This window comes from Lactobacillus sp. RTP31084st1_F9_RTP31084_210423, from assembly GCF_040919545.1.
Lineage (GTDB): Bacteria > Bacillota > Bacilli > Lactobacillales > Lactobacillaceae > Lactobacillus > Lactobacillus paragasseri.
Window position 1 is genome coordinate 115,343 of the sequence record NZ_JBCOVH010000002.1, and the last position, 57,671, is coordinate 173,013.

Genomic DNA, 57,671 nt, shown 5'->3' on the forward strand with positions numbered 1-57,671 from the left:
TACATATTGTGAAAGAAGAGAATGACCATGTTACAACAAGATGCTCAAATTAAATCAATTACTCAAATGACCCTTCCAGAAACAGCCATTAAAAGAGATGGTAGCATCTATCCTTTTGCTCTTTACAAAATTGAAATGGTCTTAGACAACTTGCATCTTACAGAACATGAAGCAGATATTTTACCTTCTATTTTGAAAAAATTAAATGGTGTAAAACAAACTTCTACGAAAGATATTGCAGATGCCTTTGTCCAAACTTTAACAGAACTAGGATTTGATGATGAAGCCAATGCTTACGTAGATTATCGCAGGGAAGACGAAGCTAATTTTGAAAAGCAAACGGAAACTACCAACCGTCTGGATCGTTTAGTCCACCATGATCCAACGATTGTTAATGAAAACGCCAATAAAGACTCACGTGTTTTTTCAACTCAGCGTGATTTAACTGCTGGTGTTGTTGGTAAGACGATTGGATTGACAATGATGCCTGAACATATTGCTAAGGCGCATCTACGCGGCGATATTCACTGGCATGATTTAGACTATACTCCACTTAGCCCGTTAACTAATTGCTGTTTGATTGATTTTAAAGAAATGCTTAGTCATGGCTTTACGATTGGAAATGCCAATATTGAGTCTCCTCATTCAATTGAAACTGCTACGGCGCAAATGTCGCAAATTATTGCTAATGTAGCTTCCAGTCAATATGGTGGCTGCTCAGCTGATAGAGTTGATGAAGTTTTAGCTCCTTATGCTGAAAAGAATTACCATAAGAATATTAATGAAGCGCGCGAATTTTTTGATGATGAAGAAAAAATCAAGGCTTTTGCAATCAAGAGAACTAAGAAAGACATCTACGATGCTATGCAAGCTCTTGAATACGAAATTAATACCTTATTTTCAAGTCAGGGACAAACTCCATTTACTACTTTAGGATTTGGGTTAGGAACTTCATGGATTGAGCGCGAAATTCAAAAGGCTATCTTGAAGATTAGAATTGAAGGTTTAGGTAAAGATAAAAGAACTGCTATCTTTCCTAAATTAGTTTTCACCTTAAAGAAGGGGCTTAACTTACATCCTGGCGATCCAAACTACGATATTAAGGAATTAGCCTTAGAATGTTCAACTAAGCGGATGTACCCAGATATTGTTAGCTATGACATGATTAAGAAAATCACAGGTTCATTTAAGGCTCCAATGGGTTGTCGTTCATTTTTACAGGGCTGGAAAGATCCAGAAACTGGTAAGGAAGTAAATTCTGGTCGAATGAACTTAGGTGTTGTTACTTTGAATTTACCTAGAATTGCAATGGAATCAAAGGGTGACAAAGATTTATTCTGGCAAATCTTTAGAGAAAAAGTTCAAACAGCGCATGAAGCTTTACAAATTAAGGCTAAGCGTTGTACTGAAGCCGGTCCTGATAATGCCCCAATTCTTTACGAATATGGTGCTTTTGGAAAGCGTCTGAATGCAGAAGATAATGTAAATGACTTATTTAAAAATGGTCGTTGTACTGTTTCTTTAGGTTATATCGGCTTATATGAAGTCGGTACCGTTTTTTACGGGCCAAACTGGGAACACAATGAAGAAGCTCATCAATTTACAATTAATATTGTTAAAGAGCTTCATGACTACTGCGCTAAGTGGGAAAAAGAAGATCCAAATCACTACCATTACAGTGTTTACTCAACTCCAAGTGAAAGTTTAACTGATAGATTTTGCCGTTTAGATACTAAGAAATTCGGTAAAGTGAAAGATATTACTGACAAGGAGTACTACACTAATTCTTTCCACTATGATGTTAGAAAACACCCAACTCCATTTGAAAAATTAGCCTTTGAAGCACCATATCCATTTTATGCGGCTGGTGGCTTTATTCACTATTGTGAGTACCCAAACCTTAAACAAAATCCTAAGGCTTTAGAAGCTGTTTGGGATTGGGCTTATGACAAGGTAGGATACTTAGGAACTAACACTCCAATTGATCAATGCTATAAGTGTGGTTTTAAGGGTGAATTTAAGGCAACTGCTAAAGGATTTGAATGTCCTCAATGCGGCAACCACGACCCAGAAACTTGTGATTGTGTAAAACGTACTTGTGGCTATCTTGGTAATCCTTTGAAGCGTCCGATGGTTCATGGTCGTCACGAAGAAATTGTTCACCGTGTAAAGCACTTGAACTTAGGAATGGAAGAAAAAATGGCTAAGGATGAAGTTAGAAAGAATGACGAATATTAATGCCAGAAAAAGATAAAAACAGTCAAGAAGGTCCTGATGTTCGAGGTAACTTAATTAAAGTTAATGTTGGCGGCGATACAATTTTTGTTGATTCTAACCAATATAAGCCGCAAGTTGAACATGCTAAAAAATTAAAGCAGCAACATAGGAAACCTAAAAATCCTAAACCACAAGAATGGATATCGGAAGAATATTCTAAGCATAAAATTGCGGACTATAAACCATTTAACTTTGTTGATGGGGAAGGCGTTAGATGCAGTTTATATGTAAGCGGATGTTTATTTGATTGCCCTGGCTGCTATAATTTGGCAGCGCAGAACTTTAATTATGGACGTCCTTATACCCAAGAGTTAGAAGATAAAATTATTGAAGATATGTCTCAATCTTATGTGCAAGGATTGACTTTATTAGGCGGAGAACCATTTTTGAATACTTGGGTTTGTTTAAAATTGATAAACCGGGTGCGCAAAGAATTCGGACATACTAAAGATATTTGGTCTTGGTCAGGTTATACTTGGGATGAACTCCAAAAAGAAACGCCAGATAAGAAAGAAATGCTTTCAAAAATTGATATTCTGGTTGATGGCCGCTTTATGGATGACTTAAAGGATCTTACTTTACAGTTTCGTGGTTCAAGTAACCAAAGAATTATCGATGTTCAAAAGTCTCTTAAAGCTAAGAAAGTCATTATTTGGGACAAGCTAGTTAGATAAGTTTGATAGAATAAGGGAAACGATAAAGTTTCTCTTATTTTTTTAGGTGAAAAAGATGCAAGAAAAGAATTTGAAATTAGTCGATAAAATTATGACAGCTCTTCAAAAAGTAGAAGATCCTGAACTACTAGTTGATGTGGTTAATCTAGGCTTGATTTATGGAATTGATATTGAAGGAGATCATGCCACGATTAAGATGACTTTAACTATTGTTGGCTGTCCCTTGTCGACATATTTACAAAATGCAATTGAAAAGGCAGTTTTGACGGTTCCTGAGATTAAGACTTGTGATGTGAAATTAGTTTGGTACCCGGTTTGGAGTCCAGAAAGAATGACGACAGCTGCTAAGCAGCAATTAGGGATGCTTGATAATGAACAAGCTCTTGATCAAGAAGAAGAAATTGAAGACACCGAAGAAAAGCAAAAAATCGTTGACTTTTCAGTGCCGATTAAGAAACTAGCTGAAGAATATCCGGATTTCGTTCAAATTATGTATGATTGTGGTTTTACTAGAATTAAAATTCCGGGCTTATTATCAACAGTCGGACGTGTGATGACCATTCCGCTTGGAGCACAGGCAATGAAAATTGATCTGAATAAGATAAAGCAGGCTTTTGAAAATAAAGGCTACAAGGTGATTGATAAATGAAAGAATTAGATAAACAACGCCAAGAGGCAATTTTGAAAATTTTAAATTTTATTCAAAATGGTGGAGAATTAGAAGAAGCAAAAAAAATGTTTCAAGCTGCTTTTGATCAGGTTGATGTGGCTGAGATTACAGCAGCTGAAAGAGAATTAATTGCGCAAGGACTTGATCCAAGAAAGATTCAATACCTGTGTAATGTTCATGCGGATGTTTTTAAAGGCAATATTAAAGAAAATAAAGAAAGTCCAGAATTCGAAACGCCTGGCCATCCTGTTCATACTTTTAAACTAGAAAATATTGTAATTAAATCTTTAATTAATGATGCCTTGCTTCCTGATTTGGCTAAGTGGGAAGCTGGATCTTCTGATGCTCTACCTAAGTTGAAGCAAGAGTTAAAAGATCTGGCAAAAATTCACTATCACTATGCCCGTAAAGAAACTTCTATGTTTCCACTTATGACTAAGTATGGTATTACTGCTCCACCTAAAGTTATGTGGGGTGTTGACGATAAAATTAGAAAATTAATTGGTCAAGCTAATATGCTTGTTAATCAAAAAAATGTGGATCCAAGTGAAGTTGCTAGTGTAATAAAAAGTGCTGCTCATGAAGTTCTTGAGATGATTTTCAAAGAAGAAAAAATTATGCTTCCAATGCTTGATGAAGTTGCTAGTGAAGAAGACTGGGGCAATGTTAAGAATGAAGAAGAGCAGATTGGCTATACTTTAATTCAAAAGCCGATGAACTGGAAGCCAAAGATAAAGCCAAAAGCTGCAGGGCCGATCTCTTTAGATAAGTTAAGCAGTTTAGCCTTGAACTTTGCAGAAGGTAGCTTAAATTTAGAACAGCTGTCAGCAATCTTAGACTTATTGCCATTTGCGATAACGTTTGTCGATGAACATGACAAGGTTGCATATTTTGGTGGGGGAGTAAGTATTTTTCCGCATTCTAAAAATGCGATTGGCAATAGTGTATATTCTTGTCATCTTCCTGAGAGTGTGCCACGAGTTAAGAAAATTTTTGATGATTTCCATCAAGGAAAGAAAGATAAGTATGAATTTTGGTTTGAGCCGCGGCATATGGGGCGATATTTATATTTGCAATATTTAGCCGTTCGAAAAGATGGAAAGTATTTGGGATGCTTAGAGGTTGCACAGGATGTAACAGAAATTAGAAGCTGGACAGAAGAAAAAAGATAAAAAATAGCTCGTATTTTGCGAGCTATTTTTGTTTGGAATCTATTGTGTGTTATGTTAAAAATGTAATCTATAAAACTTAATTTTGTTTTCCATTAATTTACGCGAATGTCAATCATAACTTTTATTTAACCTGTAAAGTATATGTATTGGAAATTCGTAATAATGTAATAATTGATAAAATTCTAGTATAATAAGAATAGCAATCTCTAGAGTTAATACTGATAAAGTAGTAAATTGAGTTGTTATAATAAATTAATCAAAAATCCTATAAGAATTATTTTTAACGCGTTAAAATAACTATAGAAATCTTATAACTATTACCAATTTAAAATTGAAGGGACAGGCTAAAATGTTATTCAATAAAAAAGACTTTGATTCTAAACAACGTTTTAGTATTAGAAAATTGAGCGTTGGTGTTTGTTCTGTTTTACTTTCAACTTTATTTCTAACTTTTAATGAAGGTCAGACAGTTCACGCAAGTACGAATGTTAATGCGGCGGACACTACAACGACTAGTGTATCATCTAATACTACTAATAATAGTTCTGATAATAATACTGATAAAAAAGATGACTCAAAAGTAGAGGCATCTTTTTTGGCAACCGCTGAAAAGCATGCCCCAATTCCAATTGCTGCTGAAATTAAGAGTAACAAGTCAGAAGATCAGACAAATAGTGCATCTGCTGAAACTGCTACTCAAGTAAGTAAATCTAAGCAAGCGCAAAGTCAAACAACTACTAATATTGTTAAAGCTACTGATACTCAAGCGGCAACTTCTTCAAAAGATAGCTCTGACACAGCAAGTTCTAAGGATAATTCTGCTCAAAATACTGTTGAAAAAAATAGATCAACCTCAACTTCAAAATATACACCTGTCTTAACTAGCGAAACTTCCGTTTCTACTAAAGCTAATCAAAGTAATAGTAATTCTGCTACTCAAGAAAAATCGAATATTAAACCTGTTATCCCACACGCTGATTCAACTGAACATATTGCACCAGAGCCTTACAGGATGGATAGCGACTCACCTGCTTATGTAGTTGCTGGAAGTGATTTAACGAATTTAGCTTCAAAATTTATTTCCAATGCGGATGCTTTAACTCAAAGCGGGGCTACTTTTTCTTGGGATGGCAATGTTCCAACTGCAACGCAACAAGATGCCATTGATGGTAATACGATATCTGGAACTATCAGAGTAACGTATAAAGATGGTACAAGCACAACTATTGATATTGAATCTTACGTTGAAGCACGATCACAGCTTCAACCAAGTACCTTCTACTATGTGAATAGGGTAAACGATACCCCAGACTTTAATACCGCCGATGCTAATGGCAATGATTTTTCTACAATTCTTAACAATACATACGTATATGATCCGACTGCCTTTTCTTACAAGATATTAGGGACACTGGATACAAGTAGTTTAGGTATCCACTGGGCCAATGTTCAAGTTACGGATAACAATACTTTTGCTGGTGATCCCGATGCTCCTAAAGTTATCGGTGGTCTTTATGTTGTTAAGGTTCCTTACGTAGTTCAAGGGCTTAAATTACGGGATGATATTCCAACTGATGATAATGGTAATCCTGTAATTAATGCTCAGCTAGCAACAATGCCGAGGTCAACATCTGCAACACCGACAACACCAGAAGTTGCTTTTGATCCTGTCCGAGGTGGTGTGAATGGCTTATGGGGACAATATTTCTACCAAGATTATGCTTTGGCTTATGCATTAGGTATCAAAGTCTCGGCAAGCAATTGGACCGCTCCAACGGATTTAGTCAATACTAAGACCAACCACTTCGCAATAACTTTTAACAAGTTGTCTAATGCTACCCAGCAGGAAGTAGACGTAAATTATGTATCTGCTCCACATGCTGAGGATATGTATATCTATAATGCCACAAACAAAACTTATATGACTGGTCGACCAGAAAATGCGCAAGCAATTAAGGATTTGCTTGCTGCCGGCTACATGAATGATAAAGTTGGGGTAACGTTAGCTGATGGCACTAAGGTTTATGCTTCTAAGCTTGAGTATATTGAAAATCGTAATAACTTTGTTGTTGGTGGTGCAAGAAGCGGCAAATACAACATTAACTTCAATGCTAGTTTTGACCAGAAAAATAGCGCTGGTCAACCGTTGATTTTTTCAAATAACATTTTTAATACAGCAAGTGCTGACTTTAATGATGAGCTAAATAAGTGGTATCAAAAGACTAACAATATGACAGTTGCTAATTATGCTGCACCTACTGCTACAACATGGGATAAGGTTTCAACTAATGGGATTTCTTTAGCACCAACGCTCAAAGCTAGAGATGATCCCTACGTTCAAAACTTAACCGACGGCCCAGTTACTTTTGATAGTGAGGCACTCGAAAAATTGGTAAAAAACCCAAGTACGGGTGCAGAGGTAAAGAAAGTCCAGGGGACTTGGATAGTCAATATGACGCCTAACTCAATTCTGGAAAATAACACGAAATGGCCAGAAGGTACTAACCTCACTTGGGCCGGTAATGACGGCAGTACCAAATTAACCTTCGATAAAGCCGGTGAAAGCAAGACCGGGGATGTAACAATTACTCTTCCAAGTGGTTCGTCGTACACGGTTAAAGACATTACAGTTATCTCTAAAGCTAATGTGATCGCAAAGAGTGAAACTGTCGACTACGGAACTACTCTAACAGCCGCCGACTTAGTAACTAATAAAAATGTTTTCCCAGATGGTACGACTTATCAATTCGTCGATAATTCGGAACCAACTTGGGGTAAATCGGGTTCATATAATAATGTTAAAATTACAGCTACTTATCCTGGACCGGATGGTAAGCCAGTCACTACTGACGTTGCAAACTGTGCGGTTGCTATTAACGATAGCCGCAGCATCAAGGTATTAGTTGGCAGTGATGTTCCTTCAGTTGATAGTGTCTTGAACTTGCCAAGCACTTGGGAAGAACATACTGCATCTTGGACTACTTCACCTAACACCAACTCGACTAATGAGGGTGTAATTACGATCCATTATCCAGCTAGCAATTTGGATCAACAAATTAAGGTTTATGTAACGGTTATTCCGAAGACCACCGCAGTTGATGGACAAAACTTCTTCACCAATGGCGAGAAGTATGATGGAACTACTGGCAGCATTGCTAACGGCAATAACCAGGGAGCAATTTTAACCCAAGCTAATGGTCAAGCAATTGACTATACCACTTATAGTGGTCAAAAGACGCCGGGTGAGCAAACAGTTTATGATACGAAGACGACCAGTTACACACCAACTTACAGTTTGTCTGGTCTTGAAACCAATAGTGATGGTAGTTTAGTTAGTGGCGTTCAAACCGCAACAGTTCGCGTATCTGTACCTGAAGGCACGATTGGTGCCAAAGTAGACGCTGATGGCATTTACTACTATGAAGTAAATGCGAAGGTAAATATTGCTCAAAAAGTTAATTTTGAGTTTGTGGATGAATATAATGATAACAATGTTGTTGGTGAAACTTACTCACAAGAATTTGTTCCTGGAGTTGAAACAAATCTTAAATTCCATATGGCAATGCCAGACGGCTATGAACTAGGAAACGGTGCGTCAATTCCAAGTCAGTATACTTTGGCTGCTTTTAGTCAAACTACACCTGTTGTTCAAGTGCCAATTCACCAAAAGATGCACTTCTACATTACTTTCCATGATGAAGATTCAAATACTAATCTTGGGACGGTAGAAGTGTCAGGCAGTGCTGCAGCAGGAACTGGTGGCTATTATCCAAGCATTAACACGAAATTGACATTCCCAGCAGGTGCTAATGCAGGAGACTACTATTCTGTCTCAACTTCTGGAGTGCCAGATGGGGTACAGCTACTTGGAAGTTATGGAGTACCACTTACTGATCCAAAAGCTGATTGGACTACTCCAAACTATCAGTGGGAGAATACTTTCTCCGTTCTTAAGGCTTTAACCGGTGCAACGATGACCATTAATCTTAAGCACAAGATCCAGGAAACACAAGAACAACAAACTCGTAAGCCGACTGTGAACTATATTAAGGCTAAAGTTAATGCCGATGGTACTTATACGCCAGACGGGTCTGCATTTACTTCTGCTGTCCTTGATGTGTACTACTCAAGAACTAAGTCAAAGGATCTGGTTACTAAGAAAGTTACCTACACTCCATGGCTTTGGGATACCAAGCAAGGGCAGAATGGTTACCATGTTGAATCAGGTACTTGGACTAGCCTTCCACAAAGCTGGGGGAGCAGTTGTAGCTGATGTGCCGACATTGGATGGTTACACCGCTGCAACGGTTACTGATCAATCGGGTCAACCAGCAAATCAATTTGTTTACCCAACTTGGAATAAGGCAGGGACATCCGACGAAGGTAAGGAATCCTTAGCATATACTGAGAACGCTCCAATTTATGAAGCACGTCCAGTTCATACTGTTTTGTATATTCCAGTTGAACAACAAAAGAGAACGGTAACTGCTCATATGAAGTATGCTGATGCTGGTAGTTTAACTGGTCAGGATGTATTTCCAGATGAACAAATTAACCTTATTTATCAAAGAACTGGCAGTTTAGATCCTCAAACTAATAAGATTTCTTATGGTAATTGGACTTGGGCTACTAATGCTGGAAATAAGAATACTCCAGGATTTGAAGTGGTTTCAGGGAACGATTGGGCTAACTTAGGTAGTGAAGGTCATCCGCAAACTGGTTCTTGGAGGTTTAATGCGCCTAATAAACAAGGCTATACTACAGTTACTCATGCTCAAGATGGTAATTACAATACTGAGTGGAAAAGACAACCGACTTCTACCAGCTTTACTAACGGCACTAACACTGATTATTACTGGGCATATCGCAATGATTTTACAGTGTACTATGTGCCAAATTCGGAACTTAGCAAGACTGTAACTAGAACGATCAATATAACTGAACCTGAAAAAGCTACGCAAACTGTAACGCAAACTGCAACTATTAGTAGAAATTCGTATTTAAATAATAACGATAATGGCGTTGTTTATAGTGATTGGTCAACTGGCAACTGGTCTGCACAAAATGTTCCAACTCATGAAGGCTACACTATGTCAGCTACTCAAACAGTAAATGGTGTTACGACTCCACTTACATTGGTAAATGGTCAAATTCGAGCTGAAACAGTAACTGGTACTACACAAAATACGACTATTAACATCACTTGGGGTGCTGTAGCTACGGCAACCTTAACCGGTAATGGCGAAAGCACTTATAATGGTCAAGCAATTACTAATAGTGAACTTAATGATGGCTTGAAAGTAACCATTACCGGACCAACTGCAAGTTCAGGTACTTATACTTTGCAAAATGGGGACGTTGAATTTTCAACTGACGGTACAACTTGGTCAACTAACATGCCAATTAATGCTGGCAAGTATCAAGTTCGTTTAACCACACAAGGTGAAACTGGCATTAAGAACCAGTTCGGCAATAACAGTATTGTTTGGACTAGTGATGGGAAATCAACAATTACCAGCAATGCAACTTATACGATCAATAAGCTTGATAGTGCGGCCACAATGGCTAATGCCCAAACTGGCAATTATGATATGACCTACAATGGTGCAGCTCCAAACGCAATTGATCCTGCGAAGTTCCAATTTACAGCTATTGTGAATGGTCAAAGCGTTGTCTTAGATGCAACTGGGTTAACAAGTAATGACTTTGATTGGGTTGAAGGCGCTGCTCCAGTAAACGTTGGTATTTACCAAGTTATATTGAATAATGCTGGTTTAGCAAAACTGCAAAAAAACAATTCAAACTTTACTTTAACTAATGCTGGCAACGGAACATTCACTATTAATCAAGCTAATGCGTCAGCTACTTTGTCTGGCAGTGGAACTCGTCCATACAACGGCAATGCTGTTAGCGTTGATGATTTAAACGTAAGTAATGATAATAACCACATTACTTTGACCTTGCATTATCCAAAAGATGGCAACGCAGATTACTCAACTACGGTTAAGTTAAACGCGGGCGACTTTACTTGGAATACACCAAATGGTCAAGCTCCAGTTAATGCAGATAGTCAACCTTATACAATTGTTCTGAATTCAGATGCAATTGAAGGAATAATCAAGCAAGCTGTTGGCAGCGGTCAAAATGATGTAAGTAACGTTAAATTTGCTAGTGATTCAATCAGTGGTAGTGCAAATTACACAATCACACCATTAGAAAGTTCAGCAGAACTTTCTAATATTACTGATGGTAATTACACGAAAGTTTATAACGCTAAAACTACTAACCAGATTGATGCTTCGAAGTTGCACATTACTGCAAATCTTGGCGGTCAAAATGTGGACTTAGATACTACAGGAATCACTGGTAGCGACTATCAATGGGTTGATGCAAGTGGTACAGCGTTAACTTCTAATCCAAAGAACGTTGGTACTTACTACATCAAGTTAAGCGATACTGCTTTTGCTAAGTTGCAAGCACAGAACCCTAACTTTAAGTTAACTAACACTGGTTTGGGTGTTTACACAATTACACAAGCTAATGCAAGTGGTGAATTGACTGGTTCAAATAGCAAGGTATACAACGGCAGTGCAATTAGCCTTAACGAGCTTAACAGTAATGGTTCCATTAAGGTGACGCTTAACTTCCCAGGAGTAAACGGTCAAACTTACACTTTAAAGTCAGGCGACTACACGATTTCTGGTAATGCTACCGATGCTGGTGAGTATACGGTTACTCTGACAGATGCTGGTAAGACTAATGTTGAAAACTACATCAAGTCCTTAGCTGGCACTGGGCAAGGTGATGAAAGTAACGTTAAGTTCGCAGATAATGCAATTAGCGGTAGCGCAAGCTTTGAAATTACACCATCTGCTAATACGGTTAGCGTTTCTGGTACCCAAACCGAAACCTACAATGGTTCACCGATTAATGTGGTCTACGATGCTGACGACACTAACAGTGTGAAGGTTTCAATCACTCAAACTAGCGGTAATACTACCGGCGCTGTTGCAAGCTTAGCCGATGTAACTCTTGATTCAGGTGACTTTGCGATCGTTAACGGTCCAGCCGAAAATGTCGGTAGCTACCAAGTGAAGTTGACTGCTGCTGGATTAGCTAAGATTCAGAATGCTGTTGGTGATAACTATAGCCTGAGTCTTGCCGACACAACCGGTACGCTAGTTATTAATAAGGCAAAGGCCAGTGCAGTCTTTAGTGGTGATCCTTCATACACTTACACTGGTACTCCAGTAAGTACTGATGATTACCTAGGCCAATACTCAATTAAATTGAATGAACCAAATAATCCAACTTACAAGCTGGTTGCTGGCGATATTGAATTTAATGTTGACGGCAATTGGACAAGCCAAGCCCCTGTTAAAGTCGGAACGTATCAAGTTCGCTTATCACAGTCAGGCTGGAACCACATTAAGGCAATTAATAGCGATAATGTTGAGTGGGCTGCTACTGCTTCTGCAGGTAAAGGATCTTACACGATTGACCAGGCTAAAGTTACCGCTGATCTTAGTGGTAATAACTCAATGATTTACAATGGCTCACATGTAACTACTGCTGACTTGTATACTGAGGGTTCAACAATTAAGGTAGCTATTAACGGTACTGGAATTGCCAACTTGCCAAAGAGCTTCACTTTAGAAGATGGTGACTATACTTGGTCAACGAGTGATAACCAATCGCCAGTAAACGTTGGTAATTACACGATTAAGTTGACACAGGCTGGTATCAATAAGATCCAAAGTCAGATTGATCAGGTTGTGGGTGCTGGTAACGTGGTCCTTACGACAACAGCTGACGACGGAGGTTCTGCAAGCTTTGAGATTAAGCAGGCAGTTGCCGCTAATGTTCAGCTATATGGTAGAGAAAATACTATCTATAATGGCAATCCAGTCAGCTTTGATCCAACTAAGACTGAAACAGCTAACAACTTTGGCTTCCATAACGTTGAAAACTTAACAGTTCCTACTTTCACAGCTAGTGACTTTACTTGGTATGATGGTCAAGGCAATAAACTTTCATCTGCACCAACTAATGCTGGTACTTATTACTTGAAGCTGAATACTCAAGGTGAAAAGGCCTTTGCGGATGCTAACCCTAATTACACTTTTGAAGAAAATGGTAAGAGCACAATTTCTGGGGAAATCCCATATGTAGTAACTCCAGCTGAATTAACAATTGGTGTTTCAGGTAGTGCTTCTAAAGTCTTTAATGACAAGAATGCTGAAATTACGCAAGAGCAAATCAACAATGGCGATATTAAATTAGTTTGGGGCAATTCAACTACTGAGCCAACTGATTTAGGTAAATTTACTTTAACTCCATCTGATCTTGAAGTAGTTGATGCCAACGGCAAACATGCTATCCATGCTAATGCCGGGATTGGTGCCGATGGTCAACCTGTAAAAGGTAATCCTTACAAGGTTCAATTGACTGCTGACGCTATTAAAAGAATTAAGCAATTATCAGGTGCTGCTAATTATAAGATTAGTCAGTCAGCTAAGAGCGGTGAGTACTTCATTTATGAACATAAAGCTGAATTAACCTTAACTGGTAATCAAACGACTGTTTATGGAACAGCAATGCCATTTAGTCCAAGTAAGTATCAATTAGCCTTTACTAATTGGCTTTCTACTGATTTACCAGTTCCAAACTTAACTTGGAAAGACAATAAGCTTTTAAATAATGATAATGATACTGGACTTACCTGGACAGTTGGTGACTTATATGTTGAAGGCTATCCGGATGGTGGTGTTCCAACTAATGTCGGCACTTACCGCGTAAAAATTTCTAAGCAGCTAACTGATAAGTTACGCCAATTATTCCCAGACTATGACTTCTCGGGTAACATTGGGGAAAACGGTGTTGATGAACAGGATAATGAAGAGTTTGTTGAACCAAGTCATACACCAGCTTCATATGTTATTACGCCAGCTAATACAACGGTAAAAATTACTGGGGCTCAACATGTGAAATATGGTGAATCGACTAACATTAATGTTGGTGATTACAGTATTTCTATCACCGCACCTGTTCACAATGAAACTGTTGATAATAATGCAGAACGAATTTATACAAACGTAACTTTAGCTGCTGGTGATCTTGAGTTTGTTACTGTACCTACTAATGTGGGTACTTATCAAGTTAAGTTATCAGCACAAGGTTTGCAAAAGCTTAAAGATTTAACGGGTTCAAGCAACTATGATTGGACGCAAGCTGCGGATGCTAAGGCTAACTTCTTTGTTGAACAAATGCCAGTAACTATTGCTGTTTCAGGTCAATCAAGTGTAACTTATGGTACGCAAGATTGGCTCAATGCAATTAAAGTAAACCCATCTGGCTATGTATTAACAATTACCACTGAAAATGGGGCTGCTCTAAGTTATCACACAGTTGATGGTGATCTAGTATTTAACCAAACCCCAGGTAATGTTGGTGAATACCAAGTAGAATTGTCTGCACAAGGTTTGGCTAACATTGAAGAAAAGCTCGGCACTAATTACTCATACCCACAAACCGCTGCTGATGTAACTGCGAAGGGAACATTCACGGTTAAACAAGGTGAAGTTACTGTTACTCTTAATGGTAGTGACGGCAAAACTTATAATGCCGTACCAACCTTATCAAGTGGTCTTAACTTAGATAAGTACAACGTAACTTACTCTGCTACGGTTTACTCCGCTGATGGTAAAGCACAGACTCTAACTTTGACAGCTAATGATTTACAAATTATTGGTGATGCAACTAATGTCGGTACTTATCAAGTAAAACTATCAGAAATTGGCCAAGAAAAGCTAAAAGCATTAACTGGTAATCAGGGTGCTAACTACAAGTGGGCATTTAATACTAATGCTGATTATGTAGTAAAAGCAGCCACAGCTAGTGCAGAACTTAGTGGCTCTAACCAAAAGACTTTTGATGGAACTGCTGTAACAACTGCTGAAGTTAATAGCAATGGGCAGATTTTAGTTCACCTTACTTACCCAGGCTCTAATGTTCAAAGTACTTACACTTTGCAAGACGGTGACTACATTTGGGAGACTGAGGATGGTCAAATAATTTCTGCACCGACAAATACTGGTACTTACACTATTAAGTTGAACAAGCAGGCTATCTTAGTTCACTTACAAGCTGCTCTGAACCAGCAAGCTGGTTTAGGTGACAATGATCAGTCTAATGTGACTGTTTCAGCAGATAAACTAAGTGGTCAAGCAAGCTTTAAAATTAATCCACAAACACTCACTGACGTAACAATTTCTGCACCTGATCAAAGTAAGACTTATGATGCTCAAGCAGCGGATCTTGATGTTAATGGAATAACTATTACTGCAAATGGAATCGTTGCTAATAATCCATTAGTAAATCCGGGTATTAGCGCTAGCGACTTCACTTGGTATGATGAAACTGGTAATAAGCTTGAAAGTGCACCGGTTGATGTTGGAACTTACCAGGCACGCTTAAATGCAAGTACGCTTGCTGAATTGCAAAATGCAAATTCAAACTATCAATTTAGCTCTGTAGCTGGTTTGATTAACTACACAATTAATCCAGCTCCTGCCACTGCAAAAATTAGTGGTTCAGCTGATCGTGACTACAATGCTCAAACTACTTCTGTTTCGGATGTAATGAACAATATCAAGTGGAAGGCAACAGGTTTAGTTACTGACCAAGAGCTTAATCTTAATGGTTTAACTGCTAATAGTTATGCTTGGTACAGTAAAGATGCTGACGGTAACTACGTTGCAATGACTGGTAATCCAGTAAACGCTGGCACTTACTACTTACGCTTGACTAAGGATGCAATTGCACAAGTAAAAGTTGATAATTCAAATTACAACTTTACTTCAGTTGATGGCGAATTTACTTACACGATCAACGTTGTAAACGGTACTGCAACTCTTAGTGGCTCATCTTCTAAGACTTATGATGGTCAAGCTGCAACTACTGCTGAAGTGAATAGTACAAACGGTGATATTATTGTTAACTTTGCTTTCCCAGGATCAAGTGCTCAAAGTACTTATGCTTTGCAAGCTGGAGATTACATTTGGGAGAACAAGGATGGTCAAGAAATATCAGCACCAACTAATGCTGGTACTTACACTATTAAGTTAAGTGCAGATGGTATTACAAACTTGCAAAACGCAATCAACCAATATGCTGGCCAAGGAAATGTAACTTTAGACGCACAAGATCTTTTAGGTGCTGCTGTTTACACAATTAAGCAAAAAGCTCTTAATGTAATCCTTGGTAATAATGGTACTGGTACAGATGGCAAGACTTACGATGGTCAGCCAGCAGTAATCAATACTCAAGCTGAAAACTTTGGCGTGTTCACCACTAGTGGCCTAGTAAATGGTGAGAACTTGAATGCCGCTAACTTGACTAATGACGACTACGAATGGGTAGACGCAAATGGTAAGGCAATATCAGCACCAACTAATGCTGGTACTTACTACATTTCTTTGACCGCAAATGGATTGAAGAAATTACAAGCTGACAATCCTAACTACGCAATTTCTGAAAGTGGACAATTTACTTACGTAATTAGTCCAGCTGAAGAAAATGTAACAATTTCTGGTAGTCAGGAAAGCACATCAACCTCAATTGATAATGCAAACTTCACGGTTCACGCTCCAGCAGGTATTACAGTTCCAACAGGGATGACTTATGAGTTTGCAACTGGAGTTCCATCTGAATCTGGCGTTTATGTAATTAAATTAACTCCAGAAAGTATCGCTGCTCTTGAAAAAACAAATCCAAACTACAAGCTGAATATTTCTTCAGACGCTAGATTTACCTTGGATGCAACTTTAAGTATTGAGTTTGAAGATACACAAGATGGTAATAAGCAAGTCGGTAAGACAATTACTAAGACAGGTGTTGCTAATTCAACTATCAATGATCTTAAATTAGTTGTTCCTGACAATTACGAATTAGCTCCAGATCAAGAATTACCAACTAGTTATACTTTTGGTAAGACATTGAATCAAAACTTGTATATCAAGTTAGTTCATAAGTTGAATGAGCTTAATCCAACTGATCCAAGTACTAATCCACATCCAACTAATAAGAATTGGTTAAGAGAAAATGGCTTAGTTAAGGACGTTACTCGGACAATCAACTACGAAGGATTAAGTACAGCCCAATTAGCTCAAATTCCAGAAACTCAAAAAGCTCAAACTGTTGAGTTTACTAGAACTGCTAAGTATGACTTAGTTACTGGTAAGATTGTTGTAAATAGTGAAGGTTCATGGACTGCAGTAGATGGTAAAGATATCTTCGCTGGCTTTACTCCATTTGCCTTTGCTGGATACACAGCAGCTCCTGCTAAGGTTGAGCAAGTGAAAGTAACTGGTAATGATAAGAATAGTCAAATTACTGTTACTTACACTGCAAATAATCAAACAGGTAAGATTTCTTACGTTGATAGTGATGGTAAAGAAGTTGGTCAAACCACAATTAGTGGTAAGACTGGCGAAACTGTCAAGATAACACCAGAAGCTCCAACAGGCTGGCAAATTGTTTCAGGTCAAGATATTCCTGAAACAGTAGTCGCTACTCCAACTGGAGTGCCAACAGTAGTTGTGAAAGTAACGCATAGCACAATTACTGTTACTCCAGAAACACCAGAAAAAGATACTCCAACAGGTCCAGTACCGGGCGATCCAAGCAAGAACTACGAGAAGATGGAAAGTTTAACTGCTTCACCAACTCGTACGATTGTTGTAACTGATCCAAGCGGTAGGACTACTAAAGTCACTCAAACTGTAAACTTTACTAGAACGGCAACGTTTGATGAAGTAACAGGCGAGATAACTTACAGTGACTGGACAAGTTCTGAACCAGCAGAATGGTCAGAATACACAGCACCAGAAGTGGCAGGCTACACCGCAACTCAAATGGTAAAATCACAAGCTGTTAGCGCTGAAACTAAGAATGAAACAGTAAGCATTTCTTACACTGCAAATAACCAAACGGGTAAGATTTCTTACGTTGATAGTCAAGGCAATGAAGTTGGTCAAACTGCATTAACAGGCAAGACTGATCAAAGCGTTGCAGTAACTCCAGAAGCACCAACAGGCTGGATAATTGTAGCAGGCCAAGATATTCCTAAGAGTGTTACAGCAACAGCTACTGGTATTCCAACAGTAACTGTTAGAGTAGAGCACAGTACAACGATCGTTACTCCGAAAACCCCTGAAAAGGATATTCCAACAGGTCCAGTACCTGGTGATCCAAGCAAGAATTACGAGAAGATGGAAAGCTTAACAGCTTCACCAACTCGAACAATTGTTGTAACTGACCCAAGCGGTAAGACTACTAAGGTCACTCAAACTGTAAACTTCACTAGAACAGCAACGTTTGATGAAGTAACAGGCGAGATAACTTACAGTAACTGGGCAAGTTCTGAACCAACAGAATGGTCAGAATACACAGCACCAGAAGTGGCAGGTTACACTGCAACTTCAAGTGTTAGTGCAAAACCAGTGACTGCCAAAACTGCAGATGAAACAGTAAGCATTTCTTACACTGCAAACAACCAAACAGGTAAGATCTCTTATGTTGATGGCGATGGTAAGGAAGTCGGTCAAACCACAATATCTGGCAAGGCTGGCGAAACAGTCAACGTAACTCCACAAGTTCCATCGGGTTGGAAGATTGTACCAGGTCAAGATATTCCTAAGACAATAACAATTAGCGAAAATGGTATTCCAACAGTAACTGTAAAAGTAGAGCATGGAACAGTTATCGTAACTCCAGACACACCAGAAAAGGATATCCCAACAGGTCCAGTACCTGGTGATCCAAGCAAGAATTACGAGAAGATGGAAAGTTTAACAGCTACACCAACTCGTACGATTGTTGTAACTGACCCAAGCGGTAAGACTACTAAGGTCACTCAAACTGTAAACTTCACTAGAACGGCAACGTTTGATGAAGTAACAGGTAGAGTTACTTACAGCGATTGGAAACTTCAAAATTCAAATGCTTCTAATCATGCAGCCCAATGGGATAGTTACACTCCTCATGTCATTACTCACTATGTTCCAAGCGTAGCTGAAGTACCTGCTAAAGTAGTTAATTCACATACTGCTAATAGCCAAGTTGAAATTACTTACGCTCCTGCTTCAGAAAGCCAAGTAATTCGCTATGTTGATCAGAATGGTAAAGAAATTAGTACCCAAATTGTTTCAGGTAAGTACGGCTTAGATACAACATTTACACCAAAATTACCTAACAACTGGCAAGCTGCTAATACTATTCCAACTTCAATCAAGATTGGTGAAAATGGTGGTTTAACTACAATTGTCGTTGAAGCTAAGACTGAAAAAGTACAACAATCTAAGACTGTTACTGAAACTATCCATTATCACACTGCTAATGGCAAACAAATCGTTGCCGATAAGGAAATGAAAGTTAACTTCACTAGAACTGGTGTAAAGAATCTTGTAACTGGTGAGATTACTTGGAATAACTGGAATAAAGATAAAGAAAGCTTTAATGAAGTTCCTTCTCCAAAAGTTTCTGGATACACGGCTTCTCCAGCTAAAGTTGCAGCTCAAACTGTAACTCCTAACTCAGAAGACTTAGTCTTCACAGTAACGTACACTAAAGATCAACAAACTCATCCAACAATTCCAGATAACAAACCAAATAAACCGCAAAAAGAAACTGTTCCTAAGCATGAACAAAAGACTCAAGATAAACTCATTCACGAATATGGATATAAGAAACGTGCAGATGGTCGTTTAGTAGACCATACTGGTCATGTATATCCAGCAAGTAGCAAAGTTAAAGAAAATGGAGCTATCTACAGTGAAAAGGGTGAACTATTATCAGTTGGTTCAAGAAGAAAACATGAATTGCCGCAAACTGGTCTTCATGACAATAGTTTAATTGCTGCAATTGGATCACTTCTTGCTGGTATTAGTATCTTTGGTTTACTTGGTGGACGGAAGAAAAAGGATGATGATAAATAAAACTGAATAGGTTTTGAAAGAGGCAATTTGCCTCTTTTTTTTAACTCTCGTGCAAAATAGCTCATTAATTGCTAGACTGAATGTAAGAGTTTTAGAGAAAAGGGTGAAAAAATGCACGGCAAACAGAATATTCAACCAGATGATGAGATTAAGCTTCATTGGCTTCTATTAGGTGAGTTATTTACCTGGATTGGAGCTAGTTTTATCTGGCCATTGACTTCGGTTTATTTAAATAAGAGATTACACGTATCTTTGGCGATGATTGGAATTGTACTGCTCTTTAACTGTTTAGCTAATATGCTTGGCTCCTTTGTTGCAGGTTGGGCGTATGATCATTTCAATCCCTATTATTTAATTATTGCAGGAGCAGGTTTAGATGCCTTAGTTTTGTTTGGAATGGCTGCTAATCACACTTGGCCGATTTATTGGGTTTGGATGACTTTGACTGGGCTACTTGGTGGCTGGAATGGGGCTTTAATTAATTCAATTGCAACTAGCATTAAGTCTAAGCCTGGCAGGTATGTTTTCAATACGATCTATTTTGCACAAAATCTAGGTGTGGTACTTGGTACTTTAATCGTAGGTTATATTTATGATTACTCTGTTACGATTTTATTCATTATTGCGGCTAGTCTTTTCGTAATTGTATGTATAAACTCAATTATTAATTATCGTCCAATTATTAAGTTCCATTTGGAAAGAAAAGCTCAGCAAAATACTAATAGTAAAAATAAGATAACCCCAATGCCTAGTGCTAATCTAAAATTAACTATTGGCTTTTTTACTACTTTGGCTGTGATCTGGCTAATGTACATGAACTGGGAGTCTAATCTTTCAGTTTATATGGTTTCTTTGGGCATTCCATTTCACTTATATAGTTTACTTTGGACAATTAATGCCAGCATTATTGTGATTGTACAGGCTTTTTTAAGTCGTTTTCCTAATACTTTTAAGAATTTATTCCATCAAGTTGTGTTCGGAGTTACAATGTTTGCTATCTCTTTTGTAACTTTAATTTTCGCAAAAGATTATGCACATTTTGTATTCTCAATGGTTACTTTGACTTTAGGTGAATCCACTGCGATGCCCGCAATGCCAGCCTATGTAAATGATTTATCTCCAGTTGAAAGTAAAGGAAAATACCAAGGATTAACAATTTCAACGTCTGCGATTGGTAGAGCCTTTGGTCCTTTATTTGGAGGACTAGTGATTGATAAGTTCGGCTATATCAATTTCTTTATTGTAGCTGCAGCTGGAATCTTTATGATGTTGGCAATTATTGTGCCGCTCCACGCACAATTGAAAGATAAGTTGAAAATATTTAGGTAAACTTTTACATGATTTTTCTCTTTAGATGAAAACCTTTACAGAATGTAAGCGATCTCTTCTATTTGTGAAAGCGCCATCTTATAATATAGATGTGCGGTTAAGTAAAAGGAGATACACAATGAGAAAAATTTCACCTGAAGTTGCAAAACATATGGACAATTTATCTAATGAAACTGGAGTAATCAGCGCATTAGCAATTGACCAAAGAGGATCATTAAAGAGAATGTTAGCTGAAGCAGCAAATAAACCTGCCGATGAAACAACAATCGTAGATTTTAAAGAAGCTGTTTCTAAAGAATTAACACCATATGCTTCCGCAATTTTAACGGATCCAGAATATGGTCTTCCTGCAACTAAGGTAAGGGATAAGAATTGTGGTTTATTACTATCTTATGAAAAGACAGGTTATGACACCACTGAACCAGGTAGAATGTGTGATTTAATTGCCGACCAATCAGCTTTAAGAATTAAAAATGATGGTGCCGATGCAGTTAAATTCTTGCTTTACTACGATCCAGACGAAAGTGATGAAATTAATGATAAGAAGAAGGCTTTCGTTGAAAGAGTAGGAGCTGAAACTAAAGCAAACGGTCTTCCATTTTTCCTTGAATTATTAACTTATGATGGCAAGATGGATGACGTTAAGAGCGAGGAATATGCTAAAGTAAAGCCTGAAAAAGTATTTAAGACAATTGAAGAATTTTCAAAACCTCAATATGACGTTACTGTTCTTAAGGTTGAAATTCCATTCAATGTTAAGTATGTAGAAGGTTTCAATGGCGACAACAATGTTGTTTATACTCAAGAAGAAGCAAAGAAGATGTTGAAGAAACAATCAGACTTAACTGATTTACCATACATCTTCTTATCAGCTGGTGTAACAAGTGAAGAATTTATCGCTGAAATTAAGATGGCTGAAGAAGCTGATGCAGACTTCAACGGTGTTCTTTGTGGACGTGCAACTTGGAAGCCAGCAATTAAGCCATTTGCTGCCGAAGGTGAAAAGCAAGGTAGAGAATGGTTATCAACTGAAGGTAAGAAGAATATCGAGAACTTGAACGATGCACTTAAGGGTGCTAAGTCATGGAAAGATAAGCTCGAAGTTGAAGATTAATAGATTAGTTTAGTAACTAATGAAAAACAAGGCTAGAAATTTAGCCTTGTTTTTTTGTGGAAAATTTAGCTTGATTTTTATATGTAAAATGCCAATGTTTATGCACTTGAAAAGCCATTTATAAGTTATTAGAATAAAAGAGTAATGTTAATTGGAGGAGAAAAAATGAAAGGATTAAAATACACAAGTTTAGCTGTGGCAGCATTAACTGCTACTATTTTGGCAAGCACCAATAATGGTAAAGTTCAAGCTGCATCAACTAATGAAAACGATACTGTTACTGTAGCAAAATCAGATCAAGAAAATGCTCAAGCAGCTGTTAATGAAGCACAGAATTCAGTTAATAATGCTCAAGCAGCTGTTGATAGCAAGAAGAGTGCATTAACTGATGCTCAAGCAAAAGCTAAAGCACCGGATAATGCTTACTCTGCTCAACAAGCTAAAGTAAATGACAGTCAAAAGAATCTTTCTGCTAAGCAAGCTATCGCAAAACAAGCACAAGATAAATTAAATAGTGTCACTGAAATTTCAAAGAAAGCTACTCCAGAAAATATTCAAAAAGCACAAAAGAGTATTGCCGCTCAACAAGATGCAATTAAAAATGCTAAGCAAAATGTTAGTGATGCAAATGTAGATTTGAATAAAGCACAAGCTCAATTAGCAACTGCTAAGCAAAAACAAGCTGATGCACAAAATGTAGTTAATGCTGAGCAATCAGCTAAACAAGTAGCTGATAATAATGTTGCTAAGGCAGAAAATGATGTTAAGAACAGCGGTTTAGATGAAGCTAAACAAAACGTTGAAAAAGTTCAAAACGCTTTAAATAATATTAAAAAGACGAATGCTAACAATGAATCTATTTTAACTACAAATAAATCTGCTTTAGCTGAAAACAATCAAAAGATTGCAGCTGTTAATAATAATATTGTGGCTGCAAATAAATCTGTAACAGATGCACAAAATAATGTTAATGCTAAGCAACAAGCATTGGCTGATGCTAAAAAGGCTTTAAAAGATTTACAAGATCAAGTTGCTAAAGATCAAGCAAGTGGTGCAGCTGGCTTCTTTAAGTCAATTGCAGATAATAAAGATAATTCTGATAGCTTAAGAGAAGATGCACGTACTGCATATAACATTATTACTGGCCAACCAAATGCTTACCAAGATATTACTGTAAAATGGGTTAAACAAGCTGTTGAATTGGGTCAAGAACAAGATTCTACTTCATTAAGTAATATAGAAAAAGCTCTAGGTTATTATGAGCACTGGATGACATACCGTGATAAGTATGGTTTGAGTCATCCATCAATTTCATTGACTGCTGTTGCAATTGCAATGCTTAGTTCTGATTTTCAACATTACTCTGATGAATTTAATCACCCTATTTTATTAACTGCTAAGTATGGTCCATTTTATGAAGATGAAGAAGATATATCAGCTGGGGATGTTAATCCAATTGATAACTGGATGAGTGAAAAAGAAGATATCGATAACTATATTAAAGATCATCCAGATGCAGCTGCTTATAGTTTTGAAAGCAGTCATCCTTTAACTGAAGATGATTGGGTAAGAAACGTTGATTTCTGGAGTAACAAGCCAGTAAATATTGGTCACTATACTTCTATGATTAAGCCGGATGCCAACTATGTTGGATTAGCTGGAAATGAATATGAGATTGAACCATTCATGGATAATGCAGATAGCATGGATGAAATTGAATTTGACCCAATTAACGGTATGGACTTCAATAGTTACAAAAATTTAGTTCATTCATACTTGCAAAACGTTAAACAAGAAGATCAAATCAACACTCTCAAAGCCAATGTAGAAACCGCAAGCCAAAACTTAACTGCTGCACAAAATGCCGTTCAAGCAGCACAAAACAACGTTAAGAGCTTACAAGCTAACTTAGCAGACTTAAACAATGGCTCTACTAAAATCAACAAGGCAATTGCTGATACTGAAGCTGCTCTTAAAAAGGGCAAAGAAAACCTTGAATTTGAACAACAGCAACTAGATCAAGCAAACAAGAATTTAGCAGCTGTACAAGCTAAAGTTGGCGCAAAGGCAAAAGCATTAGATGATGCAAAAGCTGCTCAAGCCAAGGCTTCTGATGCTTTAACTCAAGCACAAAATGTTTTAGCTGGAGCTACTGCTGCTGTGAAGTCAGCTCAAACAACTGTTGATAATGCACAAGGTAATGTTAATGCCAAGAACAAGGATCTTAAGGCTGCACAAGCAAGTCTAGAATCGTTGAAGCAAACATTAAGTAGCTTAGAAAATGCTAAGGCTAACTTAGCAGCAGCTCAAGCAGCGTTAACTACCGCAAACAATGATGTATTAACAGCTGATAAAGATGTAAAAGCACAAGAATTAATTTTATCTTCTTTAGGAGAAGCCAAGGGTAAGTCAGATTCTCAAGTTGCAAGTGCAGAAAAAGATTTGGAGAAGGCTGAGTCAGATTTAGCTAATGAACAAAGTAAATTGGCTGCCGCAAAAGCTAAATTAGCTGAATTGAATAAAAAAGCCAACGACAATACTAGTAAGTCCGATTCAAAAACTGAAATTAATAATCAAAAACCTGTCAAGCCAGTAACTAAGCCAGGTTCAGAAATTTCAAATTCTGAAAAACCAGCCAACAAGCCAGAGCTTGGTGTGCCAGGTGATAACGAATCAGATTCAAGGAAAGAACAAAGTTCTGCAGATAATGTAAAATCAGATATTAAATCTAAAGCTAAGTCAAATAAGACTAAGGAAGAAGCAAAATCATCATCTTCTGTAAAGATTGTTGATAATGCTGATAGCTCAACTGCTTCTGTCGTTTTAGCTGGTTCTAATACTGCAGTTAAAGTCTATGGTGAAAAGACCGTGAATGGCACAACTTACTACAAGGTTGAAGCAAATCGCTGGGTTAAAGCTGATAAAGCACATGTTGTTTCTATTGGTGGTCAAGCAACTACTAAACACTTGCCACAGACTGGTGCTAAGAATGAAATTATTGCAGCAATCTCAGGCTTAACAGTTGCTTCAGTTGGTATTGCTAGTGCAATGGGCATGAGCCGTAAGAAAAAGAATAACTAATTTATAAAATTTAAACATTTATACAGAAAGAGTTGATAAACAAATGGTTTATCAACTCTTTTTTCTATCTTTAAAATCAAGTGTTAACAATAATTATTGCCTAGCAAAACCTGTTCTAACTGAATAAGCATCTGAAAAGATCCGAGTCATAATCTGTAAAGGTAGTCTAGAACGTACTTCATAGTCGGGGAAGTAGTTGGTTTTAGACATGTATCCCATAAAAGTTAATGTCGAAAGCGAAGCGAGTTGGCCGTTGGGATTAGTAGTAAAGGTAATAATAGGAACATCGTGGTGAGATAAGCTTTTAGCTGCATCAACTAGTTCGGGCGTATTACCGTTTAGGCTAATAAAAATAACCAGAGCATCTTGTTTAATTCGCTTAGAAGCTGTTTTGATAATGTTAGGATCAGCATGAAATTCGACATATTTACCAGTTAGTTGAAGTTTGACCATTATTTCTTGACCAATCGATTCAGATAAGCCTCGCGCAAAGATATAAACTACTTTGGCTTGTTTAGTCATGGAGATACTATCTTCAATATTACTGTAGCTAAGATTATGGAGAGTATTGTTCATCTCAATTTCATTTTTAGTGATTACGCTCTTAATTTTATCGTCGGCCTCATTTAAGACGTCAAAATTGCTGTTAGAACGATCCTGTAACTTCAAAGATTCCCGATAGGAAGTGTAGCCACTGTAGCCCATTTTTTGCATTGTTCTAACAATTGTGGCTGTTGAAACATGGGCAAACTGGCTCAGTTTGACAATCGACATTTTTGCAATTTTTTGCGGATTATTTTGAACTATTTCCCATAAATGTAGTTCCGCATTGCTAAGATCATTATTTTGCATATTAGTACTTCCCCTTCTGTAAAACTTTACCACTTATTTCATAAAACGCTTTCAATTCAGAAAATCCTTACGTTCTTATCTAAGTATACTAATAATGTAAGCGGTAAGAAAAGGGAGAAAACTCATGATTTATACAATAACACTTAATCCAGCGATCGATTTGGTAATCATTACTAAAAAATTAGAAGCAAATACTGTTAATCGAACTGAAAATTTTGAGCTTCAACCTAATGGTAAGGGTGTAAATGTATCGTTTATTTTGAAAAAAATGGGTATAAAAAATATGGCGACCGGAATTGGAGGCGGTTTTACTCTTGATTACATTACAGCAGGTTTAGAAGAAAAAGGCATCAAGACTAAGTTTCTTAAGGTGAAAGAACCAACTAGGATTAACGTCTTTACTCGAGTTTTAGATCAGAATGTGGAATATAAAGAAGTAAATCCTGGTCCAGAAGTTGGTCCAGAGGTTCAAGATAAGTTCTTGAAGTACTTAAAAGACACCTTGAAAGCAGACGATACTTTAATTATTTCAGGTAGTTTTTCAAGAGGAATTAAAGCAGAATACTTGGTTGAAATTGCGAAGATTACAGCAGAAAAGGATGTCAAACTAGTAATTGATTCTAGTTCTAAAGTTGTGTTAGATACGCTGCAGTATCAGCCGTATTTATTAAAACCAAACGATCAAGAGCTAGCTAGTTTCTTTGATCTAAATGAAAAATTAGATCAGGAAAAGATCATTGAGTTAGCTCGTAAGTTAATTAGCGCTGGCTGTCAGAATGTCTTGGTTTCACTTGGCGAGAATGGAGCAGCCTTAATTAATAAAGATCATGCCTACTTTGGCAATGCACCGAAAATTCAAGCACTTAATACGGCTGGTGCTGGTGATACAATGCTTGGAACCTTTATTGGAGAAAAAGAAAAAGAAAAAAGTGATACTGCAGCTTTAAAATCTGCAATAGCAGCGGGTAGCGATACAGCTAGCCGATCTGGGTTAACAGATTTTAAATTAGAAAAATATTTAAACGAAATTCAAGTAAGTGAAATTAAGTAGTAGGAAGGATGAAATAAGATGGCTCAATATGATTTAGTTGGGGCAACGGGATGTGCTACTGGAGTTGCCCATACTTTTATGGCTGAAGAAGCTTTAGAAAAAGCTGCCCAAAAATTAGGCTATAAGATCAAAATTGAAACACACGGGCAAACTGGTGTTGAACACCAACTTACACCAGAAGAAATAAAAGAGGCAAAAGGTGTTGTTATTGCTTCTGATGTTGACGTTGATCCAGATCGGTTCGCTGGAAAAAGAGTGGTAATTGTTCCAGTTGCCAGAGGTATTAAAGAACCTGAAACTTTAATTAGAGAGGCATTAAGTTCGGACACGCCAATTTATAAGCCAGGGCAAACGGCTAAAAGTTCTACTGGAAAAAGTAGTGCTGGTGCTGAGAAATTAGGTACTAAAATTTATACTTCATTAATGAATGGTGTTTCCCACATGTTGCCATTTGTTGTGGCTGGTGGTGTTTTAATTGCTGTTTCATTCTTCTGGGGTATTTATTCAGCTGACCCTAAGAGTAGCCAGTATAATCAATTTGCCTACATGCTAAATACAATTGGTAGCACAACAATGGGATTGATGGTTCCAATTTTAGGTGCTTTTATTGCAGAAGCTTTAGCTAAAAGATCAGGGCTAGTTGTTGGTTTTGCAGCCGGGATGATTACCAGCGTTGGTGGTGGTGGCTTCTTAGGTGCGATCATTGGTGGTTATTTAGCTGCTGTTGTAGTACTTTTATTGCAAAAATTAATGAAACCATTGCCAGACAAAGAATTTAGAGGATTAAAATCAATTTTCTTATTGCCTGTATTAGGGGTATTCATCACTGGTGCGATTATGTTCTGGTTGAATGGACCAATTAAGGCAATTAATACAGGAATGATGTCTTGGCTAAAAGGTTTTGAAAATTCAAGTCCAATTCTTTTAGGTATTATCATTGGTGTAATGTGTGCCTCTGACTTTGGTGGACCAATTAACAAGGCTGCTTATGTAACTGGTACTGCACTTCTTGCTCAAGGTAATTACTACTTCATGGCAGGTGTATCTGCTGCATGTATTGCACCGCCTCTAGCAACTGGTTTTGCAGTTTTGTTAAACAAGAAAGCATATTCTAAGAACGAGCGTACTGCTGGATATGTTAACTTCTTATTAGGATCAACGCACATTACAGAAGGTGCAATTCCATTTGCTGCTAAACACCCATTATGGAATATTCCAGCATTTATGGTCGGTTCCGCAATTGCAGCAGCTTTGACTTATGTTTCTAGAATTCAAGTTCCAGCTCCTCATGGTGGTTTTATTATTTTGCCACTCGTTAACAAGCCATTTCTATGGGTATTATGGATCGTAGTCGGTGCACTAGTTTCCGGAATTTTACTAGCTTTAATTGCCGGTAGATTTGCTAAGAAAGAACCACAATTTGAAGATGGTCCAGATATTGATGTCTTTGGTGAAGAAGAAAATGTTAACAAACCAGTAGCTGAAAAAGAAACTACTGACTATAACCCTAAAGATATTTTGGATACTCAAAATATTAAAATTAATGTTGATGTTCCAGATAAAGATTCAGCACTAAAGTATTTAGCTAACTTAGCTGTAAAGAATGGCTTAGCTTCTGATAGCGAGGAAGTTTATGATAAATATTTAGCTAGAGAAAAGGAAAGCCCTACAGGGATGACTGATGGTTTTGCAATTCCACATGCACAATCTACTGCTATTAAGCAATCTGCCATGCTTGTTTTGAAGTTGAAAAATCCGATTGATTGGAATTCCTTAGATGGGCAAAAGATTGATACGGTGATTTCTTTCTTAATTCCAGCAAAGGATAGTAAGACTCACTTACAGTACTTATCTAATACAGCTAAGTTGCTTACTCATAAAGACTTTATTGAAAAATTGAAGCAAGCTAACACGCCAGAAGGAATTAAGAAGTTATTTGATAAGGAATAGAAAGTTAGATTTTAATAATAGACTAAAAATTTTAATAATGATATCATCTATATAACCACTTATGAATTACAAGGAGGAATTAATTAATGGCATTATTCAATGTACGTGGCGGTGCTGGTGATATCACTAAGCCAGATCTTAACGCAAGACCACAAGATAATCTTTACTTAGCAGTGAACTCTGAATGGATTGAAAAAGCAAAGATTCCTTCAGACCGTTCAAGAATTAGCTCATTTGACGGCATTGACTTGAATATTGAGAAGAGCTTAATGCAAGACTTTGCTGATTTTGCAGATGGTAAAAAGAAATTGCCAGAAGTTCCTAATTTTGAAAAGGCAGTTGAACTTTATAAGATTGCTAATAATTTTGATAAAAGAAACGAAGATGGTGCGAAGCCAATTAAGGCTGACCTTGAAGAAATTACTAGTTTGCGCAACTTAGCTGATTTGAACTTAAGAGCAGCTGATTTCTATAAGAATGCCTTTGACTTGCCAATTAGCGTTTCTGTTGATGCCGACATGAAGGATACAAAAGTTCACGTTGTTTACTTTGGCGGACCTGGTTTGTTCTTGCCTGATACAACTACTTATGACAATCCTGCAGCTGCTGATTTATTAAAGGTATTGCAAGACCAATCTGAAAACTTGTTGAAGATGGCTGGTGTAAGTGAAGCGGATGCTAAGAAGTATGTCGAAGATGCATTGAAGTTTGATAAGAAACTTTCTAAAGTTCTTAAGTCAACTGAAGAATGGGCAGATTATCCAGCAATGTACAACCCAATGTCTTTGGCTGAATTTGAAGCAAAATTTGATAGCTTTAAGATTGATAACTTCTTAACTAGTTTATTTGCTCAAAAACCTGAAAAGGTTATCGTAACTGAACCAAGATTCTTAGATCATGTTGAAGAATTGATCAACGAAGATAATTTTGACGAAATTAAGGGATGGATGGTTGTTAAGTTCATTAACGGCGTAGCTGCATATCTTTCTCAAGATTTCCGTGAAGCTGCATTTCCATTTAGTCAAGCTTTATCAGGTCAACCTGAATTATCTTCTGGCACTAAGCAAGCTTATCGCTTAGCTAATGGTATGTTTAGTGAAGTAGTTGGTGTCTACTACGGCCAAACTTACTTTGGTGCTGAAGCAAAAGCTGATGTCGAAGATATGATTCATAAGATGATTGACGTTTATGAAAAGCGTATCTCTAAAAATGACTGGCTATCTGAAGACACTAAGAAGAAGGCAATCGTTAAGTTACGTGCTTTAATTTTGAAGATTGGTTATCCAGAAAAAATTGAAAAAATTTATGATCGTCTTCAAGTTACTCCTGAATCAGAAGGTGGCAGTCTTTACTCAAATGAAAGTGCCGCTGCTGTTGAATCAGTTAAGTACAACCTTGAAAAATTAAACGAACCAGTTGATAGAACTGTTTGGTTAATGCCTGGTAACTTAGTCAATGCATGTTACGATCCACAAAGAAACGATATTACTTTCCCAGCTGCAATTTTGCAAAAGCCATTCTATGACTTAAAGCAATCACGTAGCTTGAATTACGGTGGTATTGGTGTGGTTATCGCCCATGAAATTTCTCACGCTTTTGACAACAATGGTGCTAAGTTTGATGAATTCGGTAACTTAAAGAACTGGTGGACTGATGAAGACTTTGCTGAATTTAAGAAGCGTACACAAGATGAAATTGACTTATTTAATGGAATTGAATATGGTCCAGTTACCTTGAATGGTAAGCAAATTGTTTCTGAAAATATTGCAGACCAAGGTGGTTTAACTGCTGCTGTTGAAGCTAATAAGGGCGAAAATGGCAACATGAAGGAAGTCTTTGAAAACTTCGCTCGTGTTTGGGCAAACAAGCAACTTCCAGAATCAATTAAGACGCAAGTCTCAGTTGACGTTCACGCTCCTGGTCCTGAAAGAGCTAATGTTCAATCACAATGCCAAGAAGAATTCTACAAGGCATTTGATGTGAAACCAGAAGATGGTATGTGGCTTGATCCAGAAAAACGTGTTGTAATTTGGTAGGAATTAAATAAGAATTATTAAGAATCAAATGGTAAAAAGCTGTTTGATTCTTTTTTCATAGTTTGCAAAAAAATTTCGTTAATAATATTATGAATTGGTATTCTTATTATCTAAGATAATCTTCTTAATTAGAAAAGGTTAAAAATGTTAGAAAAAATAAAAACTAATAAGTTCTGCCAATTTATTTGGCCATATCTATTAATTGCTTTGGCCACTACAATCGTTATCTCGCCACAATTAATTTCGCATACTATTCTAGCTAGCGATGATACAGCAGATACTTTGTTTCACTATAGTCGTTTTTATGATGCAGGAATGCAGTTAAAAACTGGAATTTTTAGTATCTTTCAAACTAATTTTACTTTCCAGCAAAGCGGCAGAATTATTAATGCGATTTACGGGCCATTATTTGCCTACTTTAATGGAATTTTAGTTCTTATTGCTGGTAATTGGTTTAACTACCAAGTCATTTTAGCCTATGTCATTTCGCTATTAGGCGCTGGTAGTATGTATTACTTACTTCAAAAAGTAGGTATTAATAAGCTACTAGCTACAGTAATGGGAATTATTTACATTAATATCGGGATGATTCCAGCCTTTATTAACCGTAGTTCATTTAACGGTTGGGGACAAGCATTAATGCCGTTAGTTGTGTTATGCGGCGTACGCATGATTCAAGATAGAGAAAAGCCAATTAACTGGATTCAGTTAATGTTAGTAATGAGTTTGTTAGTGCAGGTTCATGTTTTAAGTACCTTAATGGCAGCTCTTTTATTACTTCCTTTCTTTATCTATTCCTTAATTATTAATCAAAATTCTAAAAAGATATGGATACCTTTTATTAAGGCTGTTGTCGGAACAATTGTACTATCAGCTAATGTCATTGGGGCCTTTTTAGTTTTAATGCCGAATAATCACCTAGCTGCAAATACTGAATTTGATCTATCTCGTGGTGGCTTACGTCCACATGTGCTATGGCATAATGAATATGGCACAGCCTTTGCCTATATTTTGCCAATTTTTGTTTTATTAATTATTGCGCAATTTGTCTATGTTGTAATGCACTACAAAAAAGATAAATTAAATACTTTCGTGACTATTTGGGGTACGGTCTTACTAGGATTATCTTCATTTGTTTTTCCTTGGGGATTGGTTCAAAGTATTTTTCCAAGTTTAAAGTCATACTTCCAATTTCCGTTTAGATTAACTGTTGTTGCCTATCCACTAATTCTGCTAGGGATGACGCTAACTGTTAATCATTTACTAAAGCAAGGAGTTAAGCCAAGGGCAGTTGGAATTAGTTTAGTAGTAGTTCTTCTTTTAGAAGCTGCTTTGCCGAATATCATTACTAATCACATCTTTACTGTTGCTTGTGGAAAAGATGCGCAAGTTCAAACAGTAGCTAAAGCATCAAACAGTGATCAGATGCTTAAGATATTGAAATGGCACTACTTGCCTGATTATTTACCAACTAAAGACAAGTCTATTGACCAAAACGCAGCTTATCTTTACAAAATAAATGTAGTTGATCAATATCAAAAATTTAATCATAAAGTTGCTAAAAATGGTGATTTGATTCTTTCTTGGAAAGGAAAAAAGGATAAAGATATTGTTTTGCCCGTTGTTTTATACAAGCAAAGTGAATTAACTGTGAACAGTAAAAAATTCACTGGTGCAAAAAACGTAATTGGAAATCCAATTATTTCTCAAAAATCAGGTCTAAATCGTGCTGTTTTACACTTTATTGCTCCGGCTTGGTTCTATGTAGTCAGCGCAATTTCGTTAATAGCATGGCTTAGCGTACTCGTATTTTACTTGTGGAAGAAGTTTATTAATAATAAAAACAATAAAATAAAAGTTGCTTAATCATATATAAAAGTAGTCTTTTAATAAGATAGTCTTATTAAGAGGCTGCTTTTTCTTTGTATGGTTTTACTTACTATTAATATCAATTTATTTTTTGATTATTACATGGCTATAGCTGTCTTGTTATGTTATGATTTAATTGTAATCATTGAAACCGCTTTCTATGGTTTCAGAGGAGGAAAAATAAGTTGAGTACACAAGAACGTTATTCTCATGATGAGTTAAGAAAAGCTAACAAAAAATTTAGTCGGATTCGTTCTACTATTGAATCTGCCTTTTATGGCAACAATGTACACGAAGTAACTAGTGTTGCTGAAGCTTATAATTTAGCTAAGAAACAATCTGGTGTTATCGAAACTGACCTACCAATTTTACATACTAAGGAACTAGGTTTGCCACAAGGAGCAAAGCAGTTAGTTTATAACCACGGTAAAATTTTGGGTAGAACAGCAAGTGCACGTCACTTTGTTGATGATCCAAAAGAAGATCCAGAGGCGTTAGCAGGTAACTTACGTGAAGATATTTATAAGGGCCACGATCAAAAATTCTTAAAGGCAACAGTTCTAGTGGGATTAGACCCAAGCTTTACTGTTAAGGCACATATTATGATACCAGAGGATCAAGCCTTTAACTTACTTTCATATATTTTGAATTTCCACTTCTTTGATGAAGAAGCAGAGAAGATTTACAAGAATTCTAAAGTATATGACGAAGGAGATATTTACTTCTACTTCGATCCAAATACTCAAGATGAAGATTATCCTAAAGGTTTTGGCGTCTTTGACGCACCACATAACTGTGCTGCAGTCTTTGGCTTACGTTACTTTGGTGAATTGAAGAAGGGTACTTTAACTCTTGCTTGGGCTATGGCTCACAGAAATGGTTATACTGCTTGTCACGGTGGTGAAAAGTCATTCCACTTTAAAGATAAGGACGATAAAGTATTTGCCTTCTATGGCTTATCTGGTTCAGGTAAATCTACTTTGACTCATGAAATGTATGATGGTAAATATGATATCACCGTTTTACACGATGACGCATTTATTATTTCTCGTGAAGATGGTTCTTCAGTAGCATTGGAGCCTTCATACTTTGATAAGACTCACGACTATCCAGCAGGTCACCACGAGACCAAGTACTACACTACAATTATGAACTGTGCAGTTACTCAAGATGAAGATGGTAAGAAAGTTATTGTAACTGAAGACTTACGTAACAACAATGGTCGTGTCATTAAGACTCGTTACACTTCACCACATAGAGTTGACTATGAAGATGCACCAATTACTGCTTTGTTCTGGATTATGAAGGATGGATCACTACCACCAATCTTAAAAGTTGATGATCCAGTTTTAGCAACAACAATGGGACTTACTTTAGCTACTAAGAGAACTAGTGCTGAAAACTTACCAAAGGGCTTTGACATGAATACTTTGGTAATTGAACCATTCGCAGACCCATTCCGTGCTTATCCAGTATCTGGTGACTACTCAGACTTCAAGGAATTATTCACTAAGCGTGGAGCTTCTTGTTACATCTTGAACACCGATGCCTTTATGGGTAAGGACATTCCAAAGGAAGTAACTAAGAAGCTAGTAGAAGATCTTGCTAATGGCAGTATCAAAGATAGTGATTGGAAGCCATTTGGTAACTTCAAGGGTGTATCTTACTTGCCAATTGAAGGTTATGAAGTTCACCTAGAAGATCCTGAATACCAAAAGACCTTAGCTAAGAGAATGCAAGACCGTTTAGACTGGTTGAACAAATATGATGAAGAACATCCTACTCAACCAATCCAAGAAGAAGCTAAGAAGACTTTGGAAGGTATCATTAAAGAATTAAATTAGTTAATTGAAAAAATCCCCTATCAATTTCTATATTAGAACATTGAAAAACGCATCCCAATTGGGATGCGTTTTTTGTATATCTATATATATTTATTACTCTTTGAGTTCGCCTTCAGCTCGAAGTCTCTTTTTGATATCTTCAAATTTCTTGGGTGCAATGCGAGTAATATGTTGTCTTCGTTGGTCTCCTAAGATCAATGGTACACGTTCAATAACTGTATCAGCATAATCTAAGCCAAACCATGAAGCTGGGTTAGAAGATAGATTTTGAAGCCATACACGTGCTTCAACTAAGAATTTTTCATAACTTCTAAGTTGTGTTTGTGGACTAATTACATCGTTAACGATGACGAATGAAAAATCACCAACATCTCTACCAGGTGTAGTAGTGTATTCCTGCGGCTGTGATTCAATCGTGCCATCAGCAATTAGATCATGTACGATTTGACGTAAGTATACATTCACACTAGTTTGCTGCTTGAATCCTAGGAAGAGCTGAACGTTAATTACGTTCTTAGTTCCGTAAGTATTAACGGCGTATTCAGCAGTAAATGGCTCATTAGTAACGTTAACTGTTACGAACCAGTATGCTCGTGCACGTTTTGGACGTTTATCTAAGATAGAGTAGAGAATTTCTCGCTTAATGAATTTATTGTATTTAACTTTGGCCATGTAAACGAGGTTAGTAGCAAAAGTAGGGTAATCTTCATCATGACTCAAGTTTGTTAACATATCTACATATTCATCAAGCCTTACATAAGCATTGCGCGATTCACGTTTGTCTCTGATCTTATTACCATAGAACCAAACATACATAATGATTCCGATGAAACCGGCAATAATTAATGATACGTAACCACCATGTGTAAATTTACTCAAGCTGGCCAACATAAACATGATGTCTAAGAAACCGAAGAAAATTAAGAAGATCCAGTTCCAGATTGTACGAATGCCCTTCATTGCTAACCATTCGTAAAGCAAGATCGTTGTCATTAACATTGAAATAGTAATTGACAAACCATAGGCTGCTTCCATGTGAGCGGAAGTTTGGAAGAAAAGAACAATCGCAATTGTTGCAATACAGATCATCTTATTAACAGAAGGAATATAAATCTGTCCCTTTTTAGTTGAAGGATACATAATATTCATTCTTGGTAAGAACTTCAATCCACTAGCTTCAGCTACTAAAGTAAATGAACCAGTAATTAAAGCTTGTGAGGCAATAACGGCGGCAATAGTAGCTAAGACAATGGCAGCTAGACGAATGTTTTGTGGGATGATTTCAAAGAATGGGTTGAAATCACCGTTTCCAGCGTTATAGTTAGGATTATTTAGAATCCAAACGCCTTGACCAAAGTAATTGAGTGATAAACAAACAAAGACATATGGCCAAGAGCCAATAATATTTCCTTTACCGACGTGACCAACGTCAGAATATAAGGCTTCTGCACCAGTAGTAGCAAGGAAGATGGATCCTAAAATAAAGATTCCAACCTTGTTATATGGACTAAATAGAAGCTTAATTGCGTAATAAGGGTTAAGAGCTTGTAAGATAGATAAGTCACCCATCATATTCATCAAGCCCATAACACCTAAAAAGGTAAACCAGATAAACATAATTGGTCCAAAAGCTTTACCAATAATACTTGTTCCCATTCGCTGAATCGAAAACAGAATCAGCAAAATTACTACCGTAATTGCAATAACAGCTCCCTGCGTAGAAACTGGAACGTTGCCGTGACCAACAAATTCAATTCCTTTTAACCCTTCAATAGCTGTTGTAACAGTAACAGCAGGAGTTAATGTACCATCAGCTAAAATTGCAGCTCCACCAATTAAAGCGGGAAGCACTAACCATTTTGCACGTTTACGTACTAAAGTATAGAGAGCAAAAATACCACCTTCACCGTGGTTAGTAGCCTTTAATGCAATAAAGACAGTCTGCAAAGTTGTTAATAAAGTAACTGTCCAAAGTACTAGGGAAATAGATCCGACAATGAAGTCACGATTTACGTGAGCAATCCCACCATTTCCGGCGACAATCGACTTCATAACATATAACGGACTGGTTCCAATATCACCATAGACAATACCAATCGCAATTAATAATCCCGCGGCCGATATATTTTTCCGTGTTTTTTCATTCATTTTTATTCTCCCAATAAATAGCCAAAATGACTAAATATCTAAATAACGTAAAAAAAGAATGCCAAAAAAGGGACATTCTTCTTTAAACATATCTATTTTCATCTATTTATGCAAGAGTTGCAAGTATCTATCGGAGAATAATTTAAAATAATTATCTTAGTTTGGTTCTGTGAATGGATTTAACATCTTGCGAACCTAGAATTAATGGTACGCGTTCAATTACTGTATCGGCATATTCTAATCCAAACCAAACAGCAGGATTAGAGGATAAGTTTTGAAGCCAAACCCGGCTTTCAACGAGCCACTTTTCATAAGAACTTAGTTGAGTTTGAGGACTAATTACGTCATTTACAATTACAAACTTAAAGTCACCAACATCTCTACCTGGAGTAGTAGTGTATTCTTGTGGTTGCGATTCAATTGTGCCATCTTTAATTAAGTCATGAACAATCTGACGTAAGTAAACATTAACTTTTTGCTGCTGCTTAAATCCTAAGTATAGTTGAACGTTAATTACGTTTTTGGTGCCATAGGTATTAACTGCATATTCAGCAGTAAAAGGTTCGTTAGTTACGTTTACAGTTACAAACCAATAAGCATGAGCTCGCTTGGGACGCTTATCTAAGATTGAATACAGCATATCACGCTTAATAAACTTGTTGTATTTAACTTTTGCCATGTAGACCAAGTTTGTTGCATATAGCGGAATACTTTCGTCATGGCTTAGATTGCTGAGCATAGTTGTATATTCGTCTAAGCGAACATAAGCATTTTCGGCTTCACGTTTATCACGAACTTTATTACCAAAATACCAAACATACATAATTGCCCCAATAAAGGCTGCAATAATTACCGTGACATAACCACCATGTAAGAATTTAGCTAAACTAGAAATCAAGAACATGGTTTCAATTGCCCCGAATAAAAGCAAAAAGATTAGTCGCAAACTAAAGTTAACTTTTCTAAGTGATAGGTATTCAAAGAGCAGAACTGTCGTCATGAGCATGGTTACAGTGATTGCTAAACCATAAGCTGCTTCCATGTGTTCAGAGGTTCTAAATAAGAAGACAATTCCGATTGTAGCAGCGCAAAGCATCTTATTAATTGACGGAATGAAAAGCTGTCCCTGTTCAGTAGAAGGATAAATAATTTTCATTCTCGGTAAAAACTTCAAACCACTAGCTTCAGAAACTAGGGTAAAGGAGCCAGTAATTAAAGCTTGCGAGGCAATGATTGCGGCTAGGGTAGCTAGAATTATTGCAAAGAACTTCCACTGGCTTGGTAGAGCTTCAAAGAATGGGTTAAAGTCTGTGGCACCAGCATGATAATTAGGGTTTTCTAAGATCCAAACGCCTTGACCAAGATAGTTTAGGGCTAAGCAAATAAAAACGTAAGGCCAAGAACCCATAATATTACCTTTACCAACGTGTCCAACATCTGAATAAAGGGCTTCTGCACCAGTAGTAGCTAAGAATACTGCTCCTAGAATTAAAACACCGACTTTATTAGCAGGACTAAATAAAATTTTGATAGCTAAAAGTGGATTGAGTGCTTCAAGTAAAGACCAGTCATGACTTAAGTTCATAATTCCAGTTAACCCTAAGAAGGTAAACCAGGCCAGCATGATTGGCCCAAATGTCTTACCGATAACGCTCGTTCCCATTCTTTGGATAGAGAATAGGAAAAGCAAGATGACAATTGTGATCATAATGACACTATTTTGATTTGGCACTGGAATATCGTTACCAAATTTCATATTTTTAAGACCTTCAATAGCGGTTGTAACAGTAACTGCTGGTGTTAAAGTGCCATCAGCCAGTAAAGCAGCTCCTCCAACTAAGGCAGGGATAACTAGCCATTTAGCCTTTTTTCTAACTAAAGCATAAAGAGAGAAAATTCCACCTTCACCATGGTTAGTTGCTTTAAGGGCGATTAAAACATACTTAACAGTGGTTAAAAGTGTAATCGTCCAAAGAATAAGTGAGATGGAACCAACAATATATTCGCGGTTAACATGGGCAATTCCACCATTTTCGTTTACGATTGCTTTCATAACATAAAGTGGACTTGTACCAATGTCGCCGTAAACAATTCCAATTGAAACTAAAAGTCCCGCTAAGGTGACTTTTTTACGTAAATTACTATTCATAATGAGCTTTCCTCTTAAAAAGTATTAAATAACATTTTGAATAAACAAAAAAGAATGTATTGTAATAATACATTCTTTTTATTTTCGTTAGCACTATTTTGGCTCTTTGGAACCTAATATGCAAATAATAAATTGTGATTTTTTTATGAAAGAGTTTGTTTGATTTCGTTACGACGATCAGTGTACCATTTGTTCCAATCTTCGTAAGTCTTCATATTTTGTGGATCTATGCCAGTTTGCTTTTGAATATTGTTAAGCATATCCATAAAGCGTTCTGCATGAATATTTAATACGTGCTTGACTAAGTTTTGACGGCTGAAGGCCATGTTGTTAGTTAAGTAAGTGTTAATTTCAATAACGTCATGATTACCATCGTAAACATCCATAATTTCAAGATCGCTTTCGTCGAATTTTGAAATATAGAAGTTAGCAAATGTCTTTAAGTAATCAGGTTGTTCTTTAAATTCAGTAGCTGGCATTTCTACACGATTTGCCTCTGGCATAACTACTTCAAATTCTTCTTTTTCTTGAGTTTCTTCGGTGTTCTTCTTGTCTTCAGTCAAAGTTAAGAGCTCCTTTACTGTTTAGCTGTACAAAAATTCAATATAATCTTACATTGAATTACAAGCAAAAGCAAATTTTGTAGGGTTTATTGGAAGTTTTCTACATCTTGTTTAGTGTATGAATCAATTGTAGTGTGACCATTATTAGCAGCTGATCTCATGAAGTTAACTACTTTTTGGTCAGACCAAGAGCTAGTATCAACACCAAGTGAACTTAATTGGTTACGAGTTTGTGCAATTACTCGACCAGTAACTGTTTGACCATCGATCATCATGCCACTATTTGAGTTTGATGAAGAATTAGTATTTGAGCTATTGTTAGCATTACTATTTGAAGTGGTAGCATGGGATGATTGTTTGCTTGCTGCAGAGTTGTTTTGAGTGTTAGCAGTATTTGAATTACTTTGGTTAGAGCTAGAACTAGTATTGGTATTACTACTATTAGATGAATTAGATTTTGAACTAGTAGATTTGTGTGAAGCAGTTGCTTCATCGTCATCATTAGCATCTAAATTATCAGTATCAATATCGTCGTTAACGTCTTCGCCATTTAATTTAGCATTAGCAACTTTACGTAAATGCTTTACATTTTTCTTTACTTTTTTGTAGTACTTACCATTAATGTAAGATAAATCTAAAATTTGATCGCAAGATTCAACTGTTGCTTGATAGTTACCATCACGATAGCTTAATTTAGCTTGCTTGTATAAAGGATTGATATCGTGAGTGATATGGTCTTGTACCTTGTTAATCGTCTTATAAAGCTTAGCAGCTTGCTTAGTCATTACAGAATAGCCATTAGTTTTGTTAGCTGCCTTGTTTAATTCACCTAAAGCATCTTTAAATTCGTACTCTCTGATTTCTTCTTGAGCATCCTTCATAGCGCCTGCTTGATCGGCATAGGCTTTTGATTCAGAAGTTGCTTTTACATCGTGAGCATCTTCAAATTTTTCTTCAGCTGCTTCGTACTTTTGACTAGAGGCAGCATCTTTTCCTTGACTCATATAAGTAGTGTACTTGTCTGAGCCATTATTAGATGAGCTATTTGATGAATTAGAACATCCAACTGCGAATAAGGTAATAAAGAATGCCATAATGGCAACTCCGATTTTTGATCGTTTCATTGTTTCTTCCTCCTATAAAAATGAATTTATCTTACTTAAATTATACCAAATTTAACTCATAAAAAATTCATTGAAAAAATTGGCACAAATCTTTGTGGTAAATCGTTAGTAATAGTGTAAGGCAATTCACCGGTGATGACTTACAAAATATATTTAGTTACTAATTAGATTATCAGAGGTAGGAAAATGGAATTTGTTTTAAAAGATCAATCAGTTCAATTTACTTTTGCAGGTGAAAAATACAGCAATGGTAAGAAAAACAGAATTTTGAAGAACGTTAAAAAGCAAGCTAGTGCTGAAGACGTAATGAAAGTTGGCAAGGCTTTGTCTAAATTGCAAAAAGATGATGGTATTAAAAGTGCTAGATTAATTTCTTATTCAGATATTCAAGCTTAAGAAATGAAAGAATAATATATAGAAAATTTTAAAGGAGAATTCAAAATGACTACTACTAAAACTTTAAGACTTACATTTAAAAATGCTAAAAATAAAAAAGTAAACTTATCATTACCTGATGCAGCAGAAAATTTAACCGAAGAAGAGGTTAAAACTGCCATGAACGAAATCTGTGAAGCTAACTTGTTTGTCAAGGAAGAAGTTGATCAATATCAGGCTCCTTTATCTGCTCAATATGTTGAACGTACAGTTACTTCTGTGTTTGATGATAGTGAAAAGAATTAGAGCAATATTTTATGAGATAAGGGTCTTAATTAAGTTATTAAATAAACTCTTGAAAGGGTAATGTTTCGGCATTACCTTTTTTATTTTGAGACGAAAGTATGTAATTTATGTTACTTTTTTATTTCAGAATGTCTGTTCGGTTGTATCTGACAACTTGCCACACTACAATAAAGGGTGTATGTAAATTGGAGGGAGTTTAAGCAATGAAAAAAAGAACATTCACTGGTATTGCTACCGCGGCACTTATCACAACTGCCGGTATATCAGTTACCAACAACCTTAAACCAGAAAATCCATTAAAAACTGGTGAAGGTACTGTTCAAGCTGCAACATATCAACAAGAATTTTTAAACAAAGCTATTCCAGCTGCTACAACTGCATCATCTAAGTATGGTACTTATACTTCAGTTATGCTTGCTCAAGCAGCGGTCGAATCAGCTTGGGGTCAATCAGGTTTGGCACAATCGCCTAATAATAACTTATTCGGTATTAAGGGCTCTTACAATGGGCAATCAGTAAATATGAATACTGGTGAGTACGGCAGCAATGGTTATTACACTACTAACGCTGGATTTAGAAAGTATCCATCATATACTGAATCATTTGAAGATAATGGCTCTTTATTACGTAACCAAATGGGTAACTATTACTCTGGTACTTGGGTAGAAAATTCAAAGAACTACGCTCAAGCAACTCAAAATGGTTTACAAGGTAAGTATGCAACTGCACCAAACTATGCTCAGACACTTAATAGTGTTATTGCAGCTAATGGATTTGATAAGTACGATCCCGTTACCCAAGTTGTTAACGAAAATCGTACAGTCGCACAAACCACACCAATTATGAGTGCCCCAGTTGACGCTAGCGTTGGTACTCAAGTTGGTACTGCAAGAACTGGTCAAAACGTAAATGTTACTAAGTACATCACTTATAACAATGGTGTTAAGCGTGCATATATTGGTACTGGCTGGATTAACGCACTTGCATTTAGTCCAATTACTACTAATACAACTACTAAGCAAAATACTGCCGCTAATACTAATAGTCAAGCAAGTCAAGCAGTTAAGACGCCAGTAGCACAAACTCAACAAGTTAAGAGTCAAGCACCTGCAGCTCCAGTAAAAACTGCAACTGTAAAAGTAAAGAGTGCCGCTGAAGTTAAAACTCCAGTTCAAGCTACCACTTTAAACGTTAAAACTGAAAATAAAGCAGCACAACCTGTAAAGCAATTAGCTGTTTCATTAGCTGTTGTACCTAAGAAGGTTGAAGTTAAGAAGAACGTTGTGAAAGCTGAACCAGCTAAGACAACTCCAGTAAAAACTGAAACTACTAAAACTGAAAACAAAGAAGTTAAGACTGCAACTCCAGTAGTTAAAACTACTGATACAGTTAAAAAAGTTGAAACTCCAGCAGTTAAACCAGTTGAATCTGTAAAGAAGGAATCAATTCCAGTTGTTAAGACTGCTCCAGTTACTGTAACTAAAGAAGCTGCAAAGACCACCGAAGCTCCAGTAGTTAAACCTAAGAAAGTTGAAGTTAAGGAAATTAAGACAACTCCAGTAACTACTAGTGCTAAAACTGTTGTAAAGCCTGTTCAAAGTTACCAAAGTGCAGTAACTACTGCTGCAAACAATAACTATGGTACTCAATGGATTAGTACTAATACTGCTCCTAAGGCTGCATCTACTGTTTTAATTAAGGTTACTAAGACTGTTGATGTTTTATCAGCACCAGATGGTCAAAAATTAGACCAACAAGTTGAAGCTGGCTCAGAATTTGTTGTTATTGCTTCTAAGTACTACAATGGCAACTTATATTACGAAATTAGTAATGGTAAATGGATTATGGCAAAATATACTACTCAAGAAGCACAAATTACTGCAAAATCTGGTGTATTAACTATTAATTCTAAGCCAGACTATGGTGTACCAGTATGGCGTGTTCCAGGTCAAGATCAAATTGCTGGTAAGTTCTTGAAAGACGGCTCAAGCTGGAGATACTTCCGTGTAGCAAACGTTCAAGGACAAACTTGGTATGACCTTGGCGGAAATCAATGGGTATCTGCCAGGTCTGTACTAGTTCGTTAATGTATAAATTGGGATAGAATTTAATTCATTAAAATTTTTTGGAGGAGAAGTTTTTAATGCGTTCAACAAATAAAAGATTTATTAGTGCATTGGCTTGTGCTAGTGCTATGACAGCTTTGGCAATTGCTGATCCAATGGGTATTACTAAGACCCATCAAGTAGTACAGGCCGCAACTGATAATGTACCTGCAAGATCTGCAGGTGTGGATGTTTCAAGCTGGCAAGGTACTAATTTGACTCAACAAGCTAAGTCAGGTGCTAAATTTGCTGTAGTTAAAGTATCTGAAAGTACAAACTACCAAAACCCACATGCTCAAGGTCAAATTAATAATGCTGAACAAAACAATATGATGCCAATGGGTTACCACTATGCTCACTTTGGTGCTGATAGCAACAGAGCTGTTCAAGAAGGTAATTATGCTGTTAATTCAGCTCAACAAGCTGGTTTGCCACAAGGTTCATATTTAGCAGCTGACTGGGAACAAGATGCACATAACAACACTAACGGTGGTCGTGAAGCAAGTGCTAACGCAATTACAGCTTTATGGATACTGTTCACAATGGTGGCTATAACCCAATGCTTTATTCAAGTGAATGGTTATTAAAGGCTAAGGTTGATACTAACAAGGTTACTCAAAAGTATCCAAATTCATTATGGGTAGCTTCTTATAAAACTATGGGTCGTCAAGATCAACCTGACTATAACTACTTCCCATCAATGAATAATGTTGCTATTTGGCAGTATACTCAAAATTGGCGTGGTCAAAACGTTGACGGAAATGTTAACGTACTCCCTCTTTCAAATAAGAGTAACAACGCTAGCCAAGCTAACACCAACACTTTGAACGTTCATACTAATGGCCAAAGCAGTAGTCAAGCCCCTTCGAATCCATTTGTTAATACTTCTAACAAGGCAGTTAATACTAACTGGGTTAAACAAGAAGGTACTTTCACTACTGGTGGTGCAATTAACTTGAGAACAGGTGCAAGTACTAATAGTAGTATCATTGCTCAACTTCCAGCAAACAGTGAAGTTAAATACGATGCTTATAGCACTAGGGGTAACTACACATGGTTAAGACAGCCACGTGCTAACAACCAATATGGCTACTTAGTGGGACGCGCAAATGGTCAAGATTGGGGTACTTTTAAAGTTGCTCCAGTTACTAACCATGTAACTAAACCAACTACTAACACTGTTAAGCCAGCTAACAAGCCAAGTCAACCAGTACACGTAAATACAAACAATAATGTAAACAATAACTGGACTAAGCAAAACGGTGTATTTATTACCGGTGGAACAATTAACTTAAGAACAGGTGCAAGCACCAATAGTAAGGTAATTGCATTATTACCAACCAATACTGAAATTAAGTACGATGCTTACCGTACTGAAGGCCAATATACATGGTTGAGACAACCACGTGCAAATGGTCAATACGGTTATTTAGTAGGACGTGATAATGGTCGTGCATGGGGCACTTTCAAAGCAGGCTCTGCTGTTGCAACTAAACCAGCAACTAATAATAAGCCAGCTCAACACGCTACTAGTAACAATAAGTCAGCTCAAAAACCAGCAACTAACAATAGTGACTGGACTAAGCAAAACGGTGTATTTATCACAGGCGGCGCAATTAACTTAAGAACAGGTGCAAGCACTAACAGCAAGGTAATTGCATTACTTCCAACAAACACTGAAATTAAGTACGATGCTTACCGTACTACTGGTCAATACACATGGTTGAGACAACCACGTGCTAACGGTCAATACGGTTACTTAGTAGGACGTAACAACGGCAATGCATGGGGTACTTTCAAAGCAGGTTCTGCTGCAGCAAGTAAGCCAGCAACAAATAATAAGCCTGCACAAAACACTAACAAGCCAAGTCAACCAGTACACACTAATACAAGCAATAATGTAAATAGTAACTGGACTAAGCAAAATGGCGTATTTATCACAGGCGGCGCAATCAACTTAAGAACAGGTGCAAGCACTAACAGTAAGGTAATTGCATTATTGCCAACAAATACTGAAATTAAATACGATGCTTACCGTACTGAAGGTCAATATACCTGGTTAAGACAACCACGTGCAAACGGTCAATACGGTTACTTAGTAGGACGTAACAATGGCAATGCATGGGGCACATTCAAGGTCGGTTCCGCTACTTCAAATAAACCAGTAACAAATAATAAGCCTGCACAAAATACTAACAAGCCAAGTCAACCAGTACATACTAATACAAACAACAATGTAAATAGTGACTGGACTAAACAAAATGGCGTATTTATTACCGGTGGCGCAATTAACTTAAGAACAGGTGCAAGCACTAACAGTAAAGTAATTGCATTATTGCCAACAAACACTGAAATTAAGTACGATGCTTACCGTACTACTGGTCAATACACATGGTTAAGACAACCACGTGCAAATGGCCAATACGGTTACTTAGTAGGACGTAACAACGGCAATGCATGGGGCACTTTCAAAGCAGGTTCTGCTAAGGCTACAACTCCTGTTGTTCACCAAAATACTCAAAAAGTAGTAGCTACAACTAACAATAATGCTACTTGGACTAAGCAAAACGGTACCTTCATTACCGGTGGCGCAATCAATTTGAGAACAGGTGCAAGTACCAAGAGTCCAATTATTGAAACTTTACCAATCAACACTGTAATTAAGTATGATGCTTACTACCGTGCTGGTAAATATGTATGGTTAAGACAACCACGTGCCAACGGTCAATACGGCTATTTAGTAGGTCGTTTAAACAACCAAGCATGGGGGAACTTACAGATAGTTTTCAAAAATAAATGAATAACTTGAAAAGACATGATCCGAATAGGAATCATGTCTTTTTTGTCTTATAATAAATTATGAAAAAAGTATGGAGGACATAGTTTTGATTTATACAGTAACTTTAGATCCTAGCGAAAGTGTAGTAGGTAAGGGAATTAATATTTCACTTGTTTTAAAGAAATTAGGTATTGAATCGATTGCAACTGGTATTGTGAATCATAAAAACGTAGAACAAGTTGCAGAAGAACTTGATAAAGCAGAGATTGAAAATCAATTTATTGAACAAAAGCGTGGAATTAAGATCACCGCTAAAAATCAACAAAAGTTATTAGATTATTTGAAAGTCTTAAAAGCCGGCGACATTTTAGTTATTGCCGGTGGTTTTGCCAAAGGAATTGATCCAGTTTACTTAACCGATCTTGCAAAAGTAGCTGATAAAAAGGCAGCAGGCTTAGTAGTGGATGTTCCTTATGAAAACGTACTTGATATCTTACCAATGAATCCTTTATTGATTAAGCCAAATGAAACGGAATTAAAGCATTGGTTTGAAAAAGATAATCAAAAGGTAACTACGAAAGAATTAATTAATATGGCGCATGACTTAGTAGCTAAGGGTGCACAGCATGTTCTTTTGTCTTTAGGTGCAAATGGCGCTGCAATTGTTAATATGATGGATGCCCTGATGGCACATGCACCTGAAATTGAAGAAGTAGTTGATAGTACGGGTAGTGGTGATGCGCTCCTTGGTACTTTTCTTGCTGGGATGCTAAAAGGCTATATGCCAGTTAAAAATTTGTCAGATGCAATCGCAGCAGGAAGCGATACAGCTCGAAGCGACTGGCTTACTGATTTTAGAACTACACCAGCACTTCAAAAGCAGGTGATTGCAAGACGTATTACCTTTGAAGAAGCAGAATAAAGAAAATAAGTTGGCTTTTTAGGGCCGACTTATTTTTTGATGCTTTTTTTAGTATAATGACAGTAATTTTATAATAAGGGAGAAGAAAAGTGGACTTATCTCTATTTATTGTTAGTCTAGCTGCTCTAGTTATTCCAATTATTATGGCACGGTTCAAGATCAATGCTATTCCAACTGCCGTTGCTGAAATTGTAACTGGAATAATTTTAGGTAAGAGCTTATTAAATACAATTAAAATTACCAGTAGCGTATCACTTCTATCGAATTTAGGCGTGATATTACTGATGTTTCTATCTGGAATGGAAATCAATTTTGACTTATTCAAGAAAAAAGATTTACCTGATACTAAGCAAAGTAGCATTAATCCAGCTCGGATAGCAGTTTTTTCTTTCGCAATGATTACAGCTATGGCACTTATTTTAGCTGAGGTATTAAAATTAATCGGACTCTTTAGCGATGTAATGCTAGCAATGATCATCTTTATGACTGTAGCTTTAGGAGTGGTTATTGCAACCTTAAAAGAAAAAGAAATCTTATCTCGTCCAATTGGACAAACAATTTTGCTAACGGCAGTTTTAGGAGAAGTAATACCATTACTGCTTTTAACTATCTATGCTTCGATTAATGGTGGTAATGCAGGAAAATTATGGTTAATCATTTTATTATTCCTAGTGGCAATTCTTCTACTAAAAAGATTTAAACAGCCATATCAGTGGTTTAACCGAATATCTAAATCTACTACGCAATTGGATATTAGACTAGCCTTTTTCTTAATTTTCACTTTAGTGACAGTTGCCGAACGAGTAGGTGCTGAAAATATTCTTGGAGCCTTCTTAGCCGGAATGGTTATGAAATTACTTGAACCAAGCGAAGCAACGATGGATAAATTGACTTCTATTGGTTATGGTTTTTTTATTCCGATTTTCTTTATTACAACTGGTGTTAAGCTAGATCTTAAGACTTTAATCACTAATCCGAATGCCTTAATGTTAATTCCAGTTTTGGTTTTATTCCTGCTTTTATCAAAGCTGCCAATCTTTTTAGTTTATGTTCGTAGCTTTAATAAGCGTAATAGTATTGCAGGAACATTTTTAATTATGACTACGATTACGATCGTGCTTCCAACGTTAGAAGTTGCTCGTAAGTTAAATGCAATTACAGAAACTCAATCAGATGCCTTTATTTTAGCAGCCGTTGTGGTATGTATTTTAGGACCAATTTTGTTTAACTCAATCTTTAAGCTGACTAAAGAAGATAAGATTAAGCAAAGAGTTGTTATTATGGGGACAAATGTGATGACTGTACCGGTTGCGCAGGAATTACATGATAACTGGTACGACGTTCTTTTAGTAACTCATAAGCAAGAAAATTATGATACTTATAAGAGTAAGGTCGCTAATTTAAAGTTGATTTCAAGTCTTGAAGAAACTTGTTTAGAAAAAGCCGGCGTCTTTAACTGTGATATTTTGGTAGCTGGATTTATTGAAGATGAATTGAACCGTAAAATTGCTCGAATGGCTAAAGAACATGGCGTTCAAAGAGTAATTGCAAGTCAAGAGCGACCAAAGCCAGAAACAATTAAGAACTTAACCAATGAAAAGATTGAAATCTATAATCTCTTTAATGTTCAAACTTCAGTTTTACGTGCTTTGATTGAATCGCCATCTATTCTAAGAATTCTAACTGATACTAAAAATGGTCTTTTTGAAGTTACGGTTAGAAATCATAAATATGCTGGTCAAAAGTTGATGAATCTTGACTTTATTGAACAAATGACGGTAAGTCGAATTTGGAGAAATGGTACTTGGTTAGTACCGCATGGTAATACGATTATTGAAACTGGTGATCATTTGATCTTTACAGCTAAAGGTGAAGATGCAGAAAGAGTACGAGAAGAACTAGGAAGAAAAAATTAGTAAAATAAAAGGGCAGGATTTTAATTCCTGTCCTTTTGGTTAACGTTGACTTTTAGCTTCTTGTAAAACAGATAAGGTATTTAAACTATGGACAAAGGCGTGATCAGCTTCTTTGAACTTATGCTGATCAATAATTTTAATAAATTCAATAAATTCAGCCACCATTCGGTGAGAATACTTATTGTTGTTGATAACTTTAACTTCTTGTCCTTTTAATTGCATTCCGACTTTAGGTATTTCATTAGGATGACCATAAATAATAAGTGCACCTTTTTCACCTTCAATAGTGCTGACATTAGGTGAGAAACTGTCTTTAGCGGCGATTGAACTAGCTTGTTTGTTAGAATAATTGAGGTGCAGGATGCCTGAGGTGTCGATATTTTTCTGCATTGTAGGGAAATAATTGATAGATTCTGGTTTACCAAATAACTTGATAATAATATGCAAATTGTAAATTCCTAGATCCATCAAAGCGCCACCGTCTTTTTTAGGATCAAAGGCTGGTTGAATATCTCCAGCTAGAAAGGCATCATAACGGCTAGAATATTGAGTGTAATTAAGGTTAACTACGTGAATTGGAGCAATTTTATCTAGATTTTCTTCGATAAATTTAAAGTTTTCCAAATAAATGTTAGTTATGGCTTCAATGATGATCAGCTTCTTTTGATCAGCAATTGCTTTTAATTCTCTTGCTTCATCAACAGTTGCAACAAAAGGCTTTTCGCAAATAACATTTTTACCTGCTTCAAGGGCTTCTTTTGAAATAGAAAAGTGCAAACTGTTTGGTACCGCTACATAAACAGTATCAACATCAGGATCATTAAATAAGTCAGCATTATTATCGTACAATTTAGTAATCTGATACTCTTTTTGTAAATCTAGGCCAATTTTATGACTTCTCTTAGTAGTTGCAAGAGCTGTAAGTTCGAGATCGGGAATTTGATCAGCAATTGTTAGAAAATCATGGACAATTTTTCCAGAACCAATAATACCTAATTTCATAAGTTTCTCCTTTAATTTGATTTAATATTTAGTTTTTTTGCATTTTTAGTAACCGAGGTTGGAATCTTTAGTTTCTTAACTTGGTTAACATCGTATAAATGAAGTGATAAGGTGCCTTCTTTTTTACTATAGTAAGTAACTTTGTAGTAGAGATCGGTTAGTTCTTTTTGGCGGTTAACCTTAACTCGAAGTTCAATTCTTTTTACATTACTTGACTGCGGGTCACTTGTGGAAGCTACTGAAGTGGCTTTTTGCATGCTTTTAATGACATCTTGATCATCGCCATGGTAAAAAATTACATAGCCATTGAAGCCATTAGATTTGAGTTTTAACTGCTTAAAAGCATCATCAGAGAATTGCTTGAAGTTATGAGCTGTATAGAGTTTTTTGTAGCCAGAGTAAACTTCATTAAAGATTGCATTTTGCTTAATATAATTCCACGCTTCATTATTATCACGATGGTAGACATAGTGATCGTTAGACCAGAGCTCGGAATTTGTATCTGATTTTGGAATACTTTTCATTGTGATATGAATTGTATTATTAGGACCAACGACGTAATTTGAGTACATTTTGCCTTTTGAATTGGTAGTTTTAACATCAACACGAGCTGTTTTGATAGCAGTATCTGCTGCTTTAGTTAAGGCAGCTTTAGGACTAGGCTTGCCAAAGGCGAAGATGGCACCCCAAATAATTACTACTAAAATAATAATGGCTAAAATTAAAGCGGCAATTTTGCCGCCTTGATTGTTAGGAAAAATAATCTTTTTATTTTTTGCTTTATTTTTCTGCATTAGTTTTTCTTTCTAAAATGATTATTGATTGTTTTGCTCAGCTTGAGCTTTCTTGATCTCTTCAGCGTCAATCGCATTCTTCTGAATATCAGCAGGAACTGCTAAGTCGGCATGTTGGCCAAGTTGATCATAAGTTAAGTTCCAAGTGAAGTTATATTTTCCACCAGCAGTGTATTGAGCCTTGAAAGTCATCGACTCAATCTTTTTTGTTGCAGGATCAACTAAATAAGTAATTTTTAAGTTCTGTACTTGAGCTGATTTAACTAGACGAGCTACTTGCATGTTTTGTGAGCCTGGAGTGTTCATAGCGTCAATGACAAGTGAATTAACTGCATTCCATAGGCTAGAATCAGTACCGTTAAAACTGATTTCATAGTTGCCGTTTTTCTTTTGAACAGTAGCCTTTTTAGCAAGTGCTTTATTGATTTTCTTAAAAGTTGCAGGATCAAATCTTTCTTTTACTTGATCTGGATCAAAAGTATCGGCATTAACCGAATTTTTAATCCAGTGCCCTTTATTTTGCTCTAAAAGAAGGTACATGTCTTTTTTAGTTAACCACATTTGTTCCGTTTGTGATTTTTTCTTTTGAGTCAAGGTGTAAGTAAGATTCGTTACATCGCCTTTATCTTTAAAAAGACCTTCCGATTTTGATTTTTGACTCATTTCATCAGAATTAATTGTTTGAGTGAAATGACCGTTGGCTAAGCTAGAATTAAATTTGGCATTAATTAGCGAACTTGCAGAAGGCTCAGGACTAGTTTTTGGTTTACTGGTATTCTTTGAACAAGCTGTAGTTATAGAAACTAAAATTGCTCCCAATAAAAGTAGCAAGCCGAATTTTTTCTTCATAAAAATATTCCCCCAATAAATGTATCTATCGTATACTATTTTACTCTATTTTCTGTTGAAAAAAGTATTATAAGAGCTTAACTTTAGTGCTTTTTAAGGACATTTAAAATATTTCGTAACTTACTACCCTTGACTTGCAAATTTTTAACTGCTTGTGTTACTTCGATGCAACCAATATATTTTCCATCTTCGTTGTGGAGACTATAGAAAGAAATATTTATTGGCTGTTCATCTTTAGTGATCATAATTGAAATATTTTTACGATTACCTGCGTGCATTTGGTTTAAAACTTCTTTAACGTGTCTTTGGCTATGGCCGGGATGCACCTCAAAAACAGTTTTACCAATATCTTTTTTTGTTCGCTTGAAGAGGCGATTTTTATTCATTGATGACCAGACAATGCGGTCATTTTCATCTAAAACGTCCATTTCTTGTGGAACAGTTCTAAAGATTGCATTTAGCTGTTCAAGTGAGAGATGACCTCCGTCTAAATTGATATTATCCATAGGTAATTCTTCCAATCTATCCAAATTAATATATCTATTGTTATTTTAACATTAAAAAATTGTGGATTAATAAAGCTTTTTTTCGTAATTCCTATGAAAATTTCTCATAAGCGTGTAAAATAGTTAATGAAACATTGAATTTTAAAGGAGATACAGTTCATGTCGAAATTAGTTTTAATTCGTCACGGTCAAAGTGAATGGAACCTTTCTAACCAATTTACTGGTTGGGTTGATGTAAACCTTTCAGAAAAAGGTGTTGAAGAAGCTAAGAAGGCTGGTCGTTTAATTAAGGAACACGGTCTTGAATTTGATCAAGCTTACACTTCATTATTAACTCGTGCTATCAAGACTTTGCACTATGCACTTGAAGAAAGTGACCAACTTTGGATTCCAGAAACTAAGACTTGGAGATTAAATGAACGTCATTACGGTGCTCTTCAAGGTTTAAACAAGAAAGCTACTGCTGAAAAATATGGTGACGAACAAGTTCACATTTGGCGTCGTTCATACGATGTTTTGCCACCAGCTATTGATGATGACAACGAATTTAGTCAAGCACATGACCGTCGTTACGCAAACTTGGATCCACACATCGTTCCTAAGGCAGAAAACTTACACGTATGTCTTGACCGTGTAATGCCATTCTGGGAAGATCACATTGCTCCAGATTTACTTGACGGCAAGAACGTTATTATTGCTGCACATGGTAACTCACTTCGTGCTTTAACTAAGTACATTGAAAACATCTCAGATGATGATATCATGAACTTAGAAATGAAGACTGGTGAACCAGTTGTTTACACATTTGACGACAAGTTAGATGTTGTTAACAAGGAAAAGCTTGACGACTAATTTTTAGTTATTGAGTATTAAAGAACTCCGACGAAAGTCGGAGTTTTTTTGTTATAAAAAATTTTTTACTCTTTTGCGTAATTAAATATGTAGCAAAAATTTATAATTTATGCGCATGTGTGTATAATTATTAGCAAGGAGAGAAAAATTGGTTAAGCGAAGAGACATCATCAAGGATCTACTTAGTAAGGGAATGATAATTGATGAAGGTAAGAGAAATAATAGACACGCCCGAGTGGTAAATCCCTCAAATGGGATGAAAGCACCTTTAGCTCGCCATAGGGAAATATCATTTTTTACAGTTAAGGCACTTTATAAGGAATTAGATCTTGAGGTGCCTGATAATTTAAATAGATAATGATTGGAGAAAAGATTGATATGAAAAAAAGAATCGTAACTTATCCAGCAATTTTTAAGCCAATTGCAAAAGATGTTTACTTTATCAGTTTTCCCGACGTTAAAGGTGCTATAACAGAAGGACATGGATTGGCAGATGCTTTTGATATGGCTTCTGATGCATTAGCAACAGTTTTATTTGATGAAAAAGAATTTCCAAAAATGACTGATCCTTCAAAAATTAAGGTTAATGATGAAGGAGCTTTCGTTGCTTTGGTATCAGCTGATTTGTCAAAAGCAGCTTCTAATTTTGAAAAAACAATTCGCAAAAATGTAACAGTTCCTTTGAATCTAGCAACAGAAGCTGAAAAACATCATTTGAATTTTTCTAAAGTACTAACAGAAGCTTTGAGAAAAAAGTTAAGCTATCAGAATTAAAAAAATAAGCAAAAAGCCTCCCAAACGGGAGGCTTTTTAAGTGTGACTATTATATTTTTATATTTAAGTTTTGATTTAACTAAGAGCTAGTCTTATAATTTTTACCAACTAGCCTTACGTACACCAGGAAGTTGTCCCTTATGTGCTAGTTCTTTGAAGCGTAAACGTGACATACCAAACTTACGCATATAACCATGTGGTCTACCATCGTGTAAATCACGGTTGTGGTAGTGAGTTGGATGAGCATCAAGTGGCAGTTTCGCTAATGCTTCTACGTCACCAGCTTCTTTTAATTTGTAGTATTTTTTAATTAATTCGCGCTGCTTAGCAGCTTTAACAATTTTTGATTTTTTTGCCATATATCTTTCCTTTCGAATATAGAATTTGAATGTGATAAAGATTAACTATAATAATTTGAGCTAACTTAAAGTAAGCATATTGTATTAAATTATTAATAATTTGTCAAAAAGAAAGTATTTTAAAAAGAATTAGTTTAAAATAAGTAATGACTGATTAAAGAAGGGAAAAGAAGCCGTGGGTATTTTTAAAAGAATACTTCATAATGAAGACTTGCGACAGCTGATTATTTATGTATTAATTGGTGTGTTAGGATTAGGTGTTGATTTTGGAATTTTCGCACTCCTTACCCATTTTAAAATGCAAGTCGAAGTAGCTAATTTTATTTCATCATCTTGTGGGTTAATCAATAACTTTTTTTGGAATAGTTTTCTTAACTTTAAGGTTCACGATAAGTTGTTAATAAGATTCGTTTCTTACTATTTAGTTGGACAAATTACGACTTTATTTACTACATTATGTTTATTTATCTTCGTAACTCAGTTAGGCTTTAATCAACTAATTGTTAAGGCCGTTTCTACATTTATCGCTACCTTAATTCAATTCGTAATTAATAAGTTACTTACATTTAGAAAAATTAAAACTACTAAGTCAAAAGTAGACGTTAGAAAGTAATCAGAAAGCCTGTTAAAATATGAAAAAATTGTCAATTATTGTTCCGTGTTATAACGAAGAGGAATCTGTACCACTTTTTTATCCAGCTGTGAATAAAGTAATGGATACAATTCCAGATTTAGAGCCAGAATATTGGTTCATTAATGATGGTTCAAAAGATAATACTCTTAAGGAAATTAAAGAATTACGTAAAAAAGATCCAGAACATGTTCACTTTGTTTCATTTTCAAGAAACTTTGGTAAGGAGTCTGCGCTTTATGCTGGACTTCAAGCTGCAACTGGAGATTATGTAGTCGTAATGGACGTTGACTTACAAGATCCACCTAAGTTTTTACCACAAATGTATGATTTGATTAAGACTGGAGAATATGACTGTATTGGAACTCGTCGTGTTGACCGTACAGGGGAAGCCAAGTTTAAGTCTTTCTTAAGCGATATGTTCTATAAGGTTGTTAATAAGATTTCTGATACTGAAATTGTACCAGGTGCTCGTGACTACCGAATGATGACTCGTCAAATGGTAAATGCGGTTTTAGATATGCCTGAATACAATCGTTTTTCAAAGGGAATCTTCTCTTGGGTTGGATTTAAGACTAAGTATTTGGACTATCACAATGTTGAACGTGTAGCTGGCGAAAGTGATTGGAACACTTGGAAATTGTTCAAATATGCAATGGACGGAATTGCGGACTTTTCACAAGCACCACTTAACTTAGCTGTTTGGATTGGTACTGGATCATTTGTTTTATCAATTATTGGCTTGATCATTGTGATTATTCGCAGAGCACTCTACCCTGGTTCAAGCATCTTTGGTTGGGCTTCGATGGTATGCATTATTTTGCTGCTGGGTGGTTTGCAACTACTCTGCATTGGTATTTTAGGTAAATATATCGGCAGGGTATATATCCAAGTTAAGAATCGACCAATTTATATTATTAAAGAGAAAAAATAAACATGGCAAAAAGTTTCGGAATTATCATCTAAATTCCGAAACTTTTTTTGTGAGATTATAAATTTGAAAAGTGAGATAATCTTAACGAGGGAGAATTTTAGAATGAAAAACTTTAGTCAAAATACGTGGATAAAAATTGCTTTATCTATTCTTGAAGTTTTGGCTGCAATTTTGGTTTATGTGCCTAACTACGCAGCAGTTGATCAGGGACTTAAGGGTAGATGTGCAATTTTCTTTATTATTGCAGTGGTCTTACTCTGGCTACCAATGGAATTAAAAAGCAGTATCTTTGCTTTGAATTTCTATTATGAATTAGGATTGATTTTAATTATTGTCTTTTTAATGACTAATCAAATGGCAATGAATTTCGTTATTGGTCTAGTTATTGCTTTGCTTTTATTAACCTGGATTGGGATGGTAATTTTTAAAAATAATCTTGTAATGAAACAAAAGAATAGTGAATTGTTAATTATTAGGTTAGTGATGATGCTGGTTTTAGCCTATTTGGCCTATATCAGCGGTTTTGCGGCACTAATGGGTGCTGAAATTTTTACTGTACAAGGACAAACTTGGCTACTTATTTTAGGATTTCTACTTTGTGTATACTATCTAGTTTTAGCAGGAAGTATTTGGCAGCCTTGGTTTAGAAGATGGACTTCTTGGATCATGATTTTAGCGGCAGTTGTCCTGCACATGATCTTTGCAAGTGCAACCTCGTTAAATATTATCTTTTTGCCAATAATCGGTGAAATAATTATGCTAATTTTAGTCTGGCGTAGCAATCGGATCTTAATGAAAAAGAAAAGGATTTCATAATTGACTCTTGCCAGACAGTATTAATCCCTGATAGAATAAATTGTTTAAAAGTTTAGGGAGAGATACAAAATTATGAAATATGTTTATTTGTTTTTACCAGCAATTGGCTGGGGACTGATGCCCCTTGTTATTGCTAGTGTAAAGAATAGTACAGTTTATAATCAAATCGTTGGTACAGTTGCAGCTTCATTTATTTTTGGTGCAATTGTAATGGCAATTATGCATCCAGCAATGAGCTGGTCACTATTTTTGCTTTCTGCATTAGGTGGTGCTTGCTGGGTAATTGGTCAAGTTGGTCAATACATTTCTTATGAAAAAATTGGTGTTTCTGAAACAATGCCGATTTCAACCGGTTTACAGTTAATTGGTGTACCTCTTGTAGGTGTGCTTGCTTTTGGTGAATGGGCTAGTCCGCAAGCTAAGCTTTATGGCTTTATTGGTATTCTAGTATTAATTATTGGAGTTGTTTTAACTTCATTAACTGATCGCGGAACAAGCGAAGGTAATAAGTCTAATCAGATAAGTACAATTATTTTGCTTGTTTTAACTTCACTTGGCTACATTACTTCAAGCTCAATTCCAAAGGCTTTACATGGAAGCAGTATTTCAATCTTCTTTGGTCAAACCTTTGGTATGCTTGTAGCTGTGTTTATCTATACGCTTGTTACTAAAAATTTACATGTTTGGAAAGAAAAATCTACTGTTCAAAGTGGTGGAGCAGGCATTCTATATGCAATTGCTGCTTTAGCTTACATTCTTTCCGTTCAAGATAACGGAGTTAACATGGCCTTCGTTATTTCTCAACTTTGCGTAGTTATTTCTACTTTAGGTGGCTTGATTTTCTTACATGAA

36 protein-coding genes and 1 pseudogene (1 of these 37 cut by a window edge) are annotated in these 57,671 nt (G+C 36.3%); 27 read left to right on the forward strand and 10 right to left on the reverse strand.

Going from position 1 to position 57,671, the window contains the following annotated elements; genetic code table 11:
* Positions 1-27: 27 nt before the first annotated feature.
* From nrdD to AB5359_RS05940, 9 genes are all read left to right on the forward strand, one after another.
* Positions 28-2,238 (forward strand): anaerobic ribonucleoside-triphosphate reductase, encoded by a 2,211-nt coding sequence (nrdD, locus tag AB5359_RS05900; RefSeq protein WP_048685730.1) that lies wholly within the window; start codon positions 28-30, stop codon positions 2,236-2,238.
* Positions 2,238-2,951 (forward strand): anaerobic ribonucleoside-triphosphate reductase activating protein, encoded by a 714-nt coding sequence (gene nrdG / locus AB5359_RS05905; RefSeq protein WP_003649601.1) that lies wholly within the window; start codon positions 2,238-2,240, stop codon positions 2,949-2,951. Before nrdD ends, nrdG begins: the two co-directional genes overlap by 1 nt.
* Before the next feature lie 55 nt (positions 2,952-3,006).
* Positions 3,007-3,600, forward strand: coding sequence for an iron-sulfur cluster assembly protein (locus AB5359_RS05910; RefSeq protein ID WP_003649600.1), 594 nt, complete (start codon positions 3,007-3,009; stop codon positions 3,598-3,600).
* Entirely contained in the window at positions 3,597-4,793 is a 1,197-nt protein-coding gene (locus AB5359_RS05915; protein WP_048685728.1) for a DUF438 domain-containing protein, read from the forward strand. The genes AB5359_RS05910 and AB5359_RS05915 overlap by 4 nt, the downstream gene beginning before the upstream one ends.
* 349 nt (positions 4,794-5,142) lie before the next feature.
* Positions 5,143-9,066, forward strand: coding sequence for a YSIRK-type signal peptide-containing protein (locus AB5359_RS05920; RefSeq protein WP_368279829.1), 3,924 nt, complete (start codon positions 5,143-5,145; stop codon positions 9,064-9,066).
* Positions 8,999-19,789 carry an MBG domain-containing protein gene (locus AB5359_RS05925; RefSeq protein ID WP_180374216.1) on the forward strand — a complete coding sequence of 3,597 codons (10,791 nt, stop codon included), beginning with the start codon at positions 8,999-9,001 and terminating at the stop codon, positions 19,787-19,789. The genes AB5359_RS05920 and AB5359_RS05925 overlap by 68 nt, the downstream gene beginning before the upstream one ends.
* A gap of 111 nt (positions 19,790-19,900) precedes the next feature.
* Positions 19,901-21,118 (forward strand): MFS transporter, encoded by a 1,218-nt coding sequence (locus tag AB5359_RS05930; RefSeq protein ID WP_020806622.1) that lies wholly within the window; start codon positions 19,901-19,903, stop codon positions 21,116-21,118.
* A gap of 118 nt (positions 21,119-21,236) precedes the next feature.
* Positions 21,237-22,232, forward strand: coding sequence for a tagatose 1,6-diphosphate aldolase (locus AB5359_RS05935; RefSeq protein ID WP_048687224.1), 996 nt, complete (start codon positions 21,237-21,239; stop codon positions 22,230-22,232).
* Between the two features lie 165 nt (positions 22,233-22,397).
* Positions 22,398-25,313: an LPXTG cell wall anchor domain-containing protein gene (locus tag AB5359_RS05940; RefSeq protein ID WP_048687222.1), complete on the forward strand. Its 2,916-nt coding sequence runs from the start codon at positions 22,398-22,400 to the stop codon at positions 25,311-25,313.
* 93 nt (positions 25,314-25,406) lie between these two features.
* Here AB5359_RS05940 and AB5359_RS05945 read toward each other — a convergent pair whose 3' ends face one another.
* Entirely contained in the window at positions 25,407-26,165 is a 759-nt protein-coding gene (locus tag AB5359_RS05945) for a MurR/RpiR family transcriptional regulator (protein WP_077410098.1), read from the reverse strand.
* A 124-nt stretch (positions 26,166-26,289) separates the two neighbouring features.
* Here AB5359_RS05945 and pfkB point away from each other — a divergent pair, with 124 nt between their 5' ends.
* The 5 genes from pfkB to AB5359_RS05970 all read left to right on the forward strand — a co-directional run bounded on the left by pfkB (position 26,290) and on the right by AB5359_RS05970 (position 34,915).
* Positions 26,290-27,216, forward strand: a complete 927-nt coding sequence (pfkB, locus tag AB5359_RS05950) for a 1-phosphofructokinase (RefSeq protein WP_048687219.1) — start codon at positions 26,290-26,292, stop codon at positions 27,214-27,216.
* Positions 27,217-27,234: 18 nt separating this feature from the next.
* Positions 27,235-29,166 carry a fructose-specific PTS transporter subunit EIIC gene (locus tag AB5359_RS05955; RefSeq protein ID WP_039155515.1) on the forward strand — a complete coding sequence of 644 codons (1,932 nt, stop codon included), beginning with the start codon at positions 27,235-27,237 and terminating at the stop codon, positions 29,164-29,166.
* A gap of 86 nt (positions 29,167-29,252) precedes the next feature.
* Positions 29,253-31,202, forward strand: a complete 1,950-nt coding sequence (locus AB5359_RS05960) for a M13 family metallopeptidase (protein WP_048687217.1) — start codon at positions 29,253-29,255, stop codon at positions 31,200-31,202.
* Between the two features lie 144 nt (positions 31,203-31,346).
* Entirely contained in the window at positions 31,347-33,068 is a 1,722-nt protein-coding gene (locus AB5359_RS05965; RefSeq protein ID WP_049161775.1) for a cell division protein, read from the forward strand.
* A 188-nt stretch (positions 33,069-33,256) separates the two neighbouring features.
* Complete coding sequence (locus tag AB5359_RS05970) at positions 33,257-34,915, forward strand: phosphoenolpyruvate carboxykinase (ATP) (protein WP_048687213.1); 1,659 nt, start codon at positions 33,257-33,259, stop codon at positions 34,913-34,915.
* A gap of 93 nt (positions 34,916-35,008) precedes the next feature.
* On the opposite strand, the gene AB5359_RS05975 is transcribed toward AB5359_RS05970, so the two are convergent.
* From AB5359_RS05975 to AB5359_RS05990, 4 genes are all read right to left on the reverse strand, one after another.
* Entirely contained in the window at positions 35,009-37,063 is a 2,055-nt protein-coding gene (locus tag AB5359_RS05975; RefSeq protein WP_368279831.1) for a KUP/HAK/KT family potassium transporter, read from the reverse strand.
* A 151-nt stretch (positions 37,064-37,214) separates the two neighbouring features.
* Entirely contained in the window at positions 37,215-39,212 is a 1,998-nt protein-coding gene (locus tag AB5359_RS05980; RefSeq protein ID WP_003649583.1) for a KUP/HAK/KT family potassium transporter, read from the reverse strand.
* A gap of 143 nt (positions 39,213-39,355) precedes the next feature.
* Positions 39,356-39,775 carry a hypothetical protein gene (locus tag AB5359_RS05985; RefSeq protein WP_048687211.1) on the reverse strand — a complete coding sequence of 140 codons (420 nt, stop codon included), beginning with the start codon at positions 39,773-39,775 and terminating at the stop codon, positions 39,356-39,358.
* An 86-nt stretch (positions 39,776-39,861) separates the two neighbouring features.
* The gene (locus AB5359_RS05990) at positions 39,862-40,899 is read right to left on the reverse strand and encodes a hypothetical protein (RefSeq protein WP_048687209.1); all 1,038 of its coding nucleotides are present in this window, start codon (positions 40,897-40,899) and stop codon (positions 39,862-39,864) included.
* A gap of 186 nt (positions 40,900-41,085) precedes the next feature.
* On the opposite strand from AB5359_RS05990, the gene AB5359_RS05995 reads away from it, so the two are divergent.
* The 6 genes and pseudogenes from AB5359_RS05995 to AB5359_RS06020 all read left to right on the forward strand — a co-directional run bounded on the left by AB5359_RS05995 (position 41,086) and on the right by AB5359_RS06020 (position 49,302).
* The gene (locus AB5359_RS05995) at positions 41,086-41,295 is read left to right on the forward strand and encodes a hypothetical protein (protein WP_003649580.1); all 210 of its coding nucleotides are present in this window, start codon (positions 41,086-41,088) and stop codon (positions 41,293-41,295) included.
* A 45-nt stretch (positions 41,296-41,340) separates the two neighbouring features.
* On the forward strand, positions 41,341-41,580 hold the full coding sequence (locus AB5359_RS06000; protein ID WP_003647935.1) for a DUF2922 domain-containing protein: 240 nt from the start codon (positions 41,341-41,343) through the stop codon (positions 41,578-41,580).
* A gap of 203 nt (positions 41,581-41,783) precedes the next feature.
* A complete protein-coding gene (locus AB5359_RS06005) occupies positions 41,784-43,667 on the forward strand; it encodes a glycoside hydrolase family 73 protein (protein WP_048687207.1) in 1,884 nt (627 codons plus the stop codon).
* A gap of 56 nt (positions 43,668-43,723) precedes the next feature.
* Positions 43,724-46,485 (forward strand): annotated as a pseudogene (locus AB5359_RS06010) (GH25 family lysozyme).
* Between the two features lie 70 nt (positions 46,486-46,555).
* On the forward strand, positions 46,556-47,386 hold the full coding sequence (locus AB5359_RS06015; protein WP_048687205.1) for a PfkB family carbohydrate kinase: 831 nt from the start codon (positions 46,556-46,558) through the stop codon (positions 47,384-47,386).
* Between the two features lie 89 nt (positions 47,387-47,475).
* A complete protein-coding gene (locus AB5359_RS06020; RefSeq protein WP_077410102.1) occupies positions 47,476-49,302 on the forward strand; it encodes a monovalent cation:proton antiporter family protein in 1,827 nt (608 codons plus the stop codon).
* Between the two features lie 39 nt (positions 49,303-49,341).
* Here the strand turns inward: AB5359_RS06020 and AB5359_RS06025 are convergent, their stop codons facing one another.
* From AB5359_RS06025 to AB5359_RS06040, 4 genes are all read right to left on the reverse strand, one after another.
* The gene (locus AB5359_RS06025; RefSeq protein WP_048687201.1) at positions 49,342-50,304 is read right to left on the reverse strand and encodes a Gfo/Idh/MocA family protein; all 963 of its coding nucleotides are present in this window, start codon (positions 50,302-50,304) and stop codon (positions 49,342-49,344) included.
* Positions 50,305-50,315: 11 nt separating this feature from the next.
* Positions 50,316-51,098, reverse strand: a complete 783-nt coding sequence (locus AB5359_RS06030) for a hypothetical protein (RefSeq protein ID WP_048687199.1) — start codon at positions 51,096-51,098, stop codon at positions 50,316-50,318.
* A 21-nt stretch (positions 51,099-51,119) separates the two neighbouring features.
* Positions 51,120-51,947, reverse strand: coding sequence for a DUF6612 family protein (locus tag AB5359_RS06035; RefSeq protein ID WP_048687198.1), 828 nt, complete (start codon positions 51,945-51,947; stop codon positions 51,120-51,122).
* Positions 51,948-52,030: 83 nt separating this feature from the next.
* Positions 52,031-52,453, reverse strand: a complete 423-nt coding sequence (locus tag AB5359_RS06040; RefSeq protein ID WP_048687196.1) for a PAS domain-containing protein — start codon at positions 52,451-52,453, stop codon at positions 52,031-52,033.
* A 159-nt stretch (positions 52,454-52,612) separates the two neighbouring features.
* On the opposite strand from AB5359_RS06040, the gene AB5359_RS06045 reads away from it, so the two are divergent.
* The 3 genes from AB5359_RS06045 (at position 52,613) to AB5359_RS06055 (ending at position 54,079) form a co-directional block, all read left to right on the forward strand.
* Complete coding sequence (locus AB5359_RS06045; protein ID WP_003650693.1) at positions 52,613-53,305, forward strand: 2,3-diphosphoglycerate-dependent phosphoglycerate mutase; 693 nt, start codon at positions 52,613-52,615, stop codon at positions 53,303-53,305.
* Positions 53,306-53,453: 148 nt separating this feature from the next.
* Complete coding sequence (locus AB5359_RS06050) at positions 53,454-53,663, forward strand: hypothetical protein (protein WP_048687194.1); 210 nt, start codon at positions 53,454-53,456, stop codon at positions 53,661-53,663.
* Positions 53,664-53,683: 20 nt separating this feature from the next.
* Positions 53,684-54,079: a type II toxin-antitoxin system HicB family antitoxin gene (locus AB5359_RS06055; RefSeq protein ID WP_024273004.1), complete on the forward strand. Its 396-nt coding sequence runs from the start codon at positions 53,684-53,686 to the stop codon at positions 54,077-54,079.
* Between the two features lie 101 nt (positions 54,080-54,180).
* Here AB5359_RS06055 and rpsN read toward each other — a convergent pair whose 3' ends face one another.
* Complete coding sequence (gene rpsN, locus AB5359_RS06060; RefSeq protein ID WP_048687191.1) at positions 54,181-54,438, reverse strand: 30S ribosomal protein S14; 258 nt, start codon at positions 54,436-54,438, stop codon at positions 54,181-54,183.
* 175 nt (positions 54,439-54,613) lie between these two features.
* On the opposite strand from rpsN, the gene AB5359_RS06065 reads away from it, so the two are divergent.
* The 4 genes from AB5359_RS06065 to AB5359_RS06080 form a co-directional block, all read left to right on the forward strand.
* Complete coding sequence (locus AB5359_RS06065) at positions 54,614-55,051, forward strand: GtrA family protein (RefSeq protein ID WP_048687189.1); 438 nt, start codon at positions 54,614-54,616, stop codon at positions 55,049-55,051.
* Between the two features lie 19 nt (positions 55,052-55,070).
* Positions 55,071-56,003 carry a glycosyltransferase family 2 protein gene (locus AB5359_RS06070; protein WP_003647925.1) on the forward strand — a complete coding sequence of 311 codons (933 nt, stop codon included), beginning with the start codon at positions 55,071-55,073 and terminating at the stop codon, positions 56,001-56,003.
* A gap of 102 nt (positions 56,004-56,105) precedes the next feature.
* Positions 56,106-56,819 (forward strand): hypothetical protein, encoded by a 714-nt coding sequence (locus tag AB5359_RS06075; protein WP_368279834.1) that lies wholly within the window; start codon positions 56,106-56,108, stop codon positions 56,817-56,819.
* A gap of 72 nt (positions 56,820-56,891) precedes the next feature.
* A protein-coding gene (locus tag AB5359_RS06080) for a GRP family sugar transporter (protein ID WP_003649565.1) crosses the window boundary here: on the forward strand, positions 56,892-57,671 show its 5' portion. 84 nt of this gene lie beyond the right edge of the window; the window shows 780 of its 864 coding nt (coding positions 1-780); its start codon is at positions 56,892-56,894; its stop codon lies beyond the right edge, outside the window.

Excerpts from the sequence above, each read along its gene's own strand:
- AB5359_RS05945 (WP_077410098.1), bottom strand. The coding sequence starts at position 26,165 with ATGCAAAATAATGATCTTAGCAATGCGGAACTACATTTATGGGAAATA.
- AB5359_RS06005 (WP_048687207.1), top strand. The coding sequence starts at position 41,784 with ATGAAAAAAAGAACATTCACTGGTATTGCTACCGCGGCACTTATCACA.
- AB5359_RS05940 (WP_048687222.1), top strand. The coding sequence starts at position 22,398 with ATGAAAGGATTAAAATACACAAGTTTAGCTGTGGCAGCATTAACTGCT.
- AB5359_RS05920 (WP_368279829.1), top strand. The coding sequence starts at position 5,143 with ATGTTATTCAATAAAAAAGACTTTGATTCTAAACAACGTTTTAGTATT.
- AB5359_RS05925 (WP_180374216.1), top strand. The coding sequence starts at position 8,999 with ATGGTTACCATGTTGAATCAGGTACTTGGACTAGCCTTCCACAAAGCT.
- AB5359_RS05975 (WP_368279831.1), bottom strand. The coding sequence starts at position 37,063 with ATGAATGAAAAAACACGGAAAAATATATCGGCCGCGGGATTATTAATT.
- AB5359_RS05960 (WP_048687217.1), top strand. The coding sequence starts at position 29,253 with ATGGCATTATTCAATGTACGTGGCGGTGCTGGTGATATCACTAAGCCA.
- nrdD (WP_048685730.1), top strand. The coding sequence starts at position 28 with ATGTTACAACAAGATGCTCAAATTAAATCAATTACTCAAATGACCCTT.
- AB5359_RS05965 (WP_049161775.1), top strand. The coding sequence starts at position 31,347 with ATGTTAGAAAAAATAAAAACTAATAAGTTCTGCCAATTTATTTGGCCA.
- AB5359_RS05930 (WP_020806622.1), top strand. The coding sequence starts at position 19,901 with ATGCACGGCAAACAGAATATTCAACCAGATGATGAGATTAAGCTTCAT.
- AB5359_RS06045 (WP_003650693.1), top strand. The coding sequence starts at position 52,613 with ATGTCGAAATTAGTTTTAATTCGTCACGGTCAAAGTGAATGGAACCTT.
- AB5359_RS05980 (WP_003649583.1), bottom strand. The coding sequence starts at position 39,212 with ATGAATAGTAATTTACGTAAAAAAGTCACCTTAGCGGGACTTTTAGTT.
- AB5359_RS06075 (WP_368279834.1), top strand. The coding sequence starts at position 56,106 with ATGAAAAACTTTAGTCAAAATACGTGGATAAAAATTGCTTTATCTATT.
- pfkB (WP_048687219.1), top strand. The coding sequence starts at position 26,290 with ATGATTTATACAATAACACTTAATCCAGCGATCGATTTGGTAATCATT.
- AB5359_RS06040 (WP_048687196.1), bottom strand. The coding sequence starts at position 52,453 with ATGGATAATATCAATTTAGACGGAGGTCATCTCTCACTTGAACAGCTA.
- AB5359_RS06030 (WP_048687199.1), bottom strand. The coding sequence starts at position 51,098 with ATGCAGAAAAATAAAGCAAAAAATAAAAAGATTATTTTTCCTAACAAT.
- AB5359_RS05995 (WP_003649580.1), top strand. The coding sequence starts at position 41,086 with ATGGAATTTGTTTTAAAAGATCAATCAGTTCAATTTACTTTTGCAGGT.
- AB5359_RS06015 (WP_048687205.1), top strand. The coding sequence starts at position 46,556 with ATGGAGGACATAGTTTTGATTTATACAGTAACTTTAGATCCTAGCGAA.
- AB5359_RS06055 (WP_024273004.1), top strand. The coding sequence starts at position 53,684 with ATGAAAAAAAGAATCGTAACTTATCCAGCAATTTTTAAGCCAATTGCA.
- nrdG (WP_003649601.1), top strand. The coding sequence starts at position 2,238 with ATGCCAGAAAAAGATAAAAACAGTCAAGAAGGTCCTGATGTTCGAGGT.
- AB5359_RS06025 (WP_048687201.1), bottom strand. The coding sequence starts at position 50,304 with ATGAAATTAGGTATTATTGGTTCTGGAAAAATTGTCCATGATTTTCTA.
- AB5359_RS05915 (WP_048685728.1), top strand. The coding sequence starts at position 3,597 with ATGAAAGAATTAGATAAACAACGCCAAGAGGCAATTTTGAAAATTTTA.
- AB5359_RS06035 (WP_048687198.1), bottom strand. The coding sequence starts at position 51,947 with ATGAAGAAAAAATTCGGCTTGCTACTTTTATTGGGAGCAATTTTAGTT.
- rpsN (WP_048687191.1), bottom strand. The coding sequence starts at position 54,438 with ATGGCAAAAAAATCAAAAATTGTTAAAGCTGCTAAGCAGCGCGAATTA.
- AB5359_RS05910 (WP_003649600.1), top strand. The coding sequence starts at position 3,007 with ATGCAAGAAAAGAATTTGAAATTAGTCGATAAAATTATGACAGCTCTT.
- AB5359_RS05990 (WP_048687209.1), bottom strand. The coding sequence starts at position 40,899 with ATGAAACGATCAAAAATCGGAGTTGCCATTATGGCATTCTTTATTACC.
- AB5359_RS05955 (WP_039155515.1), top strand. The coding sequence starts at position 27,235 with ATGGCTCAATATGATTTAGTTGGGGCAACGGGATGTGCTACTGGAGTT.
- AB5359_RS06000 (WP_003647935.1), top strand. The coding sequence starts at position 41,341 with ATGACTACTACTAAAACTTTAAGACTTACATTTAAAAATGCTAAAAAT.
- AB5359_RS06070 (WP_003647925.1), top strand. The coding sequence starts at position 55,071 with ATGAAAAAATTGTCAATTATTGTTCCGTGTTATAACGAAGAGGAATCT.
- AB5359_RS05935 (WP_048687224.1), top strand. The coding sequence starts at position 21,237 with ATGAGAAAAATTTCACCTGAAGTTGCAAAACATATGGACAATTTATCT.